Origin of the sequence: Streptomyces sp. NPDC057302, from assembly GCF_042667685.1 — a bacterium.
Lineage (GTDB): Bacteria > Actinomycetota > Actinomycetes > Streptomycetales > Streptomycetaceae > Streptomyces.
Window position 1 is genome coordinate 1 of the sequence record NZ_JBHUZJ010000017.1, and the last position, 52,334, is coordinate 52,334.

The 52,334-nt window shown below is 71.5% G+C and carries 60 protein-coding genes, 1 pseudogene and 1 riboswitch; of the genes and pseudogenes, 32 read left to right on the forward strand and 29 right to left on the reverse strand.

The genetic code is table 11. The features are described 5' to 3' along the window. Positions 1-3 precede the first annotated feature (3 nt). The gene (locus ACFUPX_RS14975) at positions 4-996 is read right to left on the reverse strand and encodes a winged helix-turn-helix transcriptional regulator (RefSeq protein WP_383321086.1); all 993 of its coding nucleotides are present in this window, start codon (positions 994-996) and stop codon (positions 4-6) included. Positions 997-1,262: 266 nt separating this feature from the next. Here ACFUPX_RS14975 and ACFUPX_RS14980 point away from each other — a divergent pair, with 266 nt between their 5' ends. Next, positions 1,263-2,303 (forward strand): NAD(P)-dependent alcohol dehydrogenase, encoded by a 1,041-nt coding sequence (locus ACFUPX_RS14980; RefSeq protein WP_383321437.1) that lies wholly within the window; start codon positions 1,263-1,265, stop codon positions 2,301-2,303. Between the two features lie 124 nt (positions 2,304-2,427). On the opposite strand, the gene ACFUPX_RS14985 is transcribed toward ACFUPX_RS14980, so the two are convergent. The 3 genes from ACFUPX_RS14985 to ACFUPX_RS14995 form a co-directional block, all read right to left on the reverse strand. Continuing rightward, entirely contained in the window at positions 2,428-2,832 is a 405-nt protein-coding gene (locus tag ACFUPX_RS14985) for a hypothetical protein (RefSeq protein WP_383321089.1), read from the reverse strand. Continuing rightward, complete coding sequence (locus ACFUPX_RS14990; RefSeq protein WP_383321092.1) at positions 2,829-3,452, reverse strand: hypothetical protein; 624 nt, start codon at positions 3,450-3,452, stop codon at positions 2,829-2,831. The genes ACFUPX_RS14985 and ACFUPX_RS14990 overlap by 4 nt, the downstream gene beginning before the upstream one ends. Positions 3,453-3,652: 200 nt before the next feature. Continuing rightward, on the reverse strand, positions 3,653-4,594 hold the full coding sequence (locus ACFUPX_RS14995; protein ID WP_383321095.1) for a helix-turn-helix domain-containing protein: 942 nt from the start codon (positions 4,592-4,594) through the stop codon (positions 3,653-3,655). A gap of 108 nt (positions 4,595-4,702) precedes the next feature. Between ACFUPX_RS14995 and ACFUPX_RS15000 the strand changes: the two genes are divergently transcribed. Then, positions 4,703-5,770 carry a saccharopine dehydrogenase family protein gene (locus ACFUPX_RS15000; protein WP_383321097.1) on the forward strand — a complete coding sequence of 356 codons (1,068 nt, stop codon included), beginning with the start codon at positions 4,703-4,705 and terminating at the stop codon, positions 5,768-5,770. Here the strand turns inward: ACFUPX_RS15000 and ACFUPX_RS15005 are convergent. Beyond that, positions 5,767-6,363 (reverse strand): TetR/AcrR family transcriptional regulator, encoded by a 597-nt coding sequence (locus ACFUPX_RS15005; protein ID WP_383321100.1) that lies wholly within the window; start codon positions 6,361-6,363, stop codon positions 5,767-5,769. The genes ACFUPX_RS15000 and ACFUPX_RS15005 overlap by 4 nt on opposite strands. A 207-nt stretch (positions 6,364-6,570) precedes the next feature. On the opposite strand from ACFUPX_RS15005, the gene ACFUPX_RS15010 reads away from it, so the two are divergent. Next, positions 6,571-6,942, forward strand: a complete 372-nt coding sequence (locus ACFUPX_RS15010; RefSeq protein ID WP_383321103.1) for a hypothetical protein — start codon at positions 6,571-6,573, stop codon at positions 6,940-6,942. Between the two features lie 22 nt (positions 6,943-6,964). Here ACFUPX_RS15010 and ACFUPX_RS15015 read toward each other — a convergent pair whose 3' ends face one another. From ACFUPX_RS15015 to ACFUPX_RS15030, 4 genes are all read right to left on the reverse strand, one after another. Beyond that, the gene (locus ACFUPX_RS15015; RefSeq protein ID WP_383321106.1) at positions 6,965-7,225 is read right to left on the reverse strand and encodes a hypothetical protein; all 261 of its coding nucleotides are present in this window, start codon (positions 7,223-7,225) and stop codon (positions 6,965-6,967) included. A 70-nt stretch (positions 7,226-7,295) separates the two neighbouring features. Then, complete coding sequence (locus ACFUPX_RS15020) at positions 7,296-7,598, reverse strand: carboxypeptidase-like regulatory domain-containing protein (protein WP_383321109.1); 303 nt, start codon at positions 7,596-7,598, stop codon at positions 7,296-7,298. Between the two features lie 10 nt (positions 7,599-7,608). Next, positions 7,609-8,517 carry a trypsin-like serine peptidase gene (locus ACFUPX_RS15025; protein ID WP_383321112.1) on the reverse strand — a complete coding sequence of 303 codons (909 nt, stop codon included), beginning with the start codon at positions 8,515-8,517 and terminating at the stop codon, positions 7,609-7,611. A 372-nt stretch (positions 8,518-8,889) separates the two neighbouring features. Beyond that, positions 8,890-9,315 carry a VOC family protein gene (locus ACFUPX_RS15030; protein ID WP_383321115.1) on the reverse strand — a complete coding sequence of 142 codons (426 nt, stop codon included), beginning with the start codon at positions 9,313-9,315 and terminating at the stop codon, positions 8,890-8,892. Positions 9,316-9,654: 339 nt separating this feature from the next. On the opposite strand from ACFUPX_RS15030, the gene ACFUPX_RS15035 reads away from it, so the two are divergent. The 6 genes from ACFUPX_RS15035 to ACFUPX_RS15060 all read left to right on the forward strand — a co-directional run bounded on the left by ACFUPX_RS15035 (position 9,655) and on the right by ACFUPX_RS15060 (position 15,372). Continuing rightward, positions 9,655-10,044: a BlaI/MecI/CopY family transcriptional regulator gene (locus tag ACFUPX_RS15035; RefSeq protein ID WP_383321118.1), complete on the forward strand. Its 390-nt coding sequence runs from the start codon at positions 9,655-9,657 to the stop codon at positions 10,042-10,044. Positions 10,045-10,050: 6 nt separating this feature from the next. After that, complete coding sequence (locus ACFUPX_RS15040) at positions 10,051-10,983, forward strand: M56 family metallopeptidase (RefSeq protein ID WP_383321121.1); 933 nt, start codon at positions 10,051-10,053, stop codon at positions 10,981-10,983. Positions 10,984-11,167: 184 nt separating this feature from the next. Beyond that, positions 11,168-12,505, forward strand: coding sequence for a hemolysin family protein (locus ACFUPX_RS15045; protein ID WP_383321124.1), 1,338 nt, complete (start codon positions 11,168-11,170; stop codon positions 12,503-12,505). Then, complete coding sequence (locus tag ACFUPX_RS15050; protein WP_383321127.1) at positions 12,502-13,527, forward strand: hemolysin family protein; 1,026 nt, start codon at positions 12,502-12,504, stop codon at positions 13,525-13,527. The genes ACFUPX_RS15045 and ACFUPX_RS15050 overlap by 4 nt, the downstream gene beginning before the upstream one ends. Before the next feature lie 173 nt (positions 13,528-13,700). Next, positions 13,701-14,834, forward strand: coding sequence for an acyltransferase family protein (locus tag ACFUPX_RS15055; RefSeq protein WP_383321440.1), 1,134 nt, complete (start codon positions 13,701-13,703; stop codon positions 14,832-14,834). Positions 14,835-15,120: 286 nt separating this feature from the next. Continuing rightward, positions 15,121-15,372, forward strand: a complete 252-nt coding sequence (locus tag ACFUPX_RS15060; RefSeq protein ID WP_383321130.1) for a holin — start codon at positions 15,121-15,123, stop codon at positions 15,370-15,372. Positions 15,373-15,382: 10 nt separating this feature from the next. Here the strand turns inward: ACFUPX_RS15060 and ACFUPX_RS15065 are convergent, their stop codons facing one another. The 4 genes from ACFUPX_RS15065 to ACFUPX_RS15080 all read right to left on the reverse strand — a co-directional run bounded on the left by ACFUPX_RS15065 (position 15,383) and on the right by ACFUPX_RS15080 (position 19,992). Beyond that, a complete protein-coding gene (locus tag ACFUPX_RS15065) occupies positions 15,383-17,014 on the reverse strand; it encodes an ABC-F family ATP-binding cassette domain-containing protein (RefSeq protein WP_383321133.1) in 1,632 nt (543 codons plus the stop codon). Between the two features lie 29 nt (positions 17,015-17,043). Next, positions 17,044-18,057 carry a hemolysin family protein gene (locus ACFUPX_RS15070; RefSeq protein WP_383321136.1) on the reverse strand — a complete coding sequence of 338 codons (1,014 nt, stop codon included), beginning with the start codon at positions 18,055-18,057 and terminating at the stop codon, positions 17,044-17,046. Then, positions 18,054-19,385 (reverse strand): hemolysin family protein, encoded by a 1,332-nt coding sequence (locus tag ACFUPX_RS15075; RefSeq protein ID WP_383321139.1) that lies wholly within the window; start codon positions 19,383-19,385, stop codon positions 18,054-18,056. Before ACFUPX_RS15075 ends, ACFUPX_RS15070 begins: the two co-directional genes overlap by 4 nt. 181 nt (positions 19,386-19,566) lie before the next feature. Then, on the reverse strand, positions 19,567-19,992 hold the full coding sequence (locus tag ACFUPX_RS15080; protein ID WP_383321142.1) for a GNAT family N-acetyltransferase: 426 nt from the start codon (positions 19,990-19,992) through the stop codon (positions 19,567-19,569). A gap of 100 nt (positions 19,993-20,092) precedes the next feature. On the opposite strand from ACFUPX_RS15080, the gene ACFUPX_RS15085 reads away from it, so the two are divergent. Both ACFUPX_RS15085 and ACFUPX_RS15090 read left to right on the forward strand, forming a co-directional pair. Next, positions 20,093-21,667 carry a PQQ-binding-like beta-propeller repeat protein gene (locus tag ACFUPX_RS15085; RefSeq protein ID WP_383321145.1) on the forward strand — a complete coding sequence of 525 codons (1,575 nt, stop codon included), beginning with the start codon at positions 20,093-20,095 and terminating at the stop codon, positions 21,665-21,667. A gap of 94 nt (positions 21,668-21,761) precedes the next feature. Next, positions 21,762-23,390, forward strand: a complete 1,629-nt coding sequence (locus ACFUPX_RS15090) for a PQQ-binding-like beta-propeller repeat protein (RefSeq protein ID WP_383321148.1) — start codon at positions 21,762-21,764, stop codon at positions 23,388-23,390. A 12-nt stretch (positions 23,391-23,402) separates the two neighbouring features. On the opposite strand, the pseudogene ACFUPX_RS15095 reads toward ACFUPX_RS15090, so the two are convergent. From ACFUPX_RS15095 to ACFUPX_RS15105, 3 genes and pseudogenes are all read right to left on the reverse strand, one after another. Beyond that, positions 23,403-24,243 (reverse strand): annotated as a pseudogene (locus ACFUPX_RS15095) (TIGR03621 family F420-dependent LLM class oxidoreductase). Between the two features lie 48 nt (positions 24,244-24,291). Then, a complete protein-coding gene (locus ACFUPX_RS15100) occupies positions 24,292-26,856 on the reverse strand; it encodes an ABC transporter permease (RefSeq protein ID WP_383321151.1) in 2,565 nt (854 codons plus the stop codon). A gap of 14 nt (positions 26,857-26,870) precedes the next feature. Further along, positions 26,871-27,719 (reverse strand): ABC transporter ATP-binding protein, encoded by an 849-nt coding sequence (locus tag ACFUPX_RS15105; RefSeq protein WP_383321154.1) that lies wholly within the window; start codon positions 27,717-27,719, stop codon positions 26,871-26,873. A gap of 211 nt (positions 27,720-27,930) precedes the next feature. On the opposite strand from ACFUPX_RS15105, the gene ACFUPX_RS15110 reads away from it, so the two are divergent. The 3 genes from ACFUPX_RS15110 (at position 27,931) to ACFUPX_RS15120 (ending at position 29,039) form a co-directional block, all read left to right on the forward strand. Continuing rightward, a complete protein-coding gene (locus tag ACFUPX_RS15110; RefSeq protein ID WP_190078868.1) occupies positions 27,931-28,158 on the forward strand; it encodes an antitoxin in 228 nt (75 codons plus the stop codon). A gap of 3 nt (positions 28,159-28,161) precedes the next feature. Further along, complete coding sequence (locus ACFUPX_RS15115; RefSeq protein ID WP_383321157.1) at positions 28,162-28,533, forward strand: fic family toxin-antitoxin system, toxin component; 372 nt, start codon at positions 28,162-28,164, stop codon at positions 28,531-28,533. Positions 28,534-28,676: 143 nt separating this feature from the next. Then, entirely contained in the window at positions 28,677-29,039 is a 363-nt protein-coding gene (locus ACFUPX_RS15120; protein ID WP_383321160.1) for a VOC family protein, read from the forward strand. Positions 29,040-29,070: 31 nt separating this feature from the next. Here ACFUPX_RS15120 and ACFUPX_RS15125 read toward each other — a convergent pair whose 3' ends face one another. The 4 genes from ACFUPX_RS15125 to bioB all read right to left on the reverse strand — a co-directional run bounded on the left by ACFUPX_RS15125 (position 29,071) and on the right by bioB (position 33,488). After that, entirely contained in the window at positions 29,071-29,742 is a 672-nt protein-coding gene (locus ACFUPX_RS15125; protein WP_383321163.1) for a class I SAM-dependent methyltransferase, read from the reverse strand. Between the two features lie 501 nt (positions 29,743-30,243). Next, entirely contained in the window at positions 30,244-30,975 is a 732-nt protein-coding gene (bioD, locus tag ACFUPX_RS15130) for a dethiobiotin synthase (RefSeq protein ID WP_383321166.1), read from the reverse strand. 1 nt (position 30,976) lies between these two features. Then, on the reverse strand, positions 30,977-32,311 hold the full coding sequence (locus ACFUPX_RS15135) for an adenosylmethionine--8-amino-7-oxononanoate transaminase (RefSeq protein WP_383321169.1): 1,335 nt from the start codon (positions 32,309-32,311) through the stop codon (positions 30,977-30,979). After that, a complete protein-coding gene (gene bioB, locus ACFUPX_RS15140; RefSeq protein ID WP_383321172.1) occupies positions 32,304-33,488 on the reverse strand; it encodes a biotin synthase BioB in 1,185 nt (394 codons plus the stop codon). Before bioB ends, ACFUPX_RS15135 begins: the two co-directional genes overlap by 8 nt. A 162-nt stretch (positions 33,489-33,650) precedes the next feature. Here bioB and ACFUPX_RS15145 point away from each other — a divergent pair, with 162 nt between their 5' ends. Then, a complete protein-coding gene (locus ACFUPX_RS15145; protein ID WP_383321175.1) occupies positions 33,651-34,793 on the forward strand; it encodes an 8-amino-7-oxononanoate synthase in 1,143 nt (380 codons plus the stop codon). On the opposite strand, the gene ACFUPX_RS15150 is transcribed toward ACFUPX_RS15145, so the two are convergent. Next, the gene (locus tag ACFUPX_RS15150; protein WP_383321178.1) at positions 34,794-35,018 is read right to left on the reverse strand and encodes a DUF397 domain-containing protein; all 225 of its coding nucleotides are present in this window, start codon (positions 35,016-35,018) and stop codon (positions 34,794-34,796) included. A gap of 9 nt (positions 35,019-35,027) precedes the next feature. Continuing rightward, positions 35,028-35,888, reverse strand: a complete 861-nt coding sequence (locus ACFUPX_RS15155) for a helix-turn-helix domain-containing protein (protein ID WP_383321181.1) — start codon at positions 35,886-35,888, stop codon at positions 35,028-35,030. 270 nt (positions 35,889-36,158) lie between these two features. On the opposite strand from ACFUPX_RS15155, the gene ACFUPX_RS15160 reads away from it, so the two are divergent. Then, positions 36,159-36,626 (forward strand): ATP-binding protein, encoded by a 468-nt coding sequence (locus ACFUPX_RS15160; RefSeq protein ID WP_383321184.1) that lies wholly within the window; start codon positions 36,159-36,161, stop codon positions 36,624-36,626. On the opposite strand, the gene ACFUPX_RS15165 is transcribed toward ACFUPX_RS15160, so the two are convergent. After that, positions 36,615-37,526, reverse strand: coding sequence for a LysR family transcriptional regulator (locus ACFUPX_RS15165; RefSeq protein ID WP_383321187.1), 912 nt, complete (start codon positions 37,524-37,526; stop codon positions 36,615-36,617). The genes ACFUPX_RS15160 and ACFUPX_RS15165 overlap by 12 nt on opposite strands. Positions 37,527-37,656: 130 nt before the next feature. Between ACFUPX_RS15165 and ACFUPX_RS15170 the strand changes: the two genes are divergently transcribed. Continuing rightward, entirely contained in the window at positions 37,657-38,286 is a 630-nt protein-coding gene (locus ACFUPX_RS15170) for a LysE family translocator (protein WP_383321190.1), read from the forward strand. Here ACFUPX_RS15170 and ACFUPX_RS15175 read toward each other — a convergent pair. The 4 genes from ACFUPX_RS15175 to ACFUPX_RS15190 form a co-directional block, all read right to left on the reverse strand. Beyond that, positions 38,264-38,836: a DUF6328 family protein gene (locus tag ACFUPX_RS15175; protein WP_383321193.1), complete on the reverse strand. Its 573-nt coding sequence runs from the start codon at positions 38,834-38,836 to the stop codon at positions 38,264-38,266. The two genes, ACFUPX_RS15170 and ACFUPX_RS15175, sit on opposite strands and share 23 nt — an antisense overlap. Before the next feature lie 139 nt (positions 38,837-38,975). Continuing rightward, positions 38,976-39,449 (reverse strand): C40 family peptidase, encoded by a 474-nt coding sequence (locus ACFUPX_RS15180; protein ID WP_383321196.1) that lies wholly within the window; start codon positions 39,447-39,449, stop codon positions 38,976-38,978. 3 nt (positions 39,450-39,452) lie between these two features. Next, positions 39,453-39,625, reverse strand: a riboswitch (cyclic di-AMP (ydaO/yuaA leader). A gap of 354 nt (positions 39,626-39,979) precedes the next feature. After that, positions 39,980-40,288, reverse strand: a complete 309-nt coding sequence (locus tag ACFUPX_RS15185) for a hypothetical protein (protein WP_383272226.1) — start codon at positions 40,286-40,288, stop codon at positions 39,980-39,982. 7 nt (positions 40,289-40,295) lie between these two features. Then, complete coding sequence (locus tag ACFUPX_RS15190; RefSeq protein ID WP_383321199.1) at positions 40,296-40,931, reverse strand: ATP-dependent Clp protease proteolytic subunit; 636 nt, start codon at positions 40,929-40,931, stop codon at positions 40,296-40,298. A 261-nt stretch (positions 40,932-41,192) separates the two neighbouring features. Here ACFUPX_RS15190 and ACFUPX_RS15195 point away from each other — a divergent pair, with 261 nt between their 5' ends. The 13 genes from ACFUPX_RS15195 to ACFUPX_RS15255 all read left to right on the forward strand — a co-directional run bounded on the left by ACFUPX_RS15195 (position 41,193) and on the right by ACFUPX_RS15255 (position 49,781). Next, positions 41,193-42,743: an amidase gene (locus tag ACFUPX_RS15195; protein WP_383321202.1), complete on the forward strand. Its 1,551-nt coding sequence runs from the start codon at positions 41,193-41,195 to the stop codon at positions 42,741-42,743. Further along, positions 42,694-43,176: a phage holin family protein gene (locus ACFUPX_RS15200; RefSeq protein ID WP_383321205.1), complete on the forward strand. Its 483-nt coding sequence runs from the start codon at positions 42,694-42,696 to the stop codon at positions 43,174-43,176. Before ACFUPX_RS15195 ends, ACFUPX_RS15200 begins: the two co-directional genes overlap by 50 nt. A 66-nt stretch (positions 43,177-43,242) precedes the next feature. Further along, on the forward strand, positions 43,243-43,620 hold the full coding sequence (locus tag ACFUPX_RS15205) for a gas vesicle protein (RefSeq protein WP_383321442.1): 378 nt from the start codon (positions 43,243-43,245) through the stop codon (positions 43,618-43,620). Between the two features lie 66 nt (positions 43,621-43,686). Beyond that, positions 43,687-44,112 (forward strand): gas vesicle structural protein GvpA, encoded by a 426-nt coding sequence (locus ACFUPX_RS15210; RefSeq protein ID WP_383321208.1) that lies wholly within the window; start codon positions 43,687-43,689, stop codon positions 44,110-44,112. After that, positions 44,109-44,888, forward strand: a complete 780-nt coding sequence (locus ACFUPX_RS15215) for a GvpL/GvpF family gas vesicle protein (protein ID WP_383321211.1) — start codon at positions 44,109-44,111, stop codon at positions 44,886-44,888. Before ACFUPX_RS15210 ends, ACFUPX_RS15215 begins: the two co-directional genes overlap by 4 nt. A 3-nt stretch (positions 44,889-44,891) precedes the next feature. Further along, complete coding sequence (locus tag ACFUPX_RS15220) at positions 44,892-45,155, forward strand: gas vesicle protein GvpG (RefSeq protein ID WP_383321214.1); 264 nt, start codon at positions 44,892-44,894, stop codon at positions 45,153-45,155. After that, complete coding sequence (locus ACFUPX_RS15225) at positions 45,152-45,871, forward strand: DNA primase (RefSeq protein WP_383321217.1); 720 nt, start codon at positions 45,152-45,154, stop codon at positions 45,869-45,871. Before ACFUPX_RS15220 ends, ACFUPX_RS15225 begins: the two co-directional genes overlap by 4 nt. Then, the gene (locus tag ACFUPX_RS15230) at positions 45,864-46,982 is read left to right on the forward strand and encodes an SRPBCC family protein (RefSeq protein ID WP_383321220.1); all 1,119 of its coding nucleotides are present in this window, start codon (positions 45,864-45,866) and stop codon (positions 46,980-46,982) included. The genes ACFUPX_RS15225 and ACFUPX_RS15230 overlap by 8 nt, the downstream gene beginning before the upstream one ends. Further along, the gene (gene gvpJ / locus ACFUPX_RS15235) at positions 46,979-47,401 is read left to right on the forward strand and encodes a gas vesicle protein GvpJ (protein WP_383321223.1); all 423 of its coding nucleotides are present in this window, start codon (positions 46,979-46,981) and stop codon (positions 47,399-47,401) included. The genes ACFUPX_RS15230 and gvpJ overlap by 4 nt, the downstream gene beginning before the upstream one ends. Continuing rightward, on the forward strand, positions 47,398-48,234 hold the full coding sequence (locus ACFUPX_RS15240; protein WP_383321226.1) for a GvpL/GvpF family gas vesicle protein: 837 nt from the start codon (positions 47,398-47,400) through the stop codon (positions 48,232-48,234). Before gvpJ ends, ACFUPX_RS15240 begins: the two co-directional genes overlap by 4 nt. Then, positions 48,231-48,419 carry a gas vesicle protein gene (locus tag ACFUPX_RS15245; protein WP_383321229.1) on the forward strand — a complete coding sequence of 63 codons (189 nt, stop codon included), beginning with the start codon at positions 48,231-48,233 and terminating at the stop codon, positions 48,417-48,419. The genes ACFUPX_RS15240 and ACFUPX_RS15245 overlap by 4 nt, the downstream gene beginning before the upstream one ends. Continuing rightward, complete coding sequence (locus ACFUPX_RS15250) at positions 48,416-48,730, forward strand: gas vesicle protein K (RefSeq protein WP_383321232.1); 315 nt, start codon at positions 48,416-48,418, stop codon at positions 48,728-48,730. The genes ACFUPX_RS15245 and ACFUPX_RS15250 overlap by 4 nt, the downstream gene beginning before the upstream one ends. Before the next feature lie 43 nt (positions 48,731-48,773). Further along, a complete protein-coding gene (locus ACFUPX_RS15255; protein ID WP_383321234.1) occupies positions 48,774-49,781 on the forward strand; it encodes a Ppx/GppA family phosphatase in 1,008 nt (335 codons plus the stop codon). A 139-nt stretch (positions 49,782-49,920) separates the two neighbouring features. Here ACFUPX_RS15255 and ACFUPX_RS15260 read toward each other — a convergent pair whose 3' ends face one another. Beyond that, on the reverse strand, positions 49,921-50,304 hold the full coding sequence (locus ACFUPX_RS15260; RefSeq protein WP_383321237.1) for an ANTAR domain-containing protein: 384 nt from the start codon (positions 50,302-50,304) through the stop codon (positions 49,921-49,923). A 133-nt stretch (positions 50,305-50,437) separates the two neighbouring features. Between ACFUPX_RS15260 and ACFUPX_RS15265 the strand changes: the two genes are divergently transcribed. Both ACFUPX_RS15265 and ACFUPX_RS15270 read left to right on the forward strand, forming a co-directional pair. After that, positions 50,438-50,809, forward strand: a complete 372-nt coding sequence (locus ACFUPX_RS15265) for a helix-turn-helix transcriptional regulator (protein WP_383321240.1) — start codon at positions 50,438-50,440, stop codon at positions 50,807-50,809. A 100-nt stretch (positions 50,810-50,909) separates the two neighbouring features. Then, on the forward strand, positions 50,910-51,230 hold the full coding sequence (locus tag ACFUPX_RS15270; protein WP_383321243.1) for a type II toxin-antitoxin system Phd/YefM family antitoxin: 321 nt from the start codon (positions 50,910-50,912) through the stop codon (positions 51,228-51,230). 84 nt (positions 51,231-51,314) lie between these two features. Here ACFUPX_RS15270 and ACFUPX_RS15275 read toward each other — a convergent pair whose 3' ends face one another. Continuing rightward, complete coding sequence (locus tag ACFUPX_RS15275) at positions 51,315-52,328, reverse strand: ABC transporter permease (protein WP_383321246.1); 1,014 nt, start codon at positions 52,326-52,328, stop codon at positions 51,315-51,317. Positions 52,329-52,334 lie beyond the last annotated feature (6 nt).

Sequence of the window (52,334 nt, forward strand, 5' to 3'; positions counted from 1 at the left end):
TCGTCAGCGCGCGGCGACCGGCCCCTGGGCGCGGACCAGGCCGAAGGCGTCCGCCATCCGCAGCGCCGCGTCCAGGTCGCCGTTGACGCTGACGACCTGGGCGCTGAGCGCGTCCTCGAGCGGCAGGGAGCCCACGCCCAGCTGGAGCAGGGTGCCCAGGTCGGTGACGACTGTGGTGGCCGCGTCCGGGGCGGGGCCGAGATTCATCTCGACGGTGCCGTCGTCGACGCGGGCGTGGAAGACGAGCTCGCCGACCACCCACTCGTACGTCTCGCGCACGCCGATGGCGCGGTCGGGACGGAACGCGGCTCCGACGGCGCCGACGATGCCGTGCCGGTCGCCGATGGCCTCGGGGTGCGCGCCGAGGATGGCGATCGCCCGCACGGCTGCCGGGAGCTCGCCCTCCAGCTCGGCGAGCCCGCGCGCGACGGCGTCCTGGATGTCCACGAGCCGTGCGCCGACGGCCATGAAGGTCCGGAGATCGGTGGTGATGACGCAGGCGGGGTCGGCGGCGCTGCCGTTGCGGATGTCGAGTACGCCGTCGTCGACCCGGAGGTGGAACGCGTCGCCGTTCACCCGGATCTCGTACGTCTCTCGCACACCGCCCGCCTGTTCGGGCCGGAAGCTGGCGCGCAGGCAGCCGAGGACCCAGCTGAGCCGGAAGGTGTCGCCGGGCCGGGGTGAGGTCGGCAGCCGCATGCCCCAGCGGGTGAGCTCGTCCACCAGTGGGCGCATCGAGGCGCCGAGCTCGGTCAGTTCGTAGACCGCGGACGGCGCGGGAGGCGGCAGCTTGGTCTGGCTGAGGACGCCCGCCTCGCGCAGCGCGCGCAGCCGTTCGGCGAGGACGTTCGGGCCGATGCCGGGCAGTCCCGCGACGAGGTCGGTGTAGCGCCGGGGGCCGAGCAGCAGCTCGCGCACGATCAGCAGGGACCAGCGGCCGCCGACGACGTCCAGGGCCCGCGCCGCGGGACAGGACTGGTCATAGCTGCGTGTCATGAGGGTGGGTTCGCCTTCCCCATCGATAGTGAGCACTTAGATTTCCGCAGTATGCCTCAACTGGGCTGCATCGAGAGCCTGTTGAGTCGCCCGGCATCGGCCGATGCCGTCGGCACCGCGGAGTGCGATGTCTCAGTGGGTCACGTGTCTCATTGGGACATTACGAGGAGTACAGTCGGAGACAGGGGGACACCAGCGCAGAGCACGCAGAACGAGAAGAGGCATCCCAGATGTCAGCGCAAGAACGCCCCGCATTGCCCGCCGTGATGAAGGCCGTCCAGTACCGCACCGTCGGCGCCGCCCCCGAGGTGGTCACCGTCCCGCGCCCCGAGCCGGGTCCCGGCCAGGTGCTCCTGAAGGTCACCGCCGCGGGCGTCTGCCACTCCGACATCGCGGTGATGAGCTGGCCCCAGGAGGCGCTGGGCTTCCCGCTGCCGCTCACCCTCGGCCATGAGGGCGCGGGGACCGTCGCCGTGCTGGGCGAGGGCGTCACGGGATTCGAGGTCGGCGACTCCGTGGCCGTCTACGGACCGTGGGGCTGCGGTGCCTGTCTGATGTGCGCGCAGGGCAAGGAGAACTACTGCACGCGCGCCGCCGACCTCGGCATCCTGCCGCCCGGACTCGGAGCGCCCGGCGCCATCGCCGAGTACATGATCGTGGACGCCGCGCGCCACCTGGTCCCGCTCGGCGGCCTCGACCCGGTGACCGCCGTGCCGCTCACCGACGCGGGCCTGACCCCGTACCACGCCATCAAGACCTCCCTGCCCAAGCTGACCCCCGGCAGCACCGCCGTGGTCATCGGCACCGGCGGCCTGGGGCACGTCGCCATCCAGCTGCTGCGCGCGCTGACCCCGGCGCGGGTGATCGCCCTGGACGTCACCGACGCGAAGCTGCGCCTCGCCCAGCAGGTCGGCGCCCACGAGACCGTCCTGTCGGACGAGCACGCCGCGGCGAAGGTCCGTGAGCTGACCGGCGGCCTCGGTGCCCAGGCCGTCTTCGACTTCGTCGGGGCGCCGCCCACCGTCGCCACGGCGACCGCCGTCGCCGCGGTGGAGGCGGACGTCACCCTCGTCGGCATCGGCGGCGGGGCCGCGTCCGTCGGCTTCGGCACGACCCCCTACGACGCTGCGGTCCGCGCCCCCTACTGGGGCAGCAGGGCCGAGCTGATCGAGGTCCTCGACCTGGCCCGCTCCGGCGCGATCGACGTCCATGTGGAGACGTACGCACTGGACGACGCCCCCAAGGCGTACGAGAACCTGCACGAAGGCCGGATCGACGGCCGGGCGGTCATCCTCCCCAACGGCTGATCCCGGCAGCGCGGCACACAGCGCTCAGCACACAGCGCACCGGCCGGGAACAGGCATGGACATCTGCCCGTTCCCGGCCGGTGCGCTGAGAACTCGTGCGCTGCGAACTGTCCCCGGCCGCCGCCTAGATGCGCAGCAGCCTTTCCATGGACTCGCGGTACTCCCGCAGTGCCAGGCGCAGCTCTTCCGTGTGCGCCTCGGTGTCGTGGTCCTGCCAGCTCGCGCGCAGGGTGAGCCGTCGTTCCGTGAGGGATTCCGTCAGGTGCCTGACCGTGTCGTCGAGGAGGCTGTCGGCCTCCTCCACCGCCTGGCGCGGGCTCTCGACGAAGGTGCTGAGCGCCTGCTGGAGCCGCAGACCGAACTTGTCCCGTTCGTCCTGCGGGAGCAGCACGGATTCGTGGGCGTGCGCGGGTGCGGGCTCAGGGGCGGGAACAGGGGCGGGAACAGGATTGTGCGCGGGGGGCGTGGGAGCGGGGGCGGCGCTGCCGATGGCCTGCTCTCGCGGTGTGAAGCGCTGGGCGTCCGTCATGATGTGCCACTTCCCTTCGCATGGCGCCGGGGCAGTGCCCACGACGTGTGGCCGCGGTCGGCGGTGGCCGGCCTGCCGTTGCGGGTGGAGTCGGCCGGGTGCTCGGCCACCAGGGAGTCGAAGAGGCGCCGGGCCTCGACCATGGCCTCCCGCATTTCCTCGGTGCCGCCCTGTCCGCGCGCCGCCGTGTGCACGCTGCGGTAGCCGTGGACGGAGTGCGCGTGGTGGACGGAGAGCGCGGCGAGCTGCTCGTCGAAGTGCGCGCCGTCCGGGAAGCCCCGGTCCCTGGCCAGGCGGGCCAGGAGCGCGTCGGCCTCGGTGACGGCCTGCTGCGGTGATTCGACGAACTGCTCCTGGACGCCGGCCCATTGGGCCACGTAGCGCTCGCGGGCGCCGGGCGGCAGGGGCTCGGACTTGACCGAGCCGTGGAGCCGTACGCGCTCGCGGAGTTCCTGTTCAGCTGCCCGTACGTCGCCGTCGTGACGTGCGACGGTGTGGTCGTACTCGGGCCCGAAGCGGTGCTTCAGGCCGCTTCCGCCGCCCCTGGTTCGCCGCAGTCCGACGAAGAGGACGGCGGCTGCCGCGATGACGACCACGGCGATGATGACGGCGGTGATCATGGCTGCCTCCCTTGTTCTCGTGGTCCGTTCGGCGCTGAGGCCGGCCGATGGGCGCCCACGCGACGTGGGTGCCGATCGGGGCGTCTGTGGTCAGCGGTCGAACGGCTGGCTGTGGATTCGCATGGCAGCCGAGTACCCCCGAGTCCGGCAAACAGTCGGCCGAGGGGCGGTTCATGTCCGGCCGCGCGGGCCGACGGGGGTCAGGAGGCCCCGAAAGTCCTTCGGTAGGCCTCGGGCGGCAGACCCGTGACGCGCGCGAAGTGGCGCCGCAGCGTGGCGGACGTGCCCATCCCCGTCCGGGCCGCGATCCGTTCGACGCTGTCGTCGCCCGACTCCAGCAACTCCTGGGCGAGGCGCACACGTTGGCTGAGCAGCCAGCGCAGCGGCGCGGTGCCGGTGACGGCATGGAAGTGCCGGGACAGGTTGCGGCTGCTCATGCCCGCCTGCCGGGCCAGGTCCTCCACGGTGAGCGGCTGATCGAGGCGGGCGAGCACCCAGGGCAGCAGGCCGGCCAGCGGATGGTCACGCCCGTGCGCCACCGGCGCCGGGATGAACTGCGCCTGGCCGCCGTCCCGGTGGGGCGGGGTCACCAGCCGCCGGGCCAGCGCGTTGGCCACCGTCGCCCCGTGGTCGGCGCGGACGATGTGCAGGCACAGGTCCATCCCCGCGGCCTTCCCCGCCGAGGTGAGCACGCTGCCCTCGTCGGTGAACAGGACACCGGCGTCGACCCTGACGCGGGGGTGGCGCGCGGCGAGCCGCTCCGCGTGCGCCCAGTGCGTGGTGGCCCTGCGGCCGTCGAGGAGGCCCGCTCCGGCGAGGACGAAGGCGCCGGTGCACAGCGAGACGATCCGGGCGCCCGCCGCGTGTGCGGTGCGCAGGGCGTCGACCAGATCGCCCGGCGGGTCCTGGTCGATGTCGCGCCAGGCCGGGACGATCACCGTCTGCGCGGTGGCGACGGCTTCCAGGCCGTGGGACGTCTCGGCGCGAAGCCAGTTCCCGACCCGCGTCCCGTCCGCGCCGCACACGGTGAACGAGTACCAGGACCCGGCCAGATCGGAGTGGTCCGAGCCGAAGACCTCGAAGGCCGCGGCGGCCTCGAAGAGCATGCTGCCCTCGGGAAGTGCCATCGCCACGGTCCTCATGTCCGAAACTGTACGCCCCTCGTCATTCCGGCCACTGGTGGGGCGCCCGGCGGGCGCGGAGCATGGTGCGCACAGGGCACACCGCCCTCCGGACAACGGGAGCCAACGATGAGCAACACCCCCTCCACGCCTGCCGCGCCGTACGCCGACGTCTGGTCCGGCGGACGGACGGTCGCCGTCGTCGGCGCCTCGGGTCACACGGGCCGCTTCGTCGTCGCGGAGCTGCTGCGCCGCGGCGCGAAGCCGCTGCTCGTGGGGCGGGACCGGGGAAGGCTCGACGCGCTGCGGGGCCTGGCCCCGGACGCTCCGGTGCGCGTGGCCTCCACCGAGGACGCGGCGTCCCTCGACCGCGCTTTGGACGGAGCGGTGGCGGTCGTCAACTGCGCGGGGCCGTTCCTCGCGACGTCCTTTCCCGTCGTGGACGCGGCGCTGCGTGCCGGTATCCCGTACCTGGACGTCGCCGCCGAACAGGGCGTCACCGCCGCCCTGTTCGACACCTACGGAGAGCGTGCGCGGGAGGCGGGCGTCGTCGTCGCGCCGTCCCTGGCGTTCTACGGCGGTCTGGGTGACCTGCTGGCCACCGCGGCCCTGGGGGACTGGCCGGACGCGGACGAGATCACGCTCGCGTACGCCCTCGACAGCTGGCACCCGACGCGGGGCACCCGTGTCACGGGGGAGAGCAACGCCGGTCAGCACCTGGTCCACTCCGGAGGCAGGCTGATCCCCTTCGGCTACTCGCAGGACGTCTTCGCGTGGGACTTCCCCAAGCCGTTCGGCACCCAGGATGCCTCCGCGTTCGCGACGGCCGACCAGGTCACGCTGCCGCGCCATGTGCGCACCCCCGAGGTGCGCGCCGTGATGAACCTCGCGCCGCTGCGGGACATCCGCGCCGCGGACACTCCGGAGCCCGTTCCCGCCGACGCGGGCGGGCGCTCCGCGCAGACCTTCGCCGTCGAGGCGGTCGTCCGGCGCGGTGACCGGACCCGCCGGGCGGTCGCGGAGGGGCGCGACATCTACGCCGTGACGGCGCCGCTGGTCGTGGCGGCACTCGAACGCATCCTCGACGGACGCGGCGGGGCGCCGGGCGTCCGCGCGGCCGGGGAGGCGTTCGACGCCCCGGACTTCCTGCGCGCGCTCACCCCCGAGCACCTCACCCGGGTCGACCTGCCGCTCTAGTCGGGCCGCAGCGAGCACCAGATCCGGTCGGGCAGGAACCGCGCCGCCTCGGCGAGATCCATGTCGTACGTACTGGCGAGCCAGCGGTGCGCGGCCTCGGCGACCGGCCCCATGACCAGGACCTCAAGAACGGGTCCCGGCACGGGGGCGATCTCGCCCGACACGACCCGCGGCAGCATCCACTGGGCGATGACCGCCAGCTTGGCGGCCTTGGCCGAGCGGATCTGGTCGGCGTGGGCCGCGAGGTAGCCGGAATAGGCGGAGGCGTGCAGGAAGAGCGCGGCGTCCGGGTGCTCCTCGGTGAAGCGCAGATAGGCGGTGACCAGGGCGCGGACTCCGGTGCGTGCGGTGCGCGCCCGGCTCAGCGCGGCGATCATCTCGTCGAACAGCTGCTCCATGCAGCGGGTGTACAGCGCGGCGGCGAGACCGTCGATGCTGCCGAAGTGGTGATAGAGGCTGCCGAGGCTGACGCCCCCCGCAGTGGTGACCGCGTTCACGGTGAATCCGGGCCGGCCCGACGTGGCGTACACCTCGAGGGCCGCGTCCAGGAGTCGGTCGGCGGTGGCTTCGCCGCGCTGCTGCTTAGGCGCCATAGCGCGCCGGGCCCGCTCTGCCCCTGTGCGTCATGGTGGGACCCTATCCCATCGTCCCGTCGAAACTAGAATATGTATCTAGAAAAGAACTCCACAATTAAGGTCGCGGCGCGGCCGACACGCCTGCGCCGCGGAGGTCGCGGGATCCGCCGCGTCGGATGACATGCTGAAACGATCAGGCTGGACCACGCGAAGGGCAAGTGCGACGTGCTGACCGTGCTGGTGCTGGCCGCCGATCACCGGGCCAGGGAGCTGATCCCGCAGATCGAGACCGTTTCCGGCGTGTACGTCATCTCCCAGACGGACGACAGCTTCCTCGCCCTGGCGCGGGCCCGCGCCCTGCTGCCCGACGTCCTGGTCATCGACCTCAGCGCCCGCTTCGCCGGAGACGCCGCCACGGTCATCGACCAGGCACGCCAACTCCGGCCGCCCAGCCACATCCTGGTCCACGAGGGCGACGCCGTGGTGGGGACCGTTTCGCCCGCCGGCGACGTCGGACCCGCCCCGGCCGCCTCTGCGCCGCCGGGCCTCGCACATGCGCTGGCACGCCTCGCCGCGGACGTGGCCCCACCGCTGTGACCCGGCCGGTGCGCCGGCCGCGCTACAGGTCCCCGACCCGCGCCGAGAGCCCGTAGTCCAGCTCGGAACCGTCGACCAGGAGCGCTTCGACGGTGCGGGTCGCGGGGTCGATGTCGGCCTCCATCCCGTCCCCCGTGTACCGGGGGAACCCGGACGCCCCGGTCTCGCCCGTGGCCACCACGACGGCCGAGCGCAGGGCGCCGCGGGCATCGGTCGTACTCGTGCCGTCCCCCGAGAACTCGGGGACCAGCAGGATCTCGAAACGCTGCGGGACAGTGTTCATGCACGTGACGGTAGACACGACTCGCGCACCACGCACGTCCACCGCTGCCGGTCGGCGCCGTACACGCCCCTCAGCCGAGGGTCATCTCGACCCGCAGCCGCGCCGCGGGCACGGCCTGCGCCGAGGGTTCGACACGGACCGTGGCCTCGGCCGTACCGGACGGACCCATGAGAGGGTCCGCCCGGCAGATGAGCGTGTACTCGCCCGCTGTGGGGGCGACGAGGGAGAACCGTCCCCCGGCGTCCGTCACGGCAGCGAGGTCCGGCAGGGGCTGGGGGCCGTCGGTGAACAGGACGTTGGCGCCCGGCACCGGGGTGCCCGAAATATCGCGGACGACGCCGGTGATCTCCACTGCCGAACTGCTGCCGTTCATCGGGGTGCGCTCACGCCTTCCAGGCCACGTAGTTGTTGTAGACCGGGGTGGTGAACCGGGTTCCCGAGTTCACCCGGGATCCGCCGTAGGCGTGGATGCCGAAGCCGTAGCGGCCGGTGCTGTCGATGCGGTAGACGGAGCTGCCGCTCTGTCCGCCCGCGGTGTCGATGTCGTAGTACACCTTGCGCGGGGCGACCGAGTCGATGCCGCGCGCCGCGTACCACTGCGTCCCGGACGGCTTGTCGCCCGGATAGCCGGAGATGTTGCCGGTGGTCTTGAGCAGGTCCGAGTCCGACCATACGCCGAAGCCGAACCAGCCCGTGGTGGAACCGATGTTGGAGGGCGTGATGATGGCGCCGTAGTCGAAGTTCTCGTCGCCGTTGCTCGTCCAGCCGGTCACGGAGCGGAAGCTCGTGCAGGTGATGCTGCCGTAGGGCAGCGAGGCCCCGTTGCGTCCCGGCATGACCTGGATGCTCTTCACCCAGCCGTCCCGGCCGGCCACGCCGCTGTTCTTGATGTAGACGACGTGCCCCGCCGTGGCGAGGGTGTGCGGTCCGAGGAGCCAGCCGGTGCCCTGGTAGAGGGCGTTGTCGCGGGCGGTGATCAGCAGGTAGCAGTGCACCCGCCACGGGTAGACGCTGGTGTTGGTGATCTGGATGCGGTCGTCGGGGCCGTGCACGGTCTCCGGAGCCAGCGGCGGCGGGCCGAACGAGGCCTCGCCGATGTCGGGGAGCGAGGCGGTCGGAGCCGTCCAGGCCTCCGGCGCGAAGTGCTCCGGGCGGCGGTAGTTCTCGACGTGCTCCAGGCCCTCACCCGTCGACTGCTGGGCCTGGCCCTCTGTCCCCTCGGAGGGCGGCTGCAGGATCGCTCCCTGCTCGGCGGCCAGGGTTACGGCTCCGTCGTCCGGTTCGTTCGTCACTGCGGTGTGTGGATCTTGCGCCATTCTGGATCACCCGGCTTCTCTCAGAGCTGCGATGTGATGCCTTGCAGGACGCCGCGGCCGCAACGTTTAAGGGTCGAGTCCTCTTCTTACTGCCGCCGGACAAGTGCCGCAATGAGCCTTTTGCGCCGACCGTCGCGCGTGCGCGTGTTCTTCCGCCCGGGGCGCGGAGTACGTCAACCGGACGGCTCCTGGGGCCCCTACGGCGCTCGGGACATCAGCTCGCCCCGCCGCCCCACGGGTGGTGGCCCCGGGGCAGGTCACAGCCGCCCCGGCCGGGCGCCCGCGCCCCGCACGCTGCGGGAGCGGGCGGGGCGCGGTGCCCTAATCACGTCGTTCGGCCCGCAGGCGTCAGGGGCGCGCGTAGGGCCGGGTCATGATCTCCATGTTGTGGCCGGACGGGTCGGCGAAGTACGCGCCCCGGCCACCGAACAGGCGGTTGATTTTGCCGGGTTCGGTGTGGCTGGGATCGGCGTAGTAGGTGACCCCCACCGCATCCAGGCGGTCGATCATGGTGTCGAACTGTTCGTCGGGCACGAGGAACGCGTAGTGCTGCGACTGGACCGGCTCCGTGCTCAGCTCGTAGTAGTCGAGCGTCACGCCGTTGCCGAGATCGACGGGCAGGAACGGCCCGAACGGGGCGCCGACCTCCAGGCCCAGGAGCACGGCGAGGAACTCGGCCGACAGCCGCCGGTCCTTGGCGTAGACGGCAGTGTGGTTCAACTGGACCGTGGCGACAGGCGCAGTGGGATCGTGCGGGGGCTGGGTGTGCTGCATGGGTGATGCCTCTTCCGGGTCTTGGATTGCGCTGAAAACGCGCCGCGCGGGGCGCGGGGAGCAAAGACGGAAGAGGGGACGGCGGGCCTCTGGCCCGCCTCGCGCTCACGCCGAGGCCGGATGCCTCACTCGTACGTGGCCCATGGCCGACCCGGCAGTCACCCGAGTGACCTTAGTGCGCGCCACGAGACCGGTGCAACGCCCTTTTGGCCGCGCCCGCGGCGCGACTCCCGGCATCAGCGGCAGGCGCCGTGGCACGCCACCGGCGGGCGGGCGTTAGCCTCGTCCTGGACGATCGGGCACTCGTCCGGGACCAGCGGGCAGCGAAGGGAGACGGGCGTGGCGGAGCAGCGGCGGCGTTCCCGGCGGCGGGGGCAGGGTGAGCTGGAGGCGCAGGTCCTCTCGGCCCTGCGTGAGGCACAAGGTCCCGCGACCGCGGGCTGGGTCCAGGAGCGGCTCGGCGGGGACCTCGCGTACACGACCGTCGTGACGATCCTGACCCGGCTCCTGGGCAAGGGCGCGGTGACCCGCGAGCGCGCGGGCCGCTCCTTCGCGTGGACGCCGGCGGCCGACGAGGCGGGCCTGGCGGCGCGCAAGATGCGCAAGGTGCTCGACGGCGAGCACGACCGGGAGGCGGTACTCGCCAGCTTCCTCACCGCGCTGCCACCGGGCGACGAGCGGCTGCTGCGTGAGCTCCTGGGGCAGGCCGAGACGGAGAAGGACGTCTGAACCGTCATGGGGATGTTCGTCCTTCTGCCGCTGGTGCTGCCCCTGACGGCCTGGCCCGTCGCCCGGCTCGCCGAGCAGCGCCTGCACCCGCGGACCGCCACCCGGCTGCTCACGACGGTCGCCGTCGTCATGGCGCTCGCCAGCACGCTGTGCCTGGGCCTGCTGATGGTCGTCGGCACGGCCCAGCTGCCCGGTAACCCGCTGCCGGACGGCTGGTCCGACCCCGAGGTGCGCGCGGCAGTGCCGTACGACGAGGTCGCCGGACGTCTCGCCATCCCCGGTCTGATCGCCGTGGCCGTGGCCTGCGGCAGGACCCTGTGGCGCCACCGCCAGGTGCGCCGCCGCGCCCACCGCGCGCTGGCCGGCCTGCCCGGCACCGCCGTCGCGGTCCTGCCCGACGACGTGCCCTACGCGTACGCGCTGCCCGGCGGAGCCCGCGACCGGGTCGTGGTCACCACGGCTCTCCTGGACTGCCTCGAACCCGCCGAGCGCCGCGCCCTGTTCGCCCACGAACGCGCCCACCTCGCGACCCGGCACCACCGCTACCTCCTCGCCGTACAGCTGGCCGCCCGCGCCAACCCCTTCCTCCGCCCGCTGCGCACGGCGGTGTCGTACACGACCGAGCGCTGGGCCGACGAGGACGCCGCCCACACCGTCGGCGACCGCAGAACCGTGGCCCGCGCGATCGGCAAGGCGGCCCTGCACTCCCGGGGCGCCCCGGCCCCGACCCTGGCGGGACTGGCCGCGCCGGGGCCCGTGCCCCGCCGGGTCGCGGCCCTCCTCGGCCCGGCTCCCGCGGGCCGCAGCTGGCCGTCCCTGTTCACCGCGGTGGGGCTCGCGTCGTGGGCGGCGGCAGCGGGCGCCGCGGCATCCGTCATGTCGTCGGCGAACTCCGCCGTGACGATGGTCCTCATCCTGCACGCGGCCACCCCGCTCTAGCGGAGCTGCTTTGCTGTTCCTTTACAGTGGGTGTAGAAGCACTACCGCTTCCATGCCACCGCCCTCGTACGACACTTCGTACGAGTACGAGAAGGAGCCACGGACCCGCAATGGGTGAGCCTCCCAGTACGAACCGTGCCATGTCCCGCCCGCCGGCAAAGCGCGAGGGGACGGGGGTGGCACGGTGACCGAGATCCTGCTTCTGCTGCTCGCCCTGCTCCTCACGCTCGCCTGCGCGCTGTTCGTGGCCGCCGAGTTCTCCCTGACCACCGTCGAGCGCGGTGACCTGGAGCGCGCCGCCGAGGCGGGGGAGCGAGGTGCCGAAGGCGCCCTGAAGGCCGTCCGGCGCCTCACCCTCCAGCTGTCCGGCGCCCAGCTCGGCATCACCGTCACGTCCCTGGTGATCGGCATGCTCGCCGAACCCTCCCTCGCGGCGCTCCTGCGCGGCCCCCTGGAAGCGGCCGGACTCGGCGGCGCGGCCCCGACCACGGCCACCCTGCTCGGCGTGGCGCTGTCCACCGTGATCCTGATGGTCGTCGGCGAGCTGGTGCCGAAGAACTGGGCGATCTCCCGGCCGCTGGCCGTCGCCAAGGTGGTGGCGGCTCCGCAGCGCGGCTTCACCACCGCCTTCGGCCCCTTCATCCGGCATCTGAACAACACCGCGAACCACGTCGTACGCCGCTTCGGCCTCGAGCCCGCCGAGGAGCTCGCCTCCGCGCGCACCCCCGAGGAGCTGGTCGCCCTCGCCCGGCGCTCGGCCGCCGAGGGCGCCCTGGAGGCGGACTCCGCCGAACTGTTCGTCCGCACCCTGCACTTGAGCGAACTGACCGCGGAGAACGTGATGACCCCGCGCGTCGACGTACGCGCCCTGGAGGCGCACGCCACGGCCGCCGACGCCGCGAACCTGACGCACGCCACGGGCCTGTCCCGCTTCCCCGTCTTCCGCGACAGCCTGGACGAGGTCATCGGCACCGTCCACATCCGCGACGTGCTGGCCCTGGCCCCCGAGCAGCGGCAGCTCACCCCGGTCACGGAGCTGGCCGCCGAGCCCCTCCTCGTGCCCGACAGCCTGCCCGCAGACCGGCTTCTGGAGCGGATGCGGGAGACCCGCACGATGGCCGTCGTCATCGACGAGTACGGCGGCACGGCCGGTGTCGCGACGGTGGAGGACATCGTCGAGGAGGTCGTCGGCGAGGTCCGCGACGAGCACGACCCCGTCGAGGTCCCCGACCTGCTGCCCGCCCAGGCGGACCAGGACGGCCGCACCGCCTGGGAGGCCGACGGCGGCGTCCGCATCGACCAGCTCGCCGCGATAGGGCTCACCGCGCCCGAAGGACCGTACGAGACCGTGGCCGGCCTGATCGCCACCCGGCTGACCCGCATCCCCGCCAAGGGCGACGCCGTCGACCTCGACGGCTGGCAGCTGGCCGTCCTGACGGTCGAGCACCACCGCGCCGACCGCATCCGCATCACCGAACCGGCACTCCAGGTGCCCCGCCAGGCCGTGGAAGAGGCACGATGACCACGCTCCAGCTCGCCATCGGCGCCCTGACCCTGCTCACCAACGCCTTCTTCGTCGGCGCCGAGTTCGCCCTGATCTCCGTACGCCGCAGCCAGATCGAACCCCGCGCGCAGGAAGGCGACAAGCGCGCCCGCATCACCCTGTGGGGCCTGCAGCACATCTCCGCGATGATGGCCACGGCCCAGCTCGGCATCACCGTCTCCTCGCTGGTGCTCGGCGCGGTCGCGGAACCCGCCATCGCGCACCTCCTGGAGCCCGCCTTCGAGGCGGTCCACATCCCGCACGCCCTCGTGCACCCGATCGCCTTCGTCATCGCCCTGACCGTGGCGACGTATCTGCACATGCTGATCGGCGAGATGATCCCCAAGAACATCGCGCTCGCCGCGCCCGCCAGGACCGCCCTGCTGCTCGGGCCGCCCCTGGTGGCCCTCACCCGCGCCCTCAAGCCGGTCGTCTTCGGCATCAACGCCTTCGCCAACACCCTGCTGAAGCTCCTGAAGGTCGAGCCGAAGGACGAGGTGGAGTCCGTCTACACGGACGACCAGCTCGCCCGCATGGTCGTCGACTCCAGCGCGGCCGGGCTCCTGACGGCGGCCGACGGCGAGCGGCTGCGCGACGCACTGGAGCTCGGCACCCGGCCGGTCGGCGAGATCCTCGTACCGACGGCCCAGATGCGCACCGTCGAGCACTCCGTCACCCCGGCGCGCCTGGAGCGGGTGGCCGCGGACGCGGGCTTCTCCCGCTTCCCGGTGACCGGACCCGACGGCACCCTGCTCGGCTACCTCCACATCAAGGACACCCTGGGCGCCACCGAGCGGGAGAAGCCGTTCCCGCGCAGCGCCCTGCACAAGGTCACGCGGGTGCACATCGACACCCCGCTCGACGACACCCTCACCGCGCTGCGGGCCGCGGGCAGTCACCTCGCCGCGGTCACCGGTGAGAGCGGCACGGTGCTCGGGTTCGTCACCATGGAGGACGTCCTGTCCGAGCTGGTCGGTCCCTCCCCGGCGGCGCTCGGCTGATCCGGCGGCGGCGTTCAGCCGATTCTCAGGTGGCGCGACTGTACGCGCGAGGGCTTCGGTGGCTAGGGTGCCCGTGATGTTCTACACAGGTGTAGCACCCGCATCCAACGTAAGACGCGCGACCGCGGGCCCGGGTTCCCCCGGGAGGTCCCGTGAGTGAGCCTGTCCGCGCGATGAACCAGGCAGGGGCGGTGCGCTCGCCCCTGCCCGCCGCGCGCAACGCACCCGCGGCGGCGCCTGCGGCCCCCACCGTGACGCCGCAGCCGCTGGTCAAGCGGCGGGACTCGTTCTTCGACAACGCGAAGTACCTGGCGATCGTGCTGGTCGCGATGGGCCATGCGTGGGAGCCGCTGCGCGGCGACAGCCGGGCGGCGGCCGCGCTCTACATCACCGTCTACAGCTTCCACATGCCGGCGTTCATCGTCATCTCCGGCTACTTCTCGCGGAGTTTCGACGCGAGCCCCGGCCGCCTCAAGCGCCTGGTGACGGGCATCGCGGTGCCGTACGTCATCTTCGAGGTCGCGTACACCTTCTTCAAGCGCTGGGCGGGCGACGACCCGACGTACCCGATCAGCCTGCTCGACCCCTGGTATCTCACCTGGTTCCTGGTCGCGCTCTTCGTCTGGCGGCTCACCACCCCGCTGTGGAAGGTGGTGCGCCGGCCCCTGCCGATCGCGCTCGCCATCGCCGTGCTCGCCTCCGTCTCGCCGGACATCGGCGACGACCTGGACCTGCAACGGGTGCTCCAGTTCCTGCCGTTCTTCGTCCTGGGCCTGTGCCTGAAGCCCGAGCACTTCCAGATCGTGCGCCGCCGGGAGGCCCGCATCCTCGCGCTGCCCGTCTTCGCGGGCGCCCTGCTGTTCGCCTACTGGGCGGCGCCGCGCATGAACGCCGCCTGGTTCTACCGCAGGGACAGCGCACAGGAGTTGGCGGCGCCCGGCTGGTACGGGGCGGTGATGACGCTCGGGATGTTCGGCTGCTCGATGGTCCTCGTCGCGTGCTTCTTCGCCTGGGTCCCCGGCCGCAGGCTCTGGTTCACGGCGCTCGGCGCGGGCACCCTCTACGGCTACCTGCTGCACGGCTTCATCGCCAAGGGCTCCCGCTTCTGGGACTGGTACGAACTGGACTGGCTGCACACACCGCTCGGCGAGATCACGGTCACGCTCGGCGCCGCGACCCTCATCACCGTGCTCTGCACCCCACCGGTGCAGCGGCTCTTCCGGTTCGCGATGGAGCCCGACATGGAGTGGGCGTTCAAGAAGGACGCCAAAGCGGTGGCCCGCGGGCGGGGCGCGCACAGACGCTGAAGGGCCCCTCCCGGACCCGCCGGTAGACGGAGGGGGCCAGCCCCGTCTCCCGGCGCATCAGGAGGCGCAGATGGGCGGCGATGCCCGCGGCGGTGAGGATGTCGCCGCCGTCGACGAAGGGCACGTCCGGTTCGGGCGCGGCACGGAACACGAGCCGTCGACGCGGCGACGGGGCACGGTCTCGATCTTCGAGTGCGCCCCTGCGACCCGCCGACCTCCTGGGCAACGACACGTGACAGCGGTATGCCAGGTGTTGACCCGTCAACCACGAGAGGTGGGGTCAGCCATGTGGACCGCTGGATTCTGGAAGGCCACCGCGGAGCGCGCGCTCCGTACCTTCGCACAGTCGCTCGCCGCCGTCCTGGTCGCCGGGGCGACGACCCTTCTGGACGTGGAGTGGAAGGCGGCGCTCGCCACCGCGGGGATGGCGACGCTGCTCGCCGTCCTCACGGCGGTCGGGGCCGCGAACGTCGGGGCACGCGGGCCCGGCATCACGGAGACGCCCAGTGCCGCCCACCGCCGTCGGGCCCTGCCCTGACCTGCCCCACCTACGGCCGGACCACCCGTCCGGCCTCCACCGAAAGCCGGTCGCCCCGGAACCGCTCCCGCAGCCTCCGGTCGTGCGACACCACGACCAGCGTGCCCCGGTAACCCGCGAGCGCCGCGTCGAGCTCCTCGACCAGGGCGGGGGAGAGGTGGTTCGTCGGCTCGTCCAGCAGGAGGAGGTCGGCCGGGCGCGTCACCAGGCGCGCGAGGGCCAGGCGGCGGCGCTGGCCCACCGAGAGCCCCTTCACCGGCACCACCAGGTCCTCCTCGCGGAAGAGGCCCAGGGCCAGGAGCGCCGGGGCGTGGTCCTCGGGGAGTCCGGCGAGCCCCGCCGCGAAGGCGTCGAGCAGCGGCCTCGCCGTGTCCTCGTAGGTGAGGTACGCGATCTCCTGCGGCAAATAGCCGATGCGGGCGGGGAGTTGGGCCTCCCCGCGGTCCGGGGTCAGGGCCCCCGCGAGGACGCCGAGCAGCGTCGACTTGCCCGCGCCGTTCACCCCGGTCACCAGCGTGCGCGAACCCGGGTCGAGCAGCAGGCGGTCGACGGCCAGGCGCTCGCCCACGCGGATGCCGTCCAGCAGGACCGGCCGTACGAAGGGGTGGTCGCCGCCCTCGATGCCCTCACCGGCCGTGAAGTGCAGGGGGTCGGGCGGGCGCGGCACCGGCTCCGCGCGCAGTCTGCGCAGCCGCTCGCGCGCATTGCGCACGATGCCGGAGAGCTGGCCCTCCACGGACCGGTTGTTGCTCGCGAAACGCGGGCTCTCGCTCATCCGCCAGCCGACCGCGAGCCGTTTGCTGCCGCCCTCGGCGAGCCGCTCCTGGCGTTCGACCTCCTCGCTCCACTCGCGGTAGCGCTCCTCCCAGCGGCGCCGGGCCGTGGCCCGCTGCTCCAGATAGCCGTGCCAGCCGCCGCCGAAGCGGGCCACCGATCCGCGGTCGCCGTCGACCTCGACGATCACCTCGGCGACCCGGTCGAGGAAGACCCGGTCGTGGGTGACGGCGACGACCGTGCCCCGGTGTGCGCGCAGCCGCTCCTCGAGCCAGCCGAGCGCGTGGTCGTCCAGGTGGTTCGTCGGCTCGTCCAGGAGGAGCAGTTCGGGCTGCGGGGCCAGGACGCAGGCGAGCGCCAGACGCGCGGCCTCGCCGCCGGAGAGCGATCCCAGCGTGCGGGAGCGCGCCAGGTGCGGCACGCCGAGACCGTGCAGGGCCGCCTCGATGCGCGCGTCGGCGCGGTAGCCGTCGCGTGCCTCGAATGCGGCGACGAGGTCTCCGTACGCGGCGAGTCCGGCGGGACCCGCCGAGCCGAGCGCGTCCTCCGCCTCGCGGATCCGCCGCTCCAGATCCCGCAGCTCGGCGAGCGCGTCGTCCACCGCGTCCTGCACGGTGGCGTGCGGCGGCAGGGCCAGGGTCTGCGCGAGATACCCGGCGCCGCCGTCCGAGACGACGGCCACCTCGCCCTCGGCGGGCGTGAACTCGCCCGCCATCAGGCGCAGGAGCGTCGACTTCCCCGACCCGTTCTCCCCGATGACGCACGCCTTCTCGCCGGGCCGCACGGACAGGGAGACCCGTTCGAGTACCGGGCGCTCCGGATATCCGTACGACACGTCGCGCAGGACGAGTTGACTCACGGTGCGCATCCCCCTCGCATCAGACGGGCCGGCCGGATTCAGACGGGCTGACCGAACAGCTCCCGCAGGACGTCCTCCATGGTGACCATGCCGGCCAGCCTGCCGTCAGAGCCGAGCACCGCCGCCACATGCGTACGGCTGCCGCGCATCGCGGTCAGCACGTCGTCCAGCGGCGTGACCTCCCGGACCTGGGCGATCTTGCGCATGTCCGGCACCCGGAACGGCAGATCGCGCGGCATCCGGTCGAGCGCGTCCTTGACGTGCAGATAGCCGACGATGCGACGGCCGTCGTCCACGACGGGGAAGCGCGAGAAACCGGACTCCGCCGAGAGCCGCTCCAGCTCCTCGGGCGTCACGCCCACGCGGGCGTAGACCACGCTCTCCAGCGGGAGCACCACATCCCTGACGGGGCGGCGGCCCAGTTCGAGGGCGTCGTGCAGCCGCTCCTGGGCGCGGTCGTCGATCAGACCCGCCTCGCTGGAGTCCTTGACCATCCGGGCGAGTTCGTCGTCGGAGAAGGACGCGCTCACCTCGTCCTTCGCCTCGACCCTGAGCAGTTTCAGGAGGCCGTTGGCGAACGCGTTGATCGCGAAGATGACCGGGCGCAGCCCCCGCGCGATCGCGACGAGCGGCGGACCGAGCAGCAGCGCCGTACGCACCGGCTCGGCCAGCGAGATGTTCTTGGGGATCATCTCGCCGAGCAGCATGTGCAGATATGTCGCCACCGTCAGGGCGATGACGAACGAGATCGGGTGGACCAGGCCGTGCGGCACCCCGACCCCGTCGAACAGCGGCTCCAGGAGATGCGCGATCGCGGGCTCGGCGACGATGCCGAGCACCAGCGTGCACAGCGTGATGCCCAGCTGCGCGGCGGCGAGCAGCGCGGACACGTGCTGCAGGCCCCACATCACGCTCTTGGCACGCCGGTCGCCGTCCTCGGCGTGCGGTTCGATCTGGCTCCTGCGTACGGAGATGAGGGCGAACTCGGCGCCCACGAAGAAGCCGTTGACCACGAGGGTCGCAAGGCCGATCAGCAACTGGACGGCGATCATCGCTCCTCCTCCTGGTGGTCGTCGTGCAGGGGTGCGTGCAGCAGGACCCGGGCCGCGCGGCGGCCCCGGGCGTCCACGACGTCGAGCCGCCAGCCGCCCACGTCGAGGCTGTCGCCCTCGGCGGGGATGCGGCCGAGCTCGGTCGCGACGAGTCCGGCGAGCGTTTCGTACGGCCCGTCCGGTGCGCGCAGGCCGACGCGGGCCAGCTGGTCGGTGCGGGCCGCGCCGTCGGCGGAGTATCGCGTGCGTCCGTCGTCGTCCGTGCCGTCGGCGGCGATGTCGGAGGTCTCGTGCGGGTCGTGCTCGTCCCGCACTTCGCCGACGACCTCCTCGACGATGTCCTCCAGGGTCGCGACGCCGGCCGTGCCGCCGTACTCGTCGATGACCACGGCCATCGTGCGCTTGCCGGAGAGCCGGTCGAGCAGGCGGTCGACGGTCAGCGTCTCCGGTACGAGGAGGGGCTCGCGCATCAGCTCGGCGACGGGGTAGCGGGCCCTGCGCTCGGCGGGGATCGCGAGGACGTCCTTGATGTGCGCGACGCCGACGACCGAGTCCAGGTTGCCGCGGTAGACGGGGAAGCGGGACAGGCCCGTCGCCCGGGTGGCGTTCGCGACGTCCTCGCAGGTGGCGAGGACGTCCAGGGCCATCACCTGGACGCGCGGCGTCATCACGTTCTCCGCGGTGAGGTCGGCGAGGTTCAGGGTGCGCACGAACAGCTCGGCGGTGTCCGCCTCCAGGGAGCCCTCCTTGGCGGAGTGCCGGGCGAGCGCCACCAGCTCCTTGGGGCTGCGCGCGGAGGCGAGCTCCTCGGTGGGCTGGATGCCGAAGCGGCGTACGGAACGGTTCGCGGTGTTGTTCAGATGCGCGATGAAGGGGCGGAACAGGGAGCTGAACAGGCGCTGCGGTGTCGCCACCCGTTTGGCGACGGCCAGCGGCGAGGAGATCGCCCAGTTCTTGGGGACCAGCTCGCCGACGACCATCAGGAAGACCGTCGACAGGGCCGTGCCGATGACCAGGGCCACCGAAGAGGCCGCCGAGGAGGGGATGCCCAGGGAGCGCAGCGGCCCCGAGATCAGCTTGGCGATGGAGGATTCGGAGAGCATGCCGACGACCAGATTGGTGACGGTGATGCCCAGCTGGGCCCCGGAGAGCTGGAAGGTGAGGTTCTTGACCGCCTTGAGGGCGCCGGCCGCGCCGCGCTCGCCGCGTTCGGCGGCGCGCTCCAGCTCGCTGCGCTCGACCGTCGTGAGCGAGAACTCCGCCGCGACGAAGACACCGCAGGCAAGCGAGAGCAGCACCGCCACAAGGAGCAGAAGCACTTCGGTCATCGGGTCACCTCCGTCCCATGATCGGGCAGGGACCGGGGGAATGCGCGATGTCGGGTACTGGGAGGCTCGCCCATGGGCGGACGCTCACACCTTTCGTTGATGTTCGAGTGGTCCGTCCATTTTAAAGGACCAGCAAAGCCCACTCCTGCTGACCGTCCGCGAGTACCCCGACCCCGGCCGCTCAGTCGGCGAGGTGCTTGACCCAGCGGCTCCACTGCGGCTGGGGCGCGTAGCCCGCGGCATGCCACGCGTGGTGGGCCTGCTCGTTGCGGTTCAGCACCATGGCGTCACCCCGGCGCCCGCCGAGCCCCAGGAAACGCTCCTCGGCCGCGGCGAGCAGTGCCGAGCCGATGCCCTGGCGGCGGTGGTCCGGGTGCACGGCCAGCCGGTACAGATGGCACCGCCAGCCGTCGAAGCCCGCTATCGCGGTCCCGGCGAGCCGGCCGTCGCGCTCCGCGAGCAGCAGGGCGTCGGGGTCCCGTGCGACGAGGCGGGCCACTCCCTCCCGGTCGTCGCTGATGCTCGTCCCCTCCGCGGCGTCGCGCCAGAACCGCAGCACGGTGTCGATGTCGGAAGGGGTCGCGCGGCGGATGTGGAGATCACTCATGGGGAGATGAAAGCAGTGCGGCTGCCTCTCCGGCGAGCGATAAAAACTTTTTCTAGAAAAAGACTCTAGAAAGGGCGTTGGTTGGGTCAGAATCTCACTCATGGTCAATCGTGAGCCCGAGCAGCCGGTGCACCGGCCGGTGCCCGGCAATCCCTATGCCCAGCCGCCACCCTCCACGGGTACCGAACGCAGGCTGGGTGTCGCCCTCGCCGCCGGCGCCCTCGCCCTGGCCCTGATCGGTGTGGGCGTCTACGCCGTCACACAGGGAGATGCGGACGGGGGCGGGAACGGTTCCCGTGAGCCCGTCGCCGGGCAGACACGGCAATCGCCGGACGGCGGGCGGGAGTCGGCAGGCTCGGACCGGGACGGCGACGCGAAGGACGACGGGCAGGCCGCCGTGATCGACGTCAACGCGGGGCGCAAGCCCGGTGAGGCCAAGGCCTGGCTCGCCATGAACGACATCGAGCTGCCGGGCAAGGGCGCACAGCTCCTGGACCTCTGGCACGTACCGGGGATCGTGGCCCAGGCCGAGTACGACGAGGTCACCGGCTACCGGACCGACGACGGCTCGAAGGCATGGTCGGTGCCGGTGCCCGGAACGGTGTGCGACACCCCGGTCAACCCCACACCGGACGGCAAGGTCGTCGTCGTCTACACGAAGCGGAAGTCCGAGCGGAACACGGAGTGCGACCAGCTGCGGATGATCGACCTGAAGACCGGCAAGAAGGGCTGGCACAAGGAGCTCGTCGACCACGGCTTCTGGGACGACACCAGCATGACCCACGTCTCCATCACGGGCAGCACCGTCATGGTCGACCAGAGCGCCACCATGCGCGCCTACCGGATCGGCGACGGCAAGCGGCTGTTCACGACGGAGCGGGAGCGAAAGGGCGGCTGCTCCCTCGACGGCGTCGCGGGAGGCTCACGGCTGCTCCAGGTGGAGTCCTGCGCGCCGGGCAGCCCCGGCACGCACGGCCGCCTCAAGCGGCTCGACCCCCGCACCGGCGACGTCAAGTGGAACTACCGCACGAAGAAGGGCTGGAACATCCGGAAGGTCTACTCCGTGGACCCCGCCGTGGTCGCCGTACAGAACCGCGAAGAGATGGAGAAGTGGGCCGTGGTCGCCGTCGACGACAAGGGGCGTCAGCGCTCCTGGATCAGCGCCGACAAGGGCCCGCACGCGTTCGAGATGTGCGCGGGGGCGGGCGACTCCGGCGAGGGCGTGCAGAACTGCCCCGGGGCCGCCGTCGTCGCGGACACGTTCTATCTGGCGAGCGAGCCCAAGGACGGCGTCCTTGGGCCCAACAAGATCGTCGCCTTCGATCTGCGTACGGGAAAGCCCAAGTGGACCGGTGCGGTCGAGGGCGGGCGGCAGATCACGCCGGTGGCGGTGGCACCCGGGTCCTCGGGAGCCGACCGGCCCGGGGTGATCGCCTACGCGCGGGCGCAGGACGGCAAGAGCGGGCAGACCGTGCGGTTCGGCCGCGGTGGCGGCAAGCCGGACGTGCTGCTGCGCCACACCTCGTCGGCCCAGGAGATGGAAGCCGCTATGTTCGCCGGGAACACGCTGTACGCCGACGGCCGGTTCTTCGTCACTCCCACGCGCCTGGACGGCAAGGCGCACGGCGGCAAGGGCGAGGAGGGCAACGCCCGCATGCTCGCCTTCGCCCGGTGAGGCCCCGCACCGGGCGCCCCCGTGCCCCCACAGGCGGCCGGGCCCAGGCCCCGACCTCGCAGCAGACCCCACCCGTCCCAGCCGTGGAGCCACGATGACGCAGCCCTCCCCGCCGCCCGAGCAGTCCCCGCAAGGCCCTCAGCCTCCCCCGGGCGCCTTCGGCCCGCCCCCGCACGGCGCCTTCGGCCCGCCCCAGCAGGGGCAGAGCCCCGGCTTCGGCCCGCCCGTCGCCCCGCCGCCCAGCGGCTTCGGCCCGCATCAGGTCTACCGGCCGATACCGGCGCCCACCCCACCACCGGGCGGCGGAGGAAGACGGCCGGGGCGCCGCACCGCGATCGTCGTCTCCGTCGTCGCCGCGGTCGCCCTGATCATCGGCGGCGGAGTCTGGTACGTCGCCTTCTCCGGCGACGGCTCGAAGGACGGCAAGGACACGACCGCGGCCAAGCCGGCCGGCGACAGCGCGAAGCCCGCGTACGCGAAGCCCGAGGAGAAGCCGCCGGCCGACCCCAAGGCCTTCTTCAAGGGGAAGGGCGTGCAGCCCGAGCTGCCCAAGGGGGAGAGCACCTGGCAGGTCAAGGGGTCCTGGCTGACCGACAAGGTGTTCGTCAAGGCCTCGGTCGACAAGCTGGTGGGGCTCGACGCCACCACGGGCGCCGACGTGTGGACCCTGCCCAAGCCCGGCATGGCGTGCGCGGGCTCCCCGGACGTCGGCAAGGGGGGCATCGCCGTGGTCGTCACGGGGGCCAAGGTCCACGACGAGCGCGGCTTCCGGGCCCCGTGCACCGAGGTCACCGCGTTCGACGTCGAGCGGGGCAAGAAGCTCTGGACCAAGTCGATCACCATCGGCTACCAGAAGGAGAAGACGGCGTTCAACCAGGTCACCATCAGCGGGGACACGGTCGCCGTCGGAGGCCTCTACGGCGGCGCGGCGTTCGATCTGCGCAGCGGCGACGTCCTGTGGGAGCCGAAGCAGGGGGACAAGTGCCGCGACGTCGGTTACGGAGGCGGCGAGCGTCTTGTGGCGGTCCGCTCCTGCGGCGACTACGGGTCGGAGCGGTTCACGGTCCAGCTCCTGGACCCGGCCACCGGGAAGTCGAAGTGGACCCACAAGCTGCCCGAGGGCGTCCACGCCCCCAGCGTGGTCTCCACCCAGCCGGTGGTGGTCGCCCTCGACTCCGGTGAGGTCAGCGCGTCCGGCGCCACGGACGTCTTCTCGCTCGACGAGAAGGGCGAGCGGCGTACGAGGATCTCGCTGCCGGACGACAAGTACCTGCACGAGTGCGGCACCGCCTCCATCGTCCAGGACTGCCGGGGCATCGTGGCGGGCAACGACAAGCTCTACGTCCCCACCGAGCAGCGTGACGGGGCGAAGGAGTACTCGTCGACGAACGACATCGTGGTCTTCTCCCTGGCCACCGGAAAGACCACGGGGGAGCGGGTCGAGGCGGGCGACAGCTCGCCCATCTTCCCGATCCGCATGGACGGCGGGAACGTCCTCGTCTACAAGAGCTCCCCGTTCACGCAGGTGGTCTCCCTCGACGGCAAAACGCTGAAGAAGGAGACGGTGCTCCTCGACGCGGGCACCCGGCCGAGCACGCTGTCGCCCCTGCGGTCCGAACTGCTCTACCGCCACAACAAGCTGTACCTCAGCTCCGACCTGCTGGGCCGCCCGTCGACGAAGGGCAAGGCGACGGTGATGATGTACGGCTTCGCCGCCAAGTAGCGGGCCGGGCGTTCACTCGCCGCCGAGTTCCTCGACGACCGGACCGAACGCCTCGAAGTACGGTTCGAGGACGGTGATGTACGAGAAGCCGTACCGCTCCCGCTGGGCGCGCAACTGGTCGGCGATCTGCCGGGCGGTGCCGAGCAGCAGGAGCGGCAGGTCGAGCGCCGCGTCCTCGGTGAGCCCCGGAATGTGTTCGAGGACCGGCCGGATCGCCGCCCGGCGGTCGCCGGTCACCTCGACCAGCTGGATCAGCAGGTTCAGCTCGGCCGGTGCGCAGCGTCCCGCGGCGAAGCGCCGGTAGGCGGCGACCCGTTCGTCCAGTTCCCCGGGCGTCAGGTGGCTCATCTTGCCGCTGCTGTCGCCCGGGGCCGCCTTCGCGCCGGTGAACGCCGCGATGTCGGCGTGCTCGGCGGTGAGCCTCAGCATGCGGTCGCCGTTGCCGCCGACGAGGAGCGGTGGGCGGGGCTTCCGCAGCGGCCGCGGCAGATGCTCCTCCGAGCCGAGGAGCTTGTCCAACTCCTCTATGGTGCGCCGCAGATGGTCCACGCGCTCACCGGGCGTGCCCCAGGGCAGGCCGGCCGCGTCGTGCTCCGGTTTCACGTAGCCCGTGCCGAGTCCCAGCTCGAAGCGCCCGCCCGTGAGCGCGTCCGTGGTCGCCACCTCACGGGCGAGCAGCATGGGGTTCCAGAATCCGGTCGACCACCGAGGGGAACGGAGCGGGCATGCCGAGATGGTCGGCGACCAGGATGACGTCATAGCCGAGCGCCTCTGCCTTGCGGCACTTCGCGCGCCACTCGTCGCCGGTGGAAGGGGTGACCATGTTGACCCCGAAGCGGAACGGGCGGGCCATCAACGCTCCTCAAGAATATGGACAGTTGGACAGGTCCGCCGCAGTCCATCACTCGTGCGCGATGGCCGCCAGCACATTCATGCGCGAGGCGCGCAGCGCGGGCAGCAGCGCCGCGGCCAGGCCCACGAGCACCGAACCGATCAGCACCGCGATCACCGTCGTCCAGGGGATCGCGAACGCCGTCATGCCCTGGAGGGCGAGCACCTGCTGCGCCGCCAGGCCCCACACCAGGCCGAGCGCGAGCCCGAGCAGCGCGCCGAACACCGCGATCACCACCGACTCCAGACGGATCATCCGGCGCAGCTGCCGCCGGGCGAGCCCGATGGCGCGCAGCAGGCCGATCTCGCGGGTGCGCTCGACGACGGAGAGGGCCAGGGTGTTGATCACGCCGAGGACCGCGATGATGATCGCCAGGCCGAGCAGCGCGTAGACCAGGTAGAGCATCACGGCGATCTGCTCGCGGATCAGTTCCTTGTAGTCGGCCTGGTCGCGGACCTGCACCTGCGGGTAGGGGTCGAGTGTCTTCTCCAGGCGGTCGCGCAGCGTGTCGGCGTCCGTGCCCGAGGCCGCGTTCACGTACAGCGCGGAGTCCTGGCCGCCCGGCACGAACTCCTCGACCGTCTCCATGCCGAAGAAGATCCCGCCCTCGACGCCGAACCCCTCGGCTCCGGGCTGGTCGGTGAGCGCGCCCACCGTCAGCTCCGTCTTGCGCCCGCCCTGGAACTCCACCCGCAGCTTCGAGCCCGTCCGCGCCTTGTGGTCCCGCGCGAAGTCCCGCTGCATGGCGATGCTTCCGGGCGCGAGCGCCCGCGAGGTGTTCCCCGAGACATAGGTGACGCGGGCGACGTCGTCGAGGCGCGGGTCGTAGCCCGCAGCGGTCGTCTCCACGCTCTTGCCGTCCGGCATGGACACCTTGACGGGCGCGAACCGCTGGCGCACGACGAGCCCGGCGCCCTCGGTGTCCCGCACCTTCTCGGTGATCTCCTGCGAGAACGGCATGAAGTTGCTGTTCTGTACGACGAAGTCGGCGCCCAGCGTCTTGTCGATCTGCTCGTCGAACGACTTGGTCATCGACGCGCTCGCCACCGACATGCCGCTCACCAGCGCGAGGCCCACCATCAGCGCGGCGGCCGTGGCGCCCGTGCGGCGCGGGTTGCGCAGCGCGTTGCGCTGGCTCATCCGGCCGACCGAGCCGAACAGGGCGGGGAACGCGCCGCCGAGCACCCGGATCACCGGGCGGACCAGGAGCGGTCCCGCGATCACGGTGGCGATCAGGGTGAGGACGAGGCCCAGTCCCAGCAGCGACGCGGCCGACGAGGTCTTCTCCGCGGTGGCGCAGCCCACGAGCGCCGCCGCGCCGGCCGCCCCGACGGTCAGGCCGACGGCAGCGCGGATCTTCAACGGCCGCCCCACGCCCGCGATCTCCGCGTCGGCGAGCGCGGCCATCGGCGAGACGTGCGCGGCACGCCGGGCCGGGAGATACGCCGCGACGAACGTGACGCCGACCCCGACGACGTACGAGGCGACCGGAGTTCCCCACCCGATGACCATCTCGGTGGACTTCAGGTTCATCCCGAACAGGCCCATCAGCTCGATGAGCCCGGCCGCGAGCCCGATCCCCGCCGCGAGACCGACCGTGGAGCCGACCACGCCGAGCAGCACCGCCTCGGTGAGCACGGAGCGGCGGACCTGCCTGCGGTCGGCGCCGAGCGCCCGCAGCAGGCCCAGTTCGCGGGTGCGCTGCGCGATCAGCATCGAGAAGGTGTTGACGATCAGGAAGATGCCGACCAGGACGGCGATCCCGGCGAAGCCGAGCATCACGTACTTGATGACGTCCAGGAATCCGCCGAGTTCGGACGCCGCCGAATCGGCCTGTTCGTCGGCGGTCTTGAGGTCGTAGCCCGAGCCCAGTTCGGCAGCGATACGGCGCTTGAGACCGGTGTCGCTCACGCCGGGGGCGGCGTCCACCGAGATGCCCGTCGCCGCGTCCTTGTTGCCCAGGAGCTCACGCTGGGCGGTCGCGGTGTCCAGGAAGACCAGCGCGGCGCCGGGGTTGGTGGTGGTGAAGGTGACGATGCCGACGACCTCGACCTCGAAGGAGCCGGGCGCGGCGAGCACCGTGAGGGTGTCGCCGATCCCCACGTCCTTCTTGTCGGCCGTGTCCTTGTCGAGCAGCGCTTGGTCCTTGCCGCGCGGGGCGTGCCCCGAGGTCAGCTCGACGGGGCTGCGGTCGGTGGCGTACCAGTTGGTGGCGATGGTGGGGGCGCCGGTGGTGGAACCCACCGGGTCGTTCTCGCTGTCGACGATCGTGATGTTCTCGACGGCCGCGTCGACCCGCGTCCTGGCGACCCCGTCGATCCCGGCGACGCGGTCGGCGAGCTTGGCGGGGATCGTCGGCGTCTGGCCGGAGGGCACCGCCTCGTCGAGGTTCTCCTTCGGCTCGACGGTCACGTCGGCGGACGTCGAGGCGAAAAGCCGGTCGAAGGTGCGGGCCACCGTGTCGGAGAAGATGAGGCTGCCCGCGACGAACGCCACCGAGAGGATCACAGCGAGCGCGGAGAGCAGCAGCCTGCCCTTGTGTGCGAGGAAGCTCCTGAGCGTCGCCTTCAGCATGGCCGCGGGCCGCCTCAGTCCCGGTCCGGCTTGCCGTCGGCGCCTTCGGCTTCGGTATGGCTCTCCTGACGGCTCTCCTGCGGCAGCGCGTGCATCGCGTCGAACCGCTTGAGGCGTTCGAGGACCGACTCCGCCGTCGGGTGCGGCATCTCGTCGACGATGCGGCCGTCCGCGAGGAAGAGCACCAGGTCGGCGTGGGCGGCGGCGCCCGGGTCATGGGTGACCATGACGACCGTCTGCTCCAGCTTGTCGACGGCCTTGCGCAGGAAGCCGAGCACTTCGAGGCCCGCGCGTGAGTCGAGGTTGCCGGTCGGCTCGTCCGCGAAGATCAGTTCGGGGCGCGAAGCGAGCGCCCGCGCGCAGGCCACCCGCTGCTGCTGGCCGCCGGAGAGCTGGGCGGGCCGGTGCCTCAGGCGGTCGCGCAGGCCGAGCGTCTCGATCACGTGGTCCAGCCACGCGCGGTCGGGGCGCTGGCCCGCGATGTCCATCGGCAGCGTGATGTTCTCGACGGCGTTCAGGGTGGGGATGAGGTTGAAGGACTGGAACATGAACCCGATGCGGTCCCGCCGCAGCCGCGTCAGCTCCCGTTCCTTGAGCCCGGTGATCTCGGTGTCGCCGAGCCACACCTGGCCCGCGGAGACGTTGTCGAGCCCGGCCAGCAGATGCATGAGCGTGGACTTGCCCGAACCGGACGGGCCCATGACCGCCGTGAAACGGCCGCGCGCGATGTCCACGTCCACCGAGTCGAGAGCGAGTACGGCCGTCTCACCGGAGCCGTACGCCTTGGTCAGACCGCGTGCGCGTGCGGCGGCCCCGGCGGGCTCCGCACGTCCTGTGGCCGGTGCCGAAGCAGGTGTGGACAAGGCCGCCTCCTGGGTCGTGGCCGTTCCAACTCCCGTAATCCTGCCGAGAGTAGAGGGTCGGGGCGGGTGCCGGTATCCCTCCAAGGTCGTGAACCGGATACGCATGTAAGGGGCACTGGTGCAAGGGACGCCGGCCGGGCTCCCCGAGTGCGCCCCCGTGCCCTCGCACGCCCCCTTGTCGGTGCTAGCGCCGCGGCGCTAGCTTGAAGGCATGGCGAAGACCCAGCTGAACGTGCGGGTGGACGAAGGCACCGCTCGGGCGGCGCGTGAGCGTGCGCTGGCCCGCGGGATGAGCGTCAACCGCTACATCGAGGAACTGGTCAAACAGGACGCCGGCGAGGTCGGACACACCTTCGTCGAGGCCGCCGCCGACTTTATGAAGCAGTACGAATCCGTCTTCGCCGAAGAGTTCGGTCCCGAGCGCGAGGGTCGTCGTTAGCCCTTGAACCTCAGAATCGATCTTGCCTGGCTGTTGATGATCGCCGAACACAAGACGCCCGGAGACCCGCAGGTCACCGACTGGGGTGCCCTGGTGGCCGCCGTCAGCCGGCACGAGGCGGAGATCTTCGGTGTGCCCGTCTACGAGAGTCCGCACGACCGCGCCGCCGCCCTGCTCCAGGTGCTTCTGCACATCCCCGCCCTGGAGCGCTCCAACGCGCTCTTCGCCTCGTCCGCCGCCTACGCCTATCTCGTCGCCAGCGGAATGAAGGTCGTCACCTCGCCCGAGCAGGTGCGCGAACTGGCCCGCCTGGTGAAGGAGGACGGGGCGAGCGTGGGGGCCATCGCGGACGAGCTGCGCAAGTGGAGCCTGTAGCGGTTCTCGCGACCGGCTCTGTTCGGTCCGCTCTTGTAGCCGGTTCGGCTGAACTCCAGTCCTCAGGAGGTCAGTTCACGCGTCGTCGATCATGCGGCGGGGATAGGTTCGGCGGGAGAGAGCCGCACTTCAGGAGGACGCTCATGCCCGCCGCCATCCAACCGATGATCATCACCCCGGATCTCGACCGCCTGCTGCGGTTCTACCAGCAGCTGCTCGGCGCCGAGGAGGTGTCGAGGACGCCGGAGGAGGGGCCCGCGTTCTTCGTGGACCTGCGCATCGGCGACTGCGAACTCGGCGTCGTCTCGGACACGACCGTGCCGCTCGACACGCCGCAGCGGATTCTGCTGAGCGTGGCGGTCGAAGCGGTGGACGACCTCCTCGAGCGCGTCGACTCCCTCGGCGGTGAGACGCTCGGTCCTGCCAACGACATGCCGTGGGGGCAGCGCGTCGCGCACATCAAGGATCCTGACGGCAACGCGGTCAACCTCACGCAGCTGATCTGACGCCGGTCCGTGGCGCCGGGCGCCGGACGGGTCAGTCCTTCTCCGGCCGCCGTGCCGTGCCGAGCACGCAGTACGAAGAGGGCAGCCGCGGACCTTTAGCGGGCACCAACAGCCGCCGGTACGGCCCGAGTTCGAATCCCGCGGCACGCAGGGCGCCCACCGTGTCCCGCGCGACGTGACAGCCGCCGAAGAGCAGTGGCCAGAGCGTGCGGTCCAGGGCGCGCTGCGCGGTCGCCATCCCCGCGCCCGGAGCCACGCCGTGCTCGAAGAACCGCAGCTCGCCGCCGGGCCGCAGGACGCGACGCAGCTCGCCGAGCGCACGGGGGACGTCGCGCACGCTGCACAGCACCAGCGAGGCCACGGCGCCGTCGAAGGCCTCGCTCTTGACGGGCAGCGCCTCGGCCGCGCCGGGCACGACATCGACCGGTACGTCGGCCCGCACGGCCGCGGAGGCGGCCAAGTGCCGCAGGATGCGCTCCGGTTCGATGGCGACGACCTCGGAGACCCTTCCCGGATAGTGCGCGAAGTTCAGGCCGTTGCCCGCGCCGACCTCGATCACACGACCGGAGAGACCGGCGAGCAGCTCCTTGCGGTACGTCGCGATCACGCGCTCGGCGGCCACGCTCTGGCGGGCGTAGAACCTGGCGAAAACAGGATGGTGCACGGCGTCCCGGGACGCGGCTTTGGCAGAGCGAGGTGACATGGGCCCTCCTCGGCGGGGCGAGCGGATACCGCAATGGTGCCCAGGCGGCGCCGCTTTTCCCCATAGGGACGCCGACGAGTCGCCCCGGCGGCGACGGGGCGATGCGGGTGCTCGGGGAGGGGCGTCAGGGGCGGGCCGGAGGCGGGGACGGGGGAGAGGGCGGGGGGGGAGGGCGGGGGAGAGAGGGCGGACGCGGCCTGAGCCGCCCCGGCGCCGAGGGACCCCACCTGACCCCATCTGACGCTGCCGTGCGCCCGTACGGCGGGGGTGCCCGCGTACCGCTGCCGCCACCCGCATCCGGGGCGGAGAGCTGAGGCAGGACAGGCCAGCCTCAGCTCTCCGCCCCGAGAGCTCTCCGCCCCGAGCCGCGAATCCGGCCACCGCAGCCCAGCGGTTGCCGTGGCACCGCAGATGACCCATGTGCCGTCTGTCGCCGGGCGGCACATGCGTCACCGTGTGCGTTTGCGGGCCTCGGCCTTCCCCCGGTCCAAAGCCCCTGCGTCAGTTCCCCGTCGCCGCGGCCTCCCGAGCCGTGAACGCCGCCGCGTCCCACGTGCCGCCCAGTTCCGGCGCCAGCCAGGCCCCCGCGCGGGCGCGGAAGTCCGCGCGCGAGAGCGCGCCCGCCTTCTCGGGGACCGCGCCGAGCAGTGGCGCCGCCGCCTGTTCCGGCAGGTCCGCGAGGTTGCAGCGTGCTGCCAGGTCGGGTGCGGCGGGCCAGCTGCCGATCGTCACGCCCAGGGGGGACAGCCCGCGGGCCCGCAGCGCCTCCGTGGTGAGCGCCGTCATGTTCAGCGTGCCGAGGCCCGCCGGTGTGACCACCAGGACCGGGGCCGCGAGGAGGCGCGCGGCGTCGGCGAGGGAAGCGCCCTCGTCGTCGTAGCGCACGAGCAGGCCGCCCGCTCCCTCGATCAGGACCAGGTCGTGCTCCGTCGCCAACTTGCGGGCCGCGTCGGCCACTTCGTACGGACGGACCGGCGCCATGCCCGCCCGCCGCGCCGCGGTGTTCGGAGCCAGCGGCTCGGGAAAGCGGGCGAGTTCGAGGGTGGTGATCTCCTCGCCCGCCAGCCGCGTCACCTCGTCCGCGTCACCCGGCTCGCCGGGCGCGACCCCCGTCTGCGCGGGCTTGAGCACCGCGACACCGCGCCCCGCGGCGAGCGCGAGGGCTGCGACGGCGGCCGTCGTGACCGTCTTTCCGATCTCGGTGCCGGTACCGGACACCACGATGACCGTCATCTCAGCCCTCCTTCGCCGCCGCGCACACCGCGCGCCCGATCCGTGCCACGTCCTCGTCGCTCGTGATGAACGGCGGCATCGTGTAGATGAGGTCGCGGAACGGCCGCACCCACACCCCCTCGCGCGTCGCGGCGCGCGTGGCCGCCGCCATGTCCACGTCGTGGTCGAGCTGCACGACGCCGATCGCGCCGAGTACGCGTACATCGCGCACGCCCGGCAGCACGGCCGCCTCGGCCAGCGCGTCCCGCAGCCCCGTCTCGATGCGTTTGACCTCGGTCTGCCAGTCCTGCCCGAGCAGCAGGTCGATCGACGCGCCGGCCACCGCGGTGGCCAGCGGATTGCCCATGAACGTCGGGCCGTGGGCCAGGACCGGCACCTCGCCCCGCGAGATACCGTCCGCCACCCGCGACGTGCACAGCGTCGCCGCCAGCGTCAGATAGCCGCCGGTCAGGGACTTGCCCAGGCACATCACATCGGGCGTGACACCCGCGTGGTCCGCGGCGAACAGCCTGCCCGTACGGCCGAACCCCGTGGCGATCTCGTCGAACACGAGCAGCACGTCATGCTCGTCGCAGGCCTCCCGCAACACCCGCAGATAGGCGGGGGAGTGGAACCGCATACCCCCCGCGCCCTGCACCACCGGTTCCACGATCACGGCGGCGAGATCGTCGGCGTGGCGCCCGATCACCTCGCGCAGATGGTCGGCGTACGCGTCGTCGTACGCCTCGAACCCGGCGGGCGGCGCGTCCGCGAACACCTGCTGGGGCAGCGCCCCCTGCCACAGCTCGTGCATGCCGCCCTGCGGATCGCACACGGACATGGGCTGCCAGGTGTCCCCGTGGTAGCCGCCGCGCCAGGTCAGCATCCGGCGCTTGGCCGGACGGCCGAGCGAACGCCAGTGCTGCAGGCACATCTTGATCGCGACCTCGACCGACACCGAACCGGAGTCCGCGAGGAAGACATGCTCCAGACCGTCCGGCGATATGTCGACAAGACGCTTCGCCAGGCGGACGGCGGGCTCATGCGTGAGCCCGCCGAACATGACATGGCTCATCCGGTCCAGCTGGCCGCGGACCGCGTCGTTGAGCACCGGGTGGTTGTAGCCGTGGATCGCCGACCACCAGGACGACATGCCGTCGACCAACTCGCCCCCGCCGTCCGCGAGTCGAAGGCGCACCCCGCTCGCCGACTCGACGACCAGGGGCTCCTGGCGGCCGGGCATGGGGCCGTACGGGTGCCACACATGGCGGCGGTCCAGGTCGAGCAGTTCGGGCACGGAGAGGTCGGAGTGCCCGGAGGAGGGGGAGAGTGGGGAGAGGGGGGAGCGGTCAGGCATTGGGCGCCAGGTCCGTTCCCGCGCCCCGGCGGCGTACCGCCACCAGGTCCGTACGCGCGTCGGACTCCGCGGCCTCGCCGGCGGCCGTGGGCGCCGCGTCGGACGAACCGCACGGCCCGCAGCCGCCCCCGCCGTCCCCGTGCGACCCGCACCCGGCCGCCGCCGGTGCGTCCGCGCGGTGCTCCGGCAGCGTCACCGTGTCCGTGCCCTCGACCTCGAAACCGGCGTCCGCGATCATCTCCAGGTCGGTCTTGCCCGCCTGGCCCTCACTGGTCAGGTAGTCGCCCAGGAAGATCGAGTTGGCGAGGTGCAGGGCCAGGGGCTGCATCGTGCGCAGATGCACCTCGCGGCCACCCGCGATGCGCACCTCCACGTCGGGGCAGACGAACCGGACCATGGCCAGGATGCGCAGGCAGCGCTGCGGGGTGAGGTTCCACTCCTTGGCCAGCGGGGTGCCCTCGAAGGGGATCAGGAAGTTGACCGGCACCGAGTCCGGGTCGAGGTCGCGCAGCGCGTAGACGACGTCCACCAGGTCGTCATCCGTCTCACCCATGCCCGCGATCAGGCCCGAACAGGCGGAGAGGCCCGCGGCCTGCGCCTGCTGCACGGTGTCTACGCGGTCGGCGTACGTGTGGGTGGTGGTGATCTCGCCGTACGTCGCCTCGGACGTATTGAGGTTGTGGTTGTACGCGTCCGCGCCCGCCGTGCGCAGTTTGTCCGCCTGACCGGCGGAGAGCAGTCCGAGGCACGCGCACACCTCGACGCCGTCGTTCTGGTCCTTGATCGCCTCGATGGTCCGCGAGACGCGGTCGACGTCGCGGTCGGTCGGACCGCGGCCGCTCGCGACCAGGCAGACCCGCTTGGCGCCGCCCGCGACGCCGGCCGCTGCCGCCTGTGAGGCCTCGTCGGGCTTCAGCCAGGTGTACTTGAGGATGCCGGCCGTCGAGCCCAGACGCTGGGAGCAGTACGAGCAGTCCTCGGGGCACAGGCCCGACTTGAGATTGACCAGATAGTTGAGTTTCACCCGCCGCCCGAACCACTGCCGCCGTACCTTTCCGGCAGCGGCCACCACGTCGAGAAGCTCGTCGTCGGCGGTGGCCAGCACGGCCAGCGCCTCTTCACGGGTCGGCAGCTCGCGCCGAAGCCCCTTGTCCACCAGCGTGTTCAGCAGATCCATGGCGCTGATCCTGACGTACGGAAGCCTGCCTTTCCAAGGAGGATTCGCACAACAGAAACGCTTTGAGGTGTGGGTATTGCCACATCCTGGCCCGGTGGCCTGAGGGCTAGGGTCTGTGCACTGTCTACAAACCGGCCAGTGCCGACGACCCGGAGGAACCCCATGGTGAGCTCGCCGTTCGACTGGATCGACGAGCAGGCGAGCCTGCGCGCGAGGGCCGGACTCGTCCGCACCCTGCGCCCCCGCCCGGCCGACGCCGGTGGCCTTCTCGACCTGGCGAGCAACGACTACCTGGGCCTGGCGAGGCACCCCGAGATCATCGAGGGCGCGTCAGCCGCGGCCCGGCGCTGGGGCGGCGGAGCGACCGGCTCCCGCCTGGTCACCGGCTCCACCGAGCTGCACGCGGAACTGGAGCGCGAGCTCGCCGAGTTCTGCGGCTTCGAGTCCGCCCTGGTCCTTTCCTCCGGATACGCCGCCAACCTCGCCGCCGTCACCGCCCTCGCCCCGCACGGGTCGCTCATCGTCTCGGACGCGGGCAACCACGCCTCGCTGATCGACGGCTGCCGCCTGGCGCGCGGGACCACGCAGGTGGTGCCGCACGGCGACATCGAAGCGGTGCGCAAGTCGCTGGACGGTCACGCGGGTCCCGCGGTCGTCGTGTCGGACACGGTCTTCTCGGTCGACGGGGACGCGGCTTCACTGACCGAACTCTCTTCCGTTTGTGGCGAGGCCGGCGCCGGTCTCGTCGTCGACGACGCCCATGGACTCGGCGTGCTCGGCGACGGCGGACGGGGCGCCCCGCAGGGAGCCGGACTCGCGGGCTCCGCCCACACGGTGGCCACAGTCACCCTCTCCAAGTCCTTCGGCAGCCAGGGCGGCGCGGTCCTGGGCCCCGCCAAGGTCATCGACCATCTGGTCAACGCGGCCCGTACGTTCATCTTCGACACCGGGCTCGCCCCCGCCGCCGCGGGCGCGGCCCTGGCCGCGCTGCGGCTGCTGCGCAGGGAGCCCGAGCGTGCCGCGCGGGCCCGGGAGGTCGCCGCCGAGCTGCATGAACGCCTCACGGCACAAGGTCTGTCGGCGGTACGCCCGGACGCCGCCGTCGTCTCCGTGCGCGCACCGTCACCGGAAGCCGCCGTGCGGTGGGCCGCCGACTGCCGGGGCGCGGGCCTCGCCGTCGGCTGCTTCCGTCCGCCGTCGGTGCCCGACGGCATCTCGCGGCTGCGGCTGACCGCCCGAGCGGATCTCACCGGCACACAGATCGCCGATGCCGTACGGGTGATCAGCCGCACCGCACCCCGGTAGTCACCGGAGGCCGTGGACGAAGGCCTCCCATGTCGCGGACGAGAAGAGCAGGGCGGGCCCCGCCGTCCTCTTGGAGTCGCGCACGGCGAGCAGCCCCTGCTTCGGCCCTGAAGCGAGCGAGGCTGTCTCCACGCAGTTGTTCATGCCGTTGCTGCGGCTGCTGCGATGCCACTGTGCGCCGTGCAGAGATGTGCTGTCGGGTACGTGCCGAGGCAGTGCAGTCATGGTGCCCCCTTACGCGCCGTCACCTATCCCGGCGATGTGATCCGTTGATTCCTCGGGTGAAAGTGCTTTTCCCTGAAGGGAGTTGAAGGCCTCCGTGTATGCCTGGAGGTCTTCTCTCCGTTCGAGGTAGAGGCTACTCGTCAAGTGGTCTAGAACAACCACATCCAGATCAGCAATGTTCGGAAAGGAGAAAATAACGAAAGATCCGATGAGGCCCACGTGCTCTCCGGCGGCGAACGGCAACACCTGAAGTCGTACATGGGGCAACTGTGTGGCTTCCAGTAACCGTTTCAACTGGCCGTCGAGCACCTGTTTCCCGCCCACCGGCCGGTGCAGCACGGCCTCGTCCAGGATCACGCTCAGTCGCAGCGGAGGGCTCGCGCGCAGCACGTCCTGACGGGCCAGACGCACCTCGACCAGCGCGTCCACCTGCTCGTCCGGCAGCCCGTCGAGCGCGGCCCGCGTCACCGCACGCGCGTAGTCCGGCGTCTGCAGCAGACCCGGCACGACGGTGGTCTCCAGGGTGCGCATCCGACAGGCCTGTGACTCCAGGCTGATGAAGTCGCGGTACGCGGGTGGCAGCAGCTCGCGGTAGGCGTGCCACCAGTGGCGGCGCCCGCCGTCGTCGTCCGAGCCCGCCAGCGCCACCAGCAACTGGCGCAGTTGGGGATCCTGCACCTCGTACGCCTCCAGCAGCAGACGTACGTCGGCCGCTTTGACGCTGCTACGCCCCGTCTCGATCCGGCTGACCTTCGACTGATGCCAGCCGACCCGGTCCGCCGCCTGGCCACTGGTGAGCCCGGCGTGCGTGCGCAGTGCACGCAGTTCGGCGCCGAGTTTCCGGCGGCGCACCGCGGGCCCGTAGCGCATGTCCGTCTCCTTTCGGACGGAGCCTCCTTTTTCGGCCTCCCTCCGCCCTCTCACCGGCGACAGTAGAGGAAGCGCCAGCCTGCCACCCAAATACGGTCTCTCGTAGCAGAGTTCACCGCTTCGAGCGACAGATATATGCACTTCTTGGTGGATGGCCACCTGTGAGCACCCTAAGAGTGGCAGGCTGGCGCGAAGCACCATTCCGGGACTGTCCTCGTGCCTTCCGCTACGAGTCGGAGCCGAGCCCCGGTGGGAAAGGGACACGTCGCCATGGCCGACCTTCAGGAAGCATCCGTCACCCTGCCGAGCGATCCTGCCTCGGTCTCCGCGGCCCGGAAGTTCGTCTCGAACGTCCTCACCGAGTGGGGCCTGCCGAGGGACACCGAAGAGGCCGACACGGTCCGGCTGATCGTCTCCGAACTCGCCACGAACGCCGTCCAGCACACCCGGGGCCAGTCGCCCACCTTCACGGTGGACGTCGAGCTCGACCGGGACGAGCAGCTGCGCATCGGCGTCACCGACAGCCACCCCCGCTACCCCAAGCGGCTGCCCGCCGCCGTCCAGCAGGACAACGGACGCGGCCTGGTGATCATCCGCTGGCTGACCATGGAGTGCGGCGGCAGGCTGTCCGTCACACCCACGCCCGAGGGCGGCAAGACCGTCTGGATCGCGCTGCCGTGGACCGCGCCGGTCCGCGGCCAGACAGCGGCTCCCTCGGCGTCGCCCTCACCCCGTTGAGCGTCCGAAGGCGCCCCGGAGCAGGGCCCGGAAGGTGTCCGCCGCGGGATGCGGCTCGTCCGTGCGGTGGACGACCGAAATCGTGCGGCGCAGATCCCCGGGCTCCAGCGGCCTGACCCCCACCGGAGTGGCCGCCGTCCGCGCCACCATCTCCGGTACGACGGCGACGCCGAGCCCGGCGCTGACCAGCGCGCACACCAGTGCGTAGCCGGGGGTCTCGACCAGGACCGCGGGCGTCGCCCCGGCCCGCACGAGCGCGGACTCCACGCCTCGCCGGGGCGGATGCGTCGGCGCCATGCTGATCAGCGGCTGCCCGGCGAGCTCGGCCAGGGGCAGCCGCGACGCGGCGCCCGCGAGCGCGTGTCCGGGCGAGGTCACCAGGACGAGCTCCTCGACCAGGACCGGCTCGGCACTCACGGACGCGGGCAGCGGCACCGGATCCGAAGGCTCGTACGTGTGCGTGAGGGCCAGATCGACCTCGCCCGCCGCCACGGCCGCGACACCGAGCGGCGGTTCATAGCTCCGTACCGTCAGCTCGACGTCGGGATGGGCCCGGCGGAACGCGGTCAGCGCGGGCGGCACCAGATGGATCCCGGCGGTGGTGAAGGTCCCCACGCGCAGCCTGCCGCCGGACAGGCCCGCCAGCTGGGCCAGTTCGTGCCGGGCCTGCTCCATCTCGTCCAGGACCCGGCGGGCCCGCGCGAGCAGCAGCTCGCCCGCGCCGGTCAGCCGTGCCCCGCGGTGGTGGCGGACCAGGAGCGCGGTGCCCGCCTCGCGTTCGAGCTTGGCCAGCTGCTGGGAGAGGGCGGGCACGGTGTAACCGAGGCGCTCGGCGGCGCGGGTGATCGACCCGGCCTCGGAGACCGCCACCAGTGCGGCGAGCCGCGTGGGGTCGTACATGGCCGCTCCCGGTGCAGGAGCCGACGGGTGGTGGGGCGGTCCGTCGGCCGTGGGGCTAAACGACTGCTTAAGGCAGACCCAGGATATTCCACATACCTGCTGAAGGCAGAAGAACGGCAGGCTGGACGCCATGGACGCACAACTGCTCGCCTTCACCGCGGTCGCCGCGGGCATGGTCGCCATGCCGGGCGCCGACTTCGCGGTCGTGGTGCGCAACTCCCTCGCCTCCCGCCGCGCCGGGATCACCTGCGCGATCGGCGTCGCGGGCGGGCTCCTGGTGCACACGGCGCTCGCGGTGGCCGGGGTCGCGGCGGTCCTCACGGCGGTTCCCACACTGTTCCGGGCGCTTCAGGTACTCGGCGGCGCCTATGTGCTCTACCTCGGCTGTCGCGCCCTGCGGTCGGCGGCGCGGCCCCTGGCGGACTTCGGCGCGCCGGACGGCGGGGAGCGGACGGCGGCCGGGGGCAGCCTGCGGCAGGGCTTCCTCACCAACGCCCTCAACCCGAAGGCGCCCATCACCTTCCTCAGCGTCCTGCCGCAGTTCGTGCCCGACGGGAGCCCCGCGATGCCCAGGACGCTGCTGCTCGCGTCCATCATCCTGGCCCTGGCCCTGGTGTGGTTCCCGGTCGTCGCGCTCCTGGTCGACCGCCTCGGGCGCCGGCTGCGCAAGCCGCGTACGGCCCGTGCGATCGAGGCAGGCACAGGAGTCGCGCTCAGCGTGCTCGGCCTGGTGCTCCTCATCGAGGCCCTGACGGTCTGACGTCGTCAGAGGCGCCGGTGTCCGGGGTCGTGCCCCTTCCCTCTCCCTGGCGCTCGCCCGCGCCGCGCACCAGGACGGGAAGCAGGCCCCAGAGGCCCGCGCACATCAGCAGGGTGCCCGCGCTCGCGATGATCCCGCCGGTGCGGCCCACCGCCACGTCCACGACCAGGAGCACCGAACCGGCGAGCGCGAACACCAGGACCGCCATGCCGATACCGGCGAGCCGGGACGACACCCGCACGATCCGCGGCTTGGAGTGCTGCCCGAAGAGCGACCGGTGCACGGCGGCCGGCGCGGTGAACAGCGCGGCGGACAGGACGGCGAGGAGCAGCGTGGTGACGTACGTCGTGCGCTGCACCGTGTCGAGCGAGGGAAAGCGCTCGGTGAAGGCGAGCGTCAGCAGGAACGCGAAGAGGATCTGCACCCCGGCCTGCGTGACGCGCAACTCCTGCAGGATCTCGGCGAAATTGCGGTCGGCGCGCTCGAACGTCGTCTCGTCGCGAGCTTCGGAGGGCTCGTTCCTGGAGGGGGAACCGTTGTTTTCGGACATGGCGACCGAGTATCCGCGCCGACGCGCACCGCGCAGGGCGGGCGCGCCGGGCGGAGGGCCGGTCGGACGGTGGCGGCGGCCCTGCGGCCACCACCACCGCCCTGCGACAGGCCCGGGGCCGGCCGTCAGTGACGGGCGATCAGCGCACCCGGCCGTACGAGACGCTCTTCGTCCAGATCTTCTCGAGGCGCACCACGGTCCCCCTCTTCGGCGCGTGCCAGATCTTGCCCTTTCCGGCGTAGATGCCGACGTGGTAGACGCTCCGGCCGGAGCGGAAGAAGACCAGGTCGCCGCGGGATCGCTTCGACGCCGAGATGTGGCGGGTCTTGTTGTACTGCTGCGCGGCGGTGCGCGGCAGCTTCTTGCCCGTGCGCTTGAACGAGTAGAGCGTCAGGCCCGAGCAGTCGAACCGGTGGGGCCCCGCGGCTCCGTAGCCGTACGGAGAGCCCTTCTTGGAGGCGGCGATCTTGAGCGCCTTCGTCCCGTGAGTCGCGGCCTGCGCGTCCGACGTGAGCCCTGGGGCCACGAGGGTGCCGCCCACGACGGCGAGCGTGAGGGCCGATACGGAACCGGCCCTGGTCAGCAGCGACGGAACATGATTCAGCGCAGTCATGCGCAACCCTTCGTCAACCGCCTGTGAAGGATGACCTGTCGGATTCGGGCTGGCGAAGTTGCCCGGCCGCGTACTGCGGCTTCACCCCAAGGGTCGTTGTCCGGACCTTCCGGACCGACCCGTCATGCCTGGGTCCTCCACTCCTGCCGATGCACCGATGTCGACCGGTCATCCGGGTGGCGGCAGGACTCGGCGTCCGCCCGGACCGCCCCGCCGCTGTGGCGGGGGCTTGTCGTCGGAAGGGATCTTGACCCGAGAAGGGGTCGAATTCCGAGCCGAAACGGCCTTTTGTGAGGCTCCTCACGGCTGAACCGTTCGGGTGGACAAGGTCTGATTCGGGATCGTGACAAGGAGCCGGAGGATCGCTCGACCAGCACCGGAACGAGGAATTCCGGCCATCGCGTACACATCTGACGCAACTGAAGACAGTTCCAAGAACGACGATCGTCTACGCCGAACGAGGTAGCCCGTTTGGTTCGTTTGAGACGGACCCCGGACGGCTTCTGCTTCAGAGGCGTGGTGACGGGTGCTCAGGATGCTGATGGGGGCGGCACGGTGACCCGCCCGGCGCGGCGCTCCCCGTCGAGCACGCGCAGCGCCCGTGCCAGCGTGGGCGCGTGCACGGCGCTCTCGCCCCGCTGGTGCATGAGCGTCAGCGCGTCCCGCAGGGCGGTCGCGCTGCCGACCAGCGCCTGGGCCGCGCGCAGCCCGCCGTAGGTGTCGGAGGCGCGGGCGGGGTTGATCCGGCCCACCAGATCGACCACTTCGAGGTACCGGTCGATCAACTCGCCCTCGGCGCGGGTGAGGGCGGGCAGTGGCGGGAGTTCGGGCGGCAGCATCGGCGGGTCACCTCGCGTCCGGGGTGCGCAGGGACGACTTGCGGCTGGCGATGATGCGGTCCACCAGGCCGTACTCGACCGCTTCGGGGGCGCTGAGGATCTTGTCCCGCTCGATGTCGGCCGCGACGCGGTCAGGGCTCTGACCGGTGTGCTGAGCCAGCAGCTTCTCCAACTGGGCGCGGGCACGCAGGAGTTCGGTGGCCTGGATTGCCAAGTCGGTCGCCTGGCCGTGGATCGGCTCGGCGAGCGAGGGCTGGTGGATCATCACCCGGGCGCCGGGCAGCGCGAACCGCTTGCCGGGGGTGCCGGCGGCCAGCAGCACGGCGGCCGCTGACGCGGCCTGACCCAGGCAGGTCGTCTCCACGTCGCAGGTGACGAACTGGATGGTGTCGTAGATCGCCGTCATCGCGCTGAACGAGCCGCCGGGCGAGTTGATGTAGAGCGAGATGTCGCGGTCCGGCGCCAGGTATTCGAGGTGCATGAACTGCGCCATCACGTCGTTGGCCGAGGTGTCGTCGATCGGCGTGCCCAGGAAGACGATGCGCTCCTCGAGCAGCTTCGAGTACGGGTCGAGGGTCCGCTGCCCCGTGCTGGTGTGCTCGGTGAACTCGGGCAGGACATGGCGGGCGAACGGTCGGTTCATGGCACGTCTCTCCTCTGCCGGGGTCGGTTGCTCCCCTAGGTCTGTAAAAAATGTACAGGACGTACGTTACGCCGTGGTGAGGAGCATGTTCAGGTGATCCGCCGGGGTCAACAGGGCCGCCGTATTACAGCCGCTCGCTGAAAGAGGTGGCCGCGGCGCGGGATGGCCGCCGTGAGGGCGTGGGCATACTCCGCCTCGTCGCGACCCCGGCCGCCCACCGCCGGGCGTCAGTTGTCCGCCGCCCTGAGCCGAAAGCGTCGTATGAGCCCTGAAGTCCACCCATCCCGCGAAGCCCATCGAGTCGGCCGAGCCCGCGAGTCCGCCGAGCTCGTCCATCTCACAGCCCGCGAACTCGCCGCCCGGATCCACGCCCGCGAGCTGTCCGCGCGCGAAGTCGTGCAGGCGCACCTGGACCGGATCGAGCAGGTGAACGGCGCCGTGAACGCCGTGGTGACCCTGACGGCCGAGCGCGCGCTCGACGAGGCGCGCACCGCCGACGAAGAAGCCGCGCGCGGCGCGCCGCTCGGCCCGCTGCACGGTCTGCCCGTCGCCCACAAGGACACCCACGACACCCGCGGTATCCGGACCACCTACGGGACGCCGCTCCTCGCCGACAACGTCCCGGACCGCGACGAACTCGTCGTCGAGCGGATCCGCGCCGCCGGGGCGATCACCATCGGCAAGACCAACGTGCCCGAGTTCGCGGCCGGTTCGCACACCGTCAACCCCGTCTTCGGGGCCACCCGCAACCCGTACGACCTCAAGCGGTCGGCGGGCGGCAGCAGCGGGGGAGCGGCGGCCGCGCTCGCGTGCGGCATGCACCCCCTGGCCGACGGCAGCGACATGGGCGGTTCGCTGCGCAACCCCGCCTCGTTCTGCAACGTGGTGGGCCTGCGCCCCTCGCCGGGCCGGGTGCCGACCTGGCCGGACAGCACCCCGTGGTCGACGATGGCCGTGCAGGGGCCGATGGCGCGCACGGTCGGCGACGTGGCGCTGCTGCTCTCCGTCGTCGCCGGGCCGGACCCGCGCTCGCCGATCGCTCTGGAGACGCCGGGGAGCGCGTTCGGCGGTTCGCTGGAACGGGATCTGACGGGGCTTCGGATCGCCTGGTCGCCGGACCTGGGGGGAGCGGTGCCGGTCGACCGCGAGGTCAGGGACGTGCTCGCGCCCGCCGTCACCGTCTTCGCCGACCTGGGGTGCGCGGTCGAGGAGGCGTGCCCCGATCTGTCCGGCGCCGACGAGGTGTTCCGGACCTTCCGCGCCTGGCAGTTCCACCTGGCGCTCGGCGCGCTCCTGGAGACCTCGGCGGACCGGATGAAGCCCAGCCTGGTGCGGAACGTACAAGAAGGACGCACGCTCACCGGCCCCGACCTGGAGCGGGCCACCGTGCTGCACGGCGAGCTGTTCCACCGGGTGAGGCGGTTCTTCGAGCGGTACGACGCTCTGGTCCTGCCGACCAGTCAAGTCGCGCCGTTCCCCGTCGAGTTGGAGTACCCGGGCGAGGTCGACGGGGTACCGATGGCCGACTACCTGGAGTGGATGCGCTCGGCGTACCTGGTGTCAGCGACCGGCAGTCCGGCGCTGTCCGTGCCCGCCGGGTTCACTCCTGGCGGACTGCCGGTCGGGCTGCAGATCGTCGGTCCGCACCGCGCCGATCTACGGGTACTGCAGATCGGCCACGTCTTCGAACAAGCCACCCGGCACGGCGAGTTCCGGCCGCCGCGCGGCGTTACGGGTCCGGACGGCCGGGTACTCGGGCGCCATGAATCGCTCGGAGCATCTGGACAAGCTGGAGAAGAGCCTCGTCGATGAGCTGACGCACGCGGCACGCGAGGCCGTGCGGGACGAACTGAGGGAGCAGGCGCGGCGGCAGCGCCGCAAGGCCGCGCTGTACGCCGGCGCCGGTGCCTTCGGTCTCTACGCGGGCGCCGCGCTGGCGCTCGCCCTCGGCCTCGCGGTCGCTCTGGGGCTGCCCGACTGGGCGGCCGCGCTGATCACCGCGCTGGTGCTCGGTGTCGTGGCCGTCGTGCTGCGGAGCGCGGCCCGTCCTTCCCGGGACCGGCCCTCCGCCAAGCACCCTTCGGGCGAGCGCCCTTCGGTGGATCTGCCGTCCGTGGACGGCCCGTCCCTGACGCCTCCGGCCACGCCCGCGAACACGCCTGCGCCGCCGGTGGCGCCGCCGACCGTGGGTGCCTCGCATCCGGGCGGCACGGACCCCGAGGCGCCGCACCGTTGGGGCCAGTGATGCGGGAGGCCTTATCACACATGTTTGGCCAACGAATTACGGGCCACTCGTGAAGAAGAGGTGGCCATTTTGAACACATCGTCAGATCCAGAGAAGAAGAAGGCGGGTTCGCAGAACTCGCACAATTCGACCGGAAACGCCGACAAAGCGGAGAGCGGCAAGGCGAAGCGCGGCCCAGGCCCCATGGAGGTGCTGCGCACCGCACGCACCCAGCTCGCGGAGCTGACGGGGATGGCCGCCGAGTCCGTCTCGTCCTTCGAACAGACCGAGGACGGCTGGACGTTGGAGATCGAGGTCCTGGAACTCACCCGGGTGCCGGACACGATGAGTCTCCTCGCGAGCTATCAGGTGGAGTGCGACCCCCAGGGCGAGCTCCTGGGCTACCGACGCGTACGCCGCTACGAACGCGGTCGCGCCGACAGCCACAAGGCCGGCGGCCGCTAGCGCACCCGTCGCGCCGGGTTTCCGCGGATTTCCCACAGACTTCCCAGACAAGGAGGGCCGGTCGGCATGACCGTTGTCCCTGCACAGCAAGCCGGCGGATCGGGCGGCTCCAGTGGCCTGTACGACGTCCTGGAGCTAGTACTCGACCGCGGTCTCGTCATCGACGCCTTCGTACGTGTCTCGATCGTGGGCATCGAGATCCTCAAGATCGACGTGCGTGTCGTCGTGGCGAGCGTCGACACCTATCTGCGTTTCGCCGAGGCGTGCAACCGCCTCGACCTGGAGTCCGGCCCGCACAAGGACCCCGGACTTCCCGACCTCGTGGGCTCGATCACCGAGTCCGGCGCGCGCGGCAAGTCCAAGGGCGCGCTGTCCGGAGCGGCGGAGACCATCTCCGACGCGTTCAAGCAGTCCCGTGAGGAAGGCCAGTCGGAGCCCCGCCCGCGTGCCCGCAAGAGCACGGCCGCGCGCAGGAAGGAGGAGCAGGAATGAGCACGTACGTCTATGGCATCGCCGCGAGTTCGCACCCGTCGCTCCCCGACGGCATGGAGGGGGTCGGTAAACCGGCGCGCTCCGTGCGCATCCTGAAGGAGGGCGACCTGGCGGCCATCGTCAGCGACGCCCCCGAGGGGCTGCGCCCCAAGCGCAACGACCTGCTGGCCCATCAGAACGTGCTGGCCGAGGCCGGCGCGGCGGGCCCGGTCCTGCCCATGCGGTTCGGCAACGTCGCCCCCGACGACGCGTCCGTCACGAGTGTCCTCGCGGAGCGGGCCGACCACTACCGCGAGCGCCTCGGCGCGCTGGCGGGCAAGGTCGAGTACAACGTCAAGGCCAGCCACGAGGAACAGGCCGCACTGCACCGCGTGATGGCCGACAACCCCGAGGTGCAGGCCCTCGCCGAGGCCAACCGGCAGGCGGGCGGCGGCAGTTACGAACAGAAGCTCCAGCTCGGCGAGATGGTCGTGGCCGCGCTGCAGAACCGGGAGGCCGAGGACGCGGTGGAACTCCACCGGATCCTGGAGCCTGCCGCATCGGCCGTCAGCGTGGGCCCCGAGTCCACGGGATGGCTGGCCAACCTGTCGCTCCTGGTGGAGCGCGAGTCGTCCGAGGTGTTCCTCGCCGCGGTCGAGGAGGCCCGCAAGGCGCACCCGCACGTCGAACTGCGCGTCAACGGCCCGCTGCCGCCCTACAGCTTTGTCGAGCCCGGTCCTTCCGAGCCGACGGGAGCCGTGCCGGAATCCGCCAACTCGCAGGCCGGCCGGGAGTAACGCATGGGACTGATCGGCGAAGTACTGATGCTGCCGTTCGCCCCGGTGCGCGGCGGCCTCTGGGCGGTGAACCAGGTACTCGCCGAGGCCGAGCGCCTGTACTACGACCCGGCCACCGTCCGGGCCGAACTCGCCCTTCTCGAGCAGCGGCTCGAGTCGGGGGAGATCGGCGAGGAGGAATTCGACAGCCGGGAGGACGAGTTGCTCGACCGCCTGGAAATTGGCCTGCGCACCGGCGCGGGAACCGACCACGGGACCACACAATGAATCGACTGGGACTTGGCCTCGCCGTAGGGGCCGGATACGTCCTCGGACGTACGAAGAAAATGAAGCTGGCCTTCGCCGTCGGCACCATGGTGGCCGGCAAGCGGATGAACCTGAGCCCGCGCGCCCTGGGCGACCTGCTCTCTCAACAGCTGCAGAACAACCCGCAGTTCAAGGAGATCGGCGACCAGCTGCGCGGGGATCTGCGCGGGGTCGGCAAGGCCGCGACCGGCGCGCTGGTCGAGCGGCAGATCTCGGGCCTCGCCGACCGGCTGCACGGCCGGACGGCGGACGTGCGGGACCAACTCGCGGGCGTGACGCCGGACATACCGGGTCGCGGCAGCAAGGCCAAGAAGGACGAGGAAGAGCCGGACGACGCGTACGAGGAGTACGACGAGGACGAGCGCGACGAGCAGGACGAGCGAGGCGAGCGGGACCACGAGGAGTCCGCGGACGCCGAGTCCGAGGAGGAGCCCTCCGAGGAGGAGCCCTCCGAGGAGGAGCCCGAGGAAAGGCCCCGGCCGAGGAAGAAGGCTCCCGCGCAGCGGACCGCCACCAAGAACGCCCCGGCCAAGAAGAGCCCCGCCAGGAAGACGGCAGCTCAGAAGAGCCCTGCGAAGAAGACGGCGAAGAAGGCTCCCGCACGGGCCGCGGCGAGGACCTCCGCGCGCCGCGCCACCGGGGCCCGGCTGCCGAAGGAGGGGGGCCGCGATGAGTGACACGCTGAAGTCCGCCAAGGACGGCGCGAAGAGCAACCCCCTGACCGGCGTCGTGCAGAGCGAGGCCGCCGACCGGCTGAAGGCGGAGGTCCAGGAGTATCTCGGCGCCCAGGCCCAGCGTCTCCTTGTCGGTGTGGGCCACAAGCTCGGCGCGACGACGGGCAGGCTCAACGACATCGCCGACGGCAACAGCCCCGGCTTCGCCAAGCTCGCCCTCGACGGCGGCCGCAAGATGGCCGAGGGCAAGGGGCCGCTGCGGTCCGCCATCGAGGTCGGCGCGGGCCGGGCCAAGGACAGCGTGATCGGTGCCTTCAAGAACATGACCGGAGGCAAGGGCCGCCGCAAGGGCGGGGCCGGCAGCAAGCCGACGGTCATCATGGAGTTCATCGACGTCGGCGTGCCGCTGCGCACGGCGTACGACCAGTGGACCCAGTACCAGGAGTTCAGCACCTTCGCCAAGGGCGTCAAGAGCGCGAACCGCGCCGACGACACCACGTCCGACTGGCAGGCCAAGGTCTTCTGGTCCAGCCGGAGTTGGAAGGCCCACACCACCGAGCAGATCGCGGACGACCGGATCGCGTGGACCTCGGAGGGTGCGAAGGGCACCACAAAGGGCGTCGTCTCCTTCCACTCGCTGGCGGGGAACCTCACGCGCGTCCTGCTGGTCCTGGAGTACTACCCGAAGGGTCTCTTCGAGAAGACCGGCAACATCTGGCGCGCGCAGGGCCGCCGGGCCCGGCTCGACCTGAAGAACTTCGCGCGGTTCATCACCATCAAGGGTGAGGCGGAGGACGGCTGGCGCGGGGAGATCCGCGACGGCGAGGTCGTCCACAGCCACGAGGACGCCATCGCGGAGGAGCAGGCCGAGGCCGAATCGGAGGACGGCGCCGAGGACGAGTACGAGAGCGACGAGGAACAGCCCGAGGAGTCCTACGAGGACGAGGAAGAGGACGAGCAGGACGCCTACGGCGAGGCGGACGAAGAGGACGAGGCGAAGTACGAGGAGGACGAAGGCGAGGACGACGAGGCCAAGTACGAAGAGGAAGAGGACGAGGCGGAAGAAGAGGCGAAGTACGACGAAGAGCCCGCGACGAGCGGGAGCCGCCGATGACCATGCCCAGCCGGATGCCCGAGCCGTACGGGCAGGGCGGCGGCGCGAACCTGGCCGACATCCTGGAGCGGGTGCTCGACAAGGGCATCGTGATCGCGGGTGACATCCGGATCAACCTGCTCGACATCGAACTGCTCACCATCAAGCTGCGGCTCATCGTCTGCTCCGTCGACAAGGCGAAGGAGATGGGGATCGACTGGTGGGAGGACGACCCCGAGCTGTCCTCCCGCGCGCGCAGCAAGGAACTCACGCGTGAGAACACCGAGTTGCGTGCCCACGTCGCCGAGCTGGAGGAGCTGGAGCAGGGCAGGGCGGAGCGACGCAAACCGGCGCGGCGCAAGGTGGAGCAGGGCAAGACGGAACAAGGAAAGACGGAACAAGGGAAGACGGAGCGAAGCAAGGCGGAGGAGAGCGCATGAGTGGACTGCGGTACGTCTACGCGATCTGCCGGCCCTTCGACGCCGCGCTCCACGCGCAGGTGACCGGGGTGGACGGCGCACCCCCCGGTCAGCTGTCGCACCACGGTCTGATCGCCGTGGTCGGCACGGTGCCGGAGGGGGACTTCGCCGAGGAGCCCCTCCGGCGCCATCTGGAGGACCTGGACTGGCTGAGCACGACCGCTCGGGCCCACCAGGCCGTGATCGACGCGCTCACCGCGGTCACCACGCCGCTGCCGCTGCGCCTCGCCACCGTCTTCCGGGACGACTCGGGCGTGCGGGCGATGATGGAGGAGCGGGAGAGCTCCTTCAGGCGGACGCTCGACCGGCTCGACGGCCGCGTGGAATGGGGCGTCAAGCTCTACGCCGAAGCGCCGGTCGCCCCCACGCCCGACGAGCCGCGGAAGGCCGCGACGGGCCGGGACTACCTGCGCCAGCGCCGACAGCGCAACCGGGCGCACGAAGAGATGTACGAGAGCGCCGAGAAGTTCGCCGGCCGGCTGCACGACATGCTCTGCGAGCAGTCGGAGGGTGCCCGGCTGCACCCGCCTCAGAACTCCGAGCTCTCCAAGAAGTCGGGCCGCAACGTACTCAACGCGGCCTATCTGGTGCCGCGTTCGGAGTCGGAGGCCTTCGCGGAACTGGTGGAAGGCGTGTACGGCGAGGAGCCCGGCCTGCGCGTGGAACTCACCGGGCCATGGGCCGCGTACTCCTTCGCGAGCCTGGAGGACGACGAGGACGACGAGGACGACGAGGACGACGAGGACGACGAGGACGACGAGGGCGACGAGGACGACAGGGAGGCGGGATCGTGACGGTCGTCGAACGCCGGGAGGTCGCCCTGGTCGACCTGCTCGACCGGTTGCTGGCGGGCGGGGTCGTCATCACCGGCGACCTCACTCTGCGCATCGCGGACGTCGACCTCGTCCGTATCGATCTGAACGCACTCATCAGCTCGGTGAACGAGCAAGTGCCGTCCCCCTTCCAGGAGTTGCTGTGAGTGAGCGGACTCCGGGAGGTGACGGGCGGACTCCGGGGAAGAACCGCCTCGAACTCGAACCCGACACGGTGGAACGCGACCTGATCAAACTCGTCCTGACCGTCGTGGAGCTGCTGCGCCAGCTCATGGAGCGGCAGGCCGTACGCCGCTTCGACACCGGGGAGCTGAGCGAGGACCAGGAGGAGCGCATCGGGCTCACGCTGATGCTGCTCGACGACCGCATGGCCGAACTGCGCGAGCGCTACGGCCTGCGCCCCGAAGACCTGAATCTGGACCTCGGGCCGCTGGGTCCGCTGCTCCCGCGGGAGTAGATCAGGGCGACTGACCCGTGGCCTGATGGGTACTCAGAGTCACATGCGAATGAGTGTGATGGATGTGGGCGCGAACGCGGTCCGGCTGGTCGTGGTGGACGCGCTGGACGGTGTGCCCTTGCCGGTCCACACCGCCAAGTGGAAGGTGAGACTTTCCGAGGAGGTCGGGCCGAGCGGGGTGATCCCCGAACAATCCGTGGGGCAGCTCGTCTCGGCGGTCTCCGAGGCGGCCGGGACCGCCAGACGGTGGGGCTCGGCGGAGCCGCTGGCCTTCGCGACGACGGTCGTACGCGGCGCCCCCAACCGGCTGGACGTGCTGCGCACGATCGGCGAGGAGACCGGCGTGGCGCTGTGCACCATGCCCGGAGAGGTGGAGGCCGAACTCACCTTCCTCGGGGCCCGTCGGTGGATGGGCTGGCGGGCCGGGCCCCTGGCCATGTTCGACATCGGCGGCGGCTCCCTCGAAGTGGCCTTCGGACGCGGGCGGCTGCCGGACTACGTGGCCTCGCTGCCCCTCGGCGCCCGCCGCCTGTCCCGGGAGTTCTTCGACGGCGACGACCCACCGACCGAGCAGAGCGTCAAGGAACTGCGCCGCAAGGTGCGCCACCAACTGCGCGACGTGGCCGCACGGATCCGCTGGGAGGGGCCACGCACCGCCGTGGCGACGTCCAGGACCTTCCAGCAGCTCGCGCGGCTCGGAGGCGCCGCCCCCGGTCGCCACGGCCCGTTCATGGCGCGGCAGCTGAGCCGGGCGGACCTGCGGCTCTGCCGCGACCGGCTCGCCGCGCTGTCGTCGGCCGAGCGCGCCGAACTGCCGGGGGTCTCGGCGCCGAGGGCCGTGCAGAGCCTGGCCGGCGCGATCGTGGGGCATACGGCGATGAAGCTGACGGGCATCAAGACCGTCACCATCTGCCCCTGGGCCATCCGTGAGGGCGTGCTGCTGCGGCACATGGAGGACGGCGGGGCGTGGTGGGCGGAGGTCAGTCGCCTGGGTGCGGTCGCGGTGCCCGCGGTCCAGCCGGTGGCGCTGCGGGTCGCGGCTCTGCACTGACGCGCGACTCCGCCGCGGCGGGGTGGGCCCGCGCGGAGCCTTCGCCCTGGCGGCGCAGCGTGGCGCGAGAAGAGAACCCGAAGAGCACGGAGAGTTCGAAGAGTTCGGTGAGACGGAAGGGGCCGGTGTCGCGCCGGGCTCAGTCCTCGGCGGCGTCGGCTGTCGCGTGCGGCTCCTGGAGCTTGGTGACCGTCACGGCCACCGCCGTGCGGAACTGCTTGGGGATCTCCCCTCCCGCGGCCACCGCGACCAGTTCGTCGGCCACGAGATGCAGCTTGGTGTTCGTGTTCTGGGAGACGGAGACCAGGACGCTCCAGGCGTCATCGGCGCTCAGTCCGAAGGAGGCCATCAGGATGCCGCGCGCCATGTCGATGGCGGGCCGCGTGAGCATGGCCCGCCGCAGCTGACCGAGTTCGACCCGCGGATCCTGCTCGACGTCCCCGTCCGGCGGCGAGCAGGGGACCGCGGTGAGGGCGGTCTCGGCTTCCCCCGCGCGCTCCGTGAAAGGTGCACGTTCTGTCATGGCGGCCACTCCATAGGCGTCCGTACGTCATCACCTCACCCAGCGTCGGTCCGACGACACACACCCGTCAAGAGATACCGGAAATGTTGTTCGCCTTTTTGAATACGTGAATCAGACGCCCTATCTTGGAGTGATGGGAGCAGTACCTGAATCACACAGCGGTTGGACGTTCCTCACCAACCACGCCCGTGTGCTGGCTGCGATCGCCGACGACCCCGCCACCCGTATCCGGGACATCGCCGCGCGCTGCAGGCTCACCGAGCGTGCCGTACAGAAGATCGTTGCCGATCTGGAGGGGGGTGGATATCTCTCCCACACGCGTCAGGGCCGCTCCAATACGTATCGCATCGAATCGGGCACCATCCTGCGCCACCCCGCCGAATCAGGCCTCGCCGTGGCGGAGCTCCTCTCGCTCCTCGCCCAGCACGACGTCGGGAACGGGGACAGGCCACGGCAGTTGGAGCCGTCGCCCTCGCACGCGCGCGGCCCGGGGGACGACGCCTGACGGACGCCGGATCCTGAGCGGGTGGCGACCCTCTGACCTGCGGTGTGTGCGTTCCGCGCGGACCGGATGGGCGTGTGGAGCGCCGGTTAAGCTGGGGAGCATGGCCTACGAGATTCCGGTGACGCAAGCCCGAGCAGAGCTCGCCGATCTGATCAACCGCGTCGTCTACGGCGGCGAGCGGGTGGTCGTCACCCGTCACGGCAAGCCGCTCGTGGCCCTCGTCTCGGCCGCCGACCTGGCCCGCCTGGAGGCGTTGGCGGAGGCGGACGCCAACGCGAACGACGTCGACGACGCGAACGACGTGGACGATGAGCAGGTGATCAGCTCCGTCTCGTCCGTGCGCTCCACCACGTCGTCCGGCGCCGGTGAACGGCAGCGATTCGGTATCGCCGCCGAACACCGGGGGCCCAACGCGACGTAGCCGTACGGCGGTTGAGCGACGAAGAGGCCGTACGCCCCCGTCCGCTACAGCGGAGGCGTACGGCTGTTTGTGTGCGCCGCCGGGTCAGGCGACCCGCACCTCTTCCCGCGCCGCCGGTGCCTCGTCGCGGGCCGCGGCGGCAGGGCGGCGGCGGAGCGCGCCGAGCAGCACGGCCGTCAGGCCGAGCAGGGCCCAGAGGGCGAGGGTGACGAGGGGGCCCGTGACGCGCGCCCCGTCGAAGAAGGAGACCGAGCGCAGCAGGGTGCCGCCCGCGCCGGGCGGCAGCAACTGGCCGATGAATCCCAGCGGTTCGGGAAGCATCCGCGGCGCGGACGTCACCCCGGAGAACGGGTTGCCCAGCAGCACCATGGTCAGCGCGCCGACCCCGATGCCCGCCGGTCCGATGAGCGCGGCGCACCCGGCGACGGTGGCTCCCATCGCGAGCGTCGAGAGCCCCAACGCCCCCGCTTCCGCCCACCAGTTGCCCGTCAGTACGCCGAGCCAGCTGTGTGTCACGGCGGCGGCGACCACGCCGACCAGTGCGGCGGCCAGGACGAGGGAAGCCGCCGCGCGGACGCCGCGCAGGCCGAGCATCGTCACGATCGCGCCGGCCGCGACCCCCGCGAGCGCCAGCGGCAGCACGCTCGCCCCGAGCGCGGAGCCCCGGGGGTCGTTCGCGGGAGCTGCCACCACATCGGTGGTGGTCACCTCGGCCCCCTTCGGGGCCTGACCGGCCACCGACTGCTCAAGCAGCTGGGCGACCAGGGGGCTCGCGGCGCTGGCGGTCAGCAGCTTCGTTCCCCGCGGCGTGACGACCACCGCTCCGTACACGGCCCGGTCCTCGATGGCGTCGCGGGCCGCGGCCTCATCCGCGTACCGATGGATCTCGAACGCGCCCTTGTGCTCCGCGAGCCGGGACTGGAGAGGCGCCGTGGCGGAGGCAGGTCCCGCGACGCCGAGCGGCAGATCGCGGGGGGCGGTCCTGGCGTTGGGCCAGGCGAAGGCCCACAGGGCGATGGCCGCGAGCGCGGAGACCAGGATGGCCACCGCCACCATGCGGCGGCCCTGCGGAGGCGGGGTGGCGACCGACGTGGACATGGGCTG

Coding starts and splice junctions, on each gene's coding strand:
- ACFUPX_RS14975 (WP_383321086.1), bottom strand. CDS start 996: ATGACACGCAGCTATGACCAGTCCTGTCCCGCGGCGCGGGCCCTGGAC.
- ACFUPX_RS14980 (WP_383321437.1), top strand. CDS start 1,263: ATGAAGGCCGTCCAGTACCGCACCGTCGGCGCCGCCCCCGAGGTGGTC.
- ACFUPX_RS14985 (WP_383321089.1), bottom strand. CDS start 2,832: ATGACGGACGCCCAGCGCTTCACACCGCGAGAGCAGGCCATCGGCAGC.
- ACFUPX_RS14990 (WP_383321092.1), bottom strand. CDS start 3,452: ATGATCACCGCCGTCATCATCGCCGTGGTCGTCATCGCGGCAGCCGCC.
- ACFUPX_RS14995 (WP_383321095.1), bottom strand. CDS start 4,594: ATGAGGACCGTGGCGATGGCACTTCCCGAGGGCAGCATGCTCTTCGAG.
- ACFUPX_RS15000 (WP_383321097.1), top strand. CDS start 4,703: ATGAGCAACACCCCCTCCACGCCTGCCGCGCCGTACGCCGACGTCTGG.
- ACFUPX_RS15005 (WP_383321100.1), bottom strand. CDS start 6,363: ATGGCGCCTAAGCAGCAGCGCGGCGAAGCCACCGCCGACCGACTCCTG.
- ACFUPX_RS15015 (WP_383321106.1), bottom strand. CDS start 7,225: ATGAACACTGTCCCGCAGCGTTTCGAGATCCTGCTGGTCCCCGAGTTC.
- ACFUPX_RS15020 (WP_383321109.1), bottom strand. CDS start 7,598: ATGAACGGCAGCAGTTCGGCAGTGGAGATCACCGGCGTCGTCCGCGAT.
- ACFUPX_RS15030 (WP_383321115.1), bottom strand. CDS start 9,315: ATGCAGCACACCCAGCCCCCGCACGATCCCACTGCGCCTGTCGCCACG.
- ACFUPX_RS15040 (WP_383321121.1), top strand. CDS start 10,051: ATGGGGATGTTCGTCCTTCTGCCGCTGGTGCTGCCCCTGACGGCCTGG.
- ACFUPX_RS15050 (WP_383321127.1), top strand. CDS start 12,502: ATGACCACGCTCCAGCTCGCCATCGGCGCCCTGACCCTGCTCACCAAC.
- ACFUPX_RS15055 (WP_383321440.1), top strand. CDS start 13,701: ATGAACCAGGCAGGGGCGGTGCGCTCGCCCCTGCCCGCCGCGCGCAAC.
- ACFUPX_RS15060 (WP_383321130.1), top strand. CDS start 15,121: ATGTGGACCGCTGGATTCTGGAAGGCCACCGCGGAGCGCGCGCTCCGT.
- ACFUPX_RS15065 (WP_383321133.1), bottom strand. CDS start 17,014: ATGCGCACCGTGAGTCAACTCGTCCTGCGCGACGTGTCGTACGGATAT.
- ACFUPX_RS15070 (WP_383321136.1), bottom strand. CDS start 18,057: ATGATCGCCGTCCAGTTGCTGATCGGCCTTGCGACCCTCGTGGTCAAC.
- ACFUPX_RS15075 (WP_383321139.1), bottom strand. CDS start 19,385: ATGACCGAAGTGCTTCTGCTCCTTGTGGCGGTGCTGCTCTCGCTTGCC.
- ACFUPX_RS15080 (WP_383321142.1), bottom strand. CDS start 19,992: ATGAGTGATCTCCACATCCGCCGCGCGACCCCTTCCGACATCGACACC.
- ACFUPX_RS15085 (WP_383321145.1), top strand. CDS start 20,093: ATGGTCAATCGTGAGCCCGAGCAGCCGGTGCACCGGCCGGTGCCCGGC.
- ACFUPX_RS15090 (WP_383321148.1), top strand. CDS start 21,762: ATGACGCAGCCCTCCCCGCCGCCCGAGCAGTCCCCGCAAGGCCCTCAG.
- ACFUPX_RS15100 (WP_383321151.1), bottom strand. CDS start 26,856: ATGCTGAAGGCGACGCTCAGGAGCTTCCTCGCACACAAGGGCAGGCTG.
- ACFUPX_RS15110 (WP_190078868.1), top strand. CDS start 27,931: ATGGCGAAGACCCAGCTGAACGTGCGGGTGGACGAAGGCACCGCTCGG.
- ACFUPX_RS15120 (WP_383321160.1), top strand. CDS start 28,677: ATGCCCGCCGCCATCCAACCGATGATCATCACCCCGGATCTCGACCGC.
- ACFUPX_RS15125 (WP_383321163.1), bottom strand. CDS start 29,742: ATGTCACCTCGCTCTGCCAAAGCCGCGTCCCGGGACGCCGTGCACCAT.
- bioD (WP_383321166.1), bottom strand. CDS start 30,975: ATGACGGTCATCGTGGTGTCCGGTACCGGCACCGAGATCGGAAAGACG.
- ACFUPX_RS15135 (WP_383321169.1), bottom strand. CDS start 32,311: ATGCCTGACCGCTCCCCCCTCTCCCCACTCTCCCCCTCCTCCGGGCAC.
- bioB (WP_383321172.1), bottom strand. CDS start 33,488: ATGGATCTGCTGAACACGCTGGTGGACAAGGGGCTTCGGCGCGAGCTG.
- ACFUPX_RS15145 (WP_383321175.1), top strand. CDS start 33,651: ATGGTGAGCTCGCCGTTCGACTGGATCGACGAGCAGGCGAGCCTGCGC.
- ACFUPX_RS15150 (WP_383321178.1), bottom strand. CDS start 35,018: ATGACTGCACTGCCTCGGCACGTACCCGACAGCACATCTCTGCACGGC.
- ACFUPX_RS15155 (WP_383321181.1), bottom strand. CDS start 35,888: ATGCGCTACGGGCCCGCGGTGCGCCGCCGGAAACTCGGCGCCGAACTG.
- ACFUPX_RS15160 (WP_383321184.1), top strand. CDS start 36,159: ATGGCCGACCTTCAGGAAGCATCCGTCACCCTGCCGAGCGATCCTGCC.
- ACFUPX_RS15165 (WP_383321187.1), bottom strand. CDS start 37,526: ATGTACGACCCCACGCGGCTCGCCGCACTGGTGGCGGTCTCCGAGGCC.
- ACFUPX_RS15170 (WP_383321190.1), top strand. CDS start 37,657: ATGGACGCACAACTGCTCGCCTTCACCGCGGTCGCCGCGGGCATGGTC.
- ACFUPX_RS15175 (WP_383321193.1), bottom strand. CDS start 38,836: ATGTCCGAAAACAACGGTTCCCCCTCCAGGAACGAGCCCTCCGAAGCT.
- ACFUPX_RS15180 (WP_383321196.1), bottom strand. CDS start 39,449: ATGACTGCGCTGAATCATGTTCCGTCGCTGCTGACCAGGGCCGGTTCC.
- ACFUPX_RS15185 (WP_383272226.1), bottom strand. CDS start 40,288: ATGCTGCCGCCCGAACTCCCGCCACTGCCCGCCCTCACCCGCGCCGAG.
- ACFUPX_RS15190 (WP_383321199.1), bottom strand. CDS start 40,931: ATGAACCGACCGTTCGCCCGCCATGTCCTGCCCGAGTTCACCGAGCAC.
- ACFUPX_RS15195 (WP_383321202.1), top strand. CDS start 41,193: ATGAGCCCTGAAGTCCACCCATCCCGCGAAGCCCATCGAGTCGGCCGA.
- ACFUPX_RS15200 (WP_383321205.1), top strand. CDS start 42,694: ATGAATCGCTCGGAGCATCTGGACAAGCTGGAGAAGAGCCTCGTCGAT.
- ACFUPX_RS15210 (WP_383321208.1), top strand. CDS start 43,687: ATGACCGTTGTCCCTGCACAGCAAGCCGGCGGATCGGGCGGCTCCAGT.
- ACFUPX_RS15215 (WP_383321211.1), top strand. CDS start 44,109: ATGAGCACGTACGTCTATGGCATCGCCGCGAGTTCGCACCCGTCGCTC.
- ACFUPX_RS15220 (WP_383321214.1), top strand. CDS start 44,892: ATGGGACTGATCGGCGAAGTACTGATGCTGCCGTTCGCCCCGGTGCGC.
- ACFUPX_RS15225 (WP_383321217.1), top strand. CDS start 45,152: ATGAATCGACTGGGACTTGGCCTCGCCGTAGGGGCCGGATACGTCCTC.
- ACFUPX_RS15230 (WP_383321220.1), top strand. CDS start 45,864: ATGAGTGACACGCTGAAGTCCGCCAAGGACGGCGCGAAGAGCAACCCC.
- gvpJ (WP_383321223.1), top strand. CDS start 46,979: ATGACCATGCCCAGCCGGATGCCCGAGCCGTACGGGCAGGGCGGCGGC.
- ACFUPX_RS15240 (WP_383321226.1), top strand. CDS start 47,398: ATGAGTGGACTGCGGTACGTCTACGCGATCTGCCGGCCCTTCGACGCC.
- ACFUPX_RS15255 (WP_383321234.1), top strand. CDS start 48,774: ATGCGAATGAGTGTGATGGATGTGGGCGCGAACGCGGTCCGGCTGGTC.
- ACFUPX_RS15260 (WP_383321237.1), bottom strand. CDS start 50,304: ATGACAGAACGTGCACCTTTCACGGAGCGCGCGGGGGAAGCCGAGACC.
- ACFUPX_RS15265 (WP_383321240.1), top strand. CDS start 50,438: ATGGGAGCAGTACCTGAATCACACAGCGGTTGGACGTTCCTCACCAAC.
- ACFUPX_RS15270 (WP_383321243.1), top strand. CDS start 50,910: ATGGCCTACGAGATTCCGGTGACGCAAGCCCGAGCAGAGCTCGCCGAT.
- ACFUPX_RS15275 (WP_383321246.1), bottom strand. CDS start 52,328: ATGTCCACGTCGGTCGCCACCCCGCCTCCGCAGGGCCGCCGCATGGTG.